The organism is Pelomonas sp. Root1217, from assembly GCF_001425705.1.
Lineage (GTDB): Bacteria > Pseudomonadota > Gammaproteobacteria > Burkholderiales > Burkholderiaceae_C > Pelomonas.
Genome location: NZ_LMDC01000027.1, coordinates 2,217 through 59,887, shown reverse-complemented (window position 1 = coordinate 59,887; position 57,671 = coordinate 2,217). Strand labels below are relative to the sequence as shown.

General features: G+C 66.4%; 38 protein-coding genes and 4 pseudogenes (1 of these 42 only partly in view). 29 read left to right on the top strand and 13 right to left on the bottom strand.

The window, feature by feature from the left end; all coding sequences use genetic code 11:
• From ASC95_RS18015 to ASC95_RS17960, 12 genes are all read right to left on the bottom strand, one after another.
• Positions 1-217: the 5' portion of an ABC transporter permease gene (locus tag ASC95_RS18015; protein ID WP_057299112.1), read on the bottom strand. 746 nt of this gene lie to the left of the window's left edge; 217 of the gene's 963 nt are visible here — the first part of the coding sequence; the start codon lies at positions 215-217; its stop codon lies off the left edge, out of view.
• Complete coding sequence (locus ASC95_RS18010) at positions 214-1,746, bottom strand: sugar ABC transporter ATP-binding protein (protein WP_235537965.1); 1,533 nt, start codon at positions 1,744-1,746, stop codon at positions 214-216. Before ASC95_RS18010 ends, ASC95_RS18015 begins: the two co-directional genes overlap by 4 nt.
• A gap of 10 nt (positions 1,747-1,756) precedes the next feature.
• Positions 1,757-2,758, bottom strand: a complete 1,002-nt coding sequence (gene rhaS / locus ASC95_RS18005) for a rhamnose ABC transporter substrate-binding protein (RefSeq protein ID WP_057299110.1) — start codon at positions 2,756-2,758, stop codon at positions 1,757-1,759.
• A 121-nt stretch (positions 2,759-2,879) separates the two neighbouring features.
• Entirely contained in the window at positions 2,880-6,107 is a 3,228-nt protein-coding gene (locus ASC95_RS18000; RefSeq protein WP_235537964.1) for a glycoside hydrolase family 2 TIM barrel-domain containing protein, read from the bottom strand.
• A gap of 8 nt (positions 6,108-6,115) precedes the next feature.
• Positions 6,116-7,459: an MFS transporter gene (locus tag ASC95_RS17995; protein WP_057299108.1), complete on the bottom strand. Its 1,344-nt coding sequence runs from the start codon at positions 7,457-7,459 to the stop codon at positions 6,116-6,118.
• Positions 7,460-7,473: 14 nt separating this feature from the next.
• Complete coding sequence (locus ASC95_RS17990; protein WP_057299107.1) at positions 7,474-9,834, bottom strand: beta-galactosidase; 2,361 nt, start codon at positions 9,832-9,834, stop codon at positions 7,474-7,476.
• 102 nt (positions 9,835-9,936) lie between these two features.
• Positions 9,937-12,618, bottom strand: a complete 2,682-nt coding sequence (locus tag ASC95_RS17985) for a TonB-dependent receptor (protein WP_235537963.1) — start codon at positions 12,616-12,618, stop codon at positions 9,937-9,939.
• Between the two features lie 313 nt (positions 12,619-12,931).
• Positions 12,932-14,293 (bottom strand): BNR repeat-containing protein, encoded by a 1,362-nt coding sequence (locus ASC95_RS17980; RefSeq protein ID WP_235537962.1) that lies wholly within the window; start codon positions 14,291-14,293, stop codon positions 12,932-12,934.
• A 113-nt stretch (positions 14,294-14,406) separates the two neighbouring features.
• Positions 14,407-17,283 carry a TonB-dependent receptor gene (locus ASC95_RS17975; protein WP_057299105.1) on the bottom strand — a complete coding sequence of 959 codons (2,877 nt, stop codon included), beginning with the start codon at positions 17,281-17,283 and terminating at the stop codon, positions 14,407-14,409.
• Between the two features lie 461 nt (positions 17,284-17,744).
• Positions 17,745-18,947, bottom strand: a complete 1,203-nt coding sequence (locus ASC95_RS17970; RefSeq protein WP_057299104.1) for a DUF4861 family protein — start codon at positions 18,945-18,947, stop codon at positions 17,745-17,747.
• Positions 18,947-20,236, bottom strand: a complete 1,290-nt coding sequence (locus ASC95_RS17965) for a DUF2264 domain-containing protein (RefSeq protein WP_057299103.1) — start codon at positions 20,234-20,236, stop codon at positions 18,947-18,949. The genes ASC95_RS17970 and ASC95_RS17965 overlap by 1 nt, the downstream gene beginning before the upstream one ends.
• Before the next feature lie 20 nt (positions 20,237-20,256).
• Positions 20,257-21,402 (bottom strand): glycoside hydrolase family 88 protein, encoded by a 1,146-nt coding sequence (locus ASC95_RS17960; RefSeq protein ID WP_235537961.1) that lies wholly within the window; start codon positions 21,400-21,402, stop codon positions 20,257-20,259.
• A 207-nt stretch (positions 21,403-21,609) separates the two neighbouring features.
• On the opposite strand from ASC95_RS17960, the gene ASC95_RS17955 reads away from it, so the two are divergent.
• From ASC95_RS17955 to ASC95_RS17860, 20 genes are all read left to right on the top strand, one after another.
• Entirely contained in the window at positions 21,610-22,629 is a 1,020-nt protein-coding gene (locus ASC95_RS17955; protein WP_082567901.1) for a LacI family DNA-binding transcriptional regulator, read from the top strand.
• A gap of 106 nt (positions 22,630-22,735) precedes the next feature.
• Positions 22,736-23,959: an MFS transporter gene (locus ASC95_RS17950; protein ID WP_162250800.1), complete on the top strand. Its 1,224-nt coding sequence runs from the start codon at positions 22,736-22,738 to the stop codon at positions 23,957-23,959.
• A gap of 237 nt (positions 23,960-24,196) precedes the next feature.
• Positions 24,197-27,130: a sensor histidine kinase gene (locus ASC95_RS17945; RefSeq protein WP_057299099.1), complete on the top strand. Its 2,934-nt coding sequence runs from the start codon at positions 24,197-24,199 to the stop codon at positions 27,128-27,130.
• Positions 27,127-28,935: a response regulator gene (locus ASC95_RS17940; RefSeq protein WP_057299098.1), complete on the top strand. Its 1,809-nt coding sequence runs from the start codon at positions 27,127-27,129 to the stop codon at positions 28,933-28,935. Before ASC95_RS17945 ends, ASC95_RS17940 begins: the two co-directional genes overlap by 4 nt.
• A gap of 318 nt (positions 28,936-29,253) precedes the next feature.
• Positions 29,254-31,272, top strand: coding sequence for an ATP-binding protein (locus ASC95_RS17935; RefSeq protein WP_057299097.1), 2,019 nt, complete (start codon positions 29,254-29,256; stop codon positions 31,270-31,272).
• A gap of 333 nt (positions 31,273-31,605) precedes the next feature.
• Positions 31,606-33,423 carry a TonB-dependent siderophore receptor gene (locus tag ASC95_RS17930; protein WP_162250799.1) on the top strand — a complete coding sequence of 606 codons (1,818 nt, stop codon included), beginning with the start codon at positions 31,606-31,608 and terminating at the stop codon, positions 33,421-33,423.
• Positions 33,424-33,455: 32 nt separating this feature from the next.
• A complete protein-coding gene (locus ASC95_RS17925; RefSeq protein ID WP_057299095.1) occupies positions 33,456-34,031 on the top strand; it encodes a YfiR family protein in 576 nt (191 codons plus the stop codon).
• The gene (locus tag ASC95_RS17920) at positions 34,028-37,033 is read left to right on the top strand and encodes a hybrid sensor histidine kinase/response regulator (RefSeq protein ID WP_057299094.1); all 3,006 of its coding nucleotides are present in this window, start codon (positions 34,028-34,030) and stop codon (positions 37,031-37,033) included. Before ASC95_RS17925 ends, ASC95_RS17920 begins: the two co-directional genes overlap by 4 nt.
• 2 nt (positions 37,034-37,035) lie before the next feature.
• Positions 37,036-39,357, top strand: coding sequence for an EAL domain-containing protein (locus ASC95_RS17915; protein ID WP_057299093.1), 2,322 nt, complete (start codon positions 37,036-37,038; stop codon positions 39,355-39,357).
• 289 nt (positions 39,358-39,646) lie between these two features.
• Entirely contained in the window at positions 39,647-40,468 is an 822-nt protein-coding gene (locus ASC95_RS17910; RefSeq protein WP_082567895.1) for a GntR family transcriptional regulator, read from the top strand.
• A gap of 75 nt (positions 40,469-40,543) precedes the next feature.
• The gene (locus ASC95_RS17905) at positions 40,544-42,271 is read left to right on the top strand and encodes a fumarate reductase/succinate dehydrogenase flavoprotein subunit (RefSeq protein ID WP_057299092.1); all 1,728 of its coding nucleotides are present in this window, start codon (positions 40,544-40,546) and stop codon (positions 42,269-42,271) included.
• Positions 42,272-42,285: 14 nt separating this feature from the next.
• Entirely contained in the window at positions 42,286-42,519 is a 234-nt protein-coding gene (locus tag ASC95_RS17900; protein ID WP_056193195.1) for a ferredoxin family protein, read from the top strand.
• A 2-nt stretch (positions 42,520-42,521) separates the two neighbouring features.
• On the top strand, positions 42,522-43,475 hold the full coding sequence (locus ASC95_RS17895) for a HEAT repeat domain-containing protein (protein ID WP_057299091.1): 954 nt from the start codon (positions 42,522-42,524) through the stop codon (positions 43,473-43,475).
• Complete coding sequence (gene fdxA / locus ASC95_RS17890) at positions 43,472-43,801, top strand: ferredoxin FdxA (protein ID WP_057299090.1); 330 nt, start codon at positions 43,472-43,474, stop codon at positions 43,799-43,801. The genes ASC95_RS17895 and fdxA overlap by 4 nt, the downstream gene beginning before the upstream one ends.
• A 71-nt stretch (positions 43,802-43,872) precedes the next feature.
• Complete coding sequence (locus ASC95_RS17885; RefSeq protein ID WP_057299089.1) at positions 43,873-45,336, top strand: ABC transporter substrate-binding protein; 1,464 nt, start codon at positions 43,873-43,875, stop codon at positions 45,334-45,336.
• 5 nt (positions 45,337-45,341) lie between these two features.
• Entirely contained in the window at positions 45,342-46,304 is a 963-nt protein-coding gene (locus tag ASC95_RS17880; protein ID WP_057299476.1) for an ABC transporter permease, read from the top strand.
• A gap of 5 nt (positions 46,305-46,309) precedes the next feature.
• Complete coding sequence (locus tag ASC95_RS17875; protein ID WP_200960172.1) at positions 46,310-47,170, top strand: ABC transporter ATP-binding protein; 861 nt, start codon at positions 46,310-46,312, stop codon at positions 47,168-47,170.
• Positions 47,170-47,469 (top strand): gamma-butyrobetaine hydroxylase-like domain-containing protein, encoded by a 300-nt coding sequence (locus ASC95_RS17870; RefSeq protein WP_057299087.1) that lies wholly within the window; start codon positions 47,170-47,172, stop codon positions 47,467-47,469. Before ASC95_RS17875 ends, ASC95_RS17870 begins: the two co-directional genes overlap by 1 nt.
• Positions 47,466-48,239 (top strand): ferredoxin--NADP reductase, encoded by a 774-nt coding sequence (locus ASC95_RS17865; RefSeq protein ID WP_057299086.1) that lies wholly within the window; start codon positions 47,466-47,468, stop codon positions 48,237-48,239. The genes ASC95_RS17870 and ASC95_RS17865 overlap by 4 nt, the downstream gene beginning before the upstream one ends.
• 6 nt (positions 48,240-48,245) lie before the next feature.
• A complete protein-coding gene (locus ASC95_RS17860; protein ID WP_057299085.1) occupies positions 48,246-49,298 on the top strand; it encodes a YeiH family protein in 1,053 nt (350 codons plus the stop codon).
• A 16-nt stretch (positions 49,299-49,314) separates the two neighbouring features.
• Here ASC95_RS17860 and ASC95_RS17855 read toward each other — a convergent pair whose 3' ends face one another.
• Complete coding sequence (locus tag ASC95_RS17855) at positions 49,315-50,655, bottom strand: GGDEF domain-containing protein (protein ID WP_057299084.1); 1,341 nt, start codon at positions 50,653-50,655, stop codon at positions 49,315-49,317.
• A 185-nt stretch (positions 50,656-50,840) separates the two neighbouring features.
• Between ASC95_RS17855 and ASC95_RS17850 the strand changes: the two genes are divergently transcribed.
• From ASC95_RS17850 to ASC95_RS31985, 9 genes and pseudogenes are all read left to right on the top strand, one after another.
• On the top strand, positions 50,841-51,665 hold the full coding sequence (locus ASC95_RS17850; RefSeq protein ID WP_082567894.1) for an SDR family oxidoreductase: 825 nt from the start codon (positions 50,841-50,843) through the stop codon (positions 51,663-51,665).
• A gap of 50 nt (positions 51,666-51,715) precedes the next feature.
• Positions 51,716-52,570, top strand: a complete 855-nt coding sequence (locus tag ASC95_RS17845; RefSeq protein WP_057299083.1) for an ureidoglycolate lyase — start codon at positions 51,716-51,718, stop codon at positions 52,568-52,570.
• Between the two features lie 8 nt (positions 52,571-52,578).
• A complete protein-coding gene (locus tag ASC95_RS17840) occupies positions 52,579-53,856 on the top strand; it encodes an L-fuconate dehydratase (protein ID WP_057299082.1) in 1,278 nt (425 codons plus the stop codon).
• A gap of 80 nt (positions 53,857-53,936) precedes the next feature.
• The gene (locus ASC95_RS17835) at positions 53,937-54,764 is read left to right on the top strand and encodes a DUF1080 domain-containing protein (RefSeq protein ID WP_057299081.1); all 828 of its coding nucleotides are present in this window, start codon (positions 53,937-53,939) and stop codon (positions 54,762-54,764) included.
• A 147-nt stretch (positions 54,765-54,911) separates the two neighbouring features.
• Positions 54,912-56,144: an ROK family protein gene (locus ASC95_RS17830; protein ID WP_057299080.1), complete on the top strand. Its 1,233-nt coding sequence runs from the start codon at positions 54,912-54,914 to the stop codon at positions 56,142-56,144.
• Positions 56,144-56,373, top strand: a pseudogene (locus tag ASC95_RS31210) (FGGY family carbohydrate kinase); the annotation flags it as partial. The gene ASC95_RS17830 and the pseudogene ASC95_RS31210, both read left to right, overlap by 1 nt.
• A 1-nt stretch (position 56,374) precedes the next feature.
• Positions 56,375-56,943 (top strand): annotated as a pseudogene (locus ASC95_RS31205) (FGGY family carbohydrate kinase); the annotation flags it as partial.
• Position 56,944: 1 nt separating this feature from the next.
• Positions 56,945-57,262, top strand: a pseudogene (locus ASC95_RS31990) (FGGY family carbohydrate kinase); the annotation flags it as partial.
• Position 57,263: 1 nt separating this feature from the next.
• A pseudogene (locus ASC95_RS31985) lies at positions 57,264-57,671 on the top strand (FGGY-family carbohydrate kinase); the annotation flags it as partial.

Sequence of the window (57,671 nt, the reverse complement as noted above, 5' to 3'; positions counted from 1 at the left end):
CCAGCATGCCTGTTAGGGCCAGGTTGGAAGCGACGGACAGATCGATGCCCCGCGTCAGCAGCACCGGCATCTGGCCAATGACGAGGATGGCGAGCAAGGCCGAATCGTTGGCGATGTCCAGGGCGTTGCGCGGCGTCAGGAACAGCGGGATGCGCACACCTACGGCCAAGGTGATCGCCACGATGACGGCGGCCAGCCCCCACTCGCGCCGAGTCATGCGGCCTCCCCACCCTGCAACGCCAGTCCGGAAGCCGCAGCCACGACAGTTTCTGCATCGGCATCACCGCGCCTGAACTCTGCGACCTGCCGGCCGCGCCGCATGACGATCACGCGGTGGGCCAGGTGCATCACCTCCGGCAGTTCGGAGGACACCAGGATGACCGCCAGCCCCTGCGCCACCATCTCCGCTACCAGTTGATAGACCGCCTGCTTGGCGCCGACATCGATGCCCTTGGTGGGTTCGTCCAGGATCACCACCCGCGGGTTCAGGCCCAGCCACTTGCCGATGACGACCTTCTGCTGGTTGCCGCCGGAGAGGCCGGACAGCGGCGCGTCCTGGCTGGCGGTCTTGATGTTCAGGCGCTCGATCAGGCGCTGCGCCAACGCGCTCTCGCGCAAGGCCGACAGCCAGGGCCCGCGCGAGAACTGGCCTTTGACGGCGTGCCGGGGCCCGGCCAAGGCGGCCAGGCTGAGGTTGTGCCGCACCGAGAAATCGAGGATGCCGCCCTGGCGCTGGCGCTCCTCGGGGACGTAGGCCAGGCCCAGTGAGATCGCATCGGCCGCGTCACGGATGCGCCGCTCCTGGCCGTCCATCCAGATGCTGCCGCGAGCCAGCGGCTTCAGGCCCATCAGCGCCAGCATGACCTCGCTGCGGCCCGCGCCGACCAGGCCGTAGAAGCCCAGGATCTCGCCACGCCGCAGCGCAAAGCTGATGCCGTCGAACTCGGTCGGGTGGCCGAGGTCCCGGGCTTCCAGCACGGTCGCGCCGGGCTGCGTGTCCACGCGCGGATACACCTGCTCGATGCTGCGGCCGGCCATCAGGCGCAGCAGCTCCGGCTCACTGGCCTCCTTCATGCAGCCGGTGCCCACCGAGACGCCATCCCGCAGCACCACGTAGTTGTCGCAGACCGCAAACAGCTCGTCGAACTTGTGCGAGATGAACAGCACCGCCACGCCGCGAGCCAGCAGCCCGCGCACGAGGCCGCAGAAATCGCGGATCTCGGCCTGCGACAGCGCGGCGGTGGGTTCGTCCAGGATGACGACGCGGGCCTGGTGCGACAAGGCCCGCGCGACCTCGATCAGGTGCCGCTGCGCCAGGCTCAGTTGCCGGACCGGCGTCGTGGCGTCAAAGCCCGCGCCCACCTCGTCCAGCACCTGCTGGGCCAGGCGGTTCATCGTCGCCCAGTCCACGACGCGCAAGGCCGCTGGCCCGCGCATGGGCTGACGGCCGATGAAGATGTTCTCCGCCGCAGTGAGTTCGTCGAACATCACCGTTTCCTGGTGCACGGCGACGATGCCGGCGGCCTGGGCGGCGTGCGTGTCGTGCAGGCGCAGTGGCTGACCGTCCAGCCACAGCTCGCCCTCGTCGGGCTGGTGGACGCCGGTGAGGATCTTGACCAGCGTCGACTTGCCCGCGCCGTTCTCGCCGATCACGGCCAACGCCTGGCCCGGCCGCAGTTCAAGATCCACGCCGCGCAGCGCATGCGTCGGCCCGAAACGCTTGTGGATGCCCCGCAGGCGGAGCACCGCGGCCGGGTCAGAAGAACTTGGCGAACTTGTCGACATTGCCGGCGTCGTAGGTGAAGGGCTCGGCCATCACCGCCTCGCCGTCCGCGTCGAGGGTGACCGTGCCGACACGACCGACGCCGATCTTCGCGCCCGCGCTCGCCGTTGCCTTGCCGCTGACCAGGCCATGGGCGATGTAGACGGCGCAGTAGCCCAGGTCGATGGGGTTCCAGATGGCGAAGCTCTTCACCACGCCGCTATGCACGTGGCCGGCCATTTCCGACGGCAGGCCCAGGCCGGTGACGAAGACCTGGCCCACCTTCTTTTCATCCTGCACGGCCTTGGCGGCGGCCGCGACGCCGACGGTCGTCGGCGCGACGATGGCCTTCAGGTTGGGGTAGCTCTTCAGCAGGCCCTGCGCCTCGCGATAGCTCTTGTCGGTCTGGTCGTCGCCGTAAACCACGCTGACCAGCTTCAAGCCCTTGGCTGCGGGCTCGGCCAGCGCCTTCTTCATCTCGACGATCCAGAGGTTCTGGTTGGTGGCCTGCGCGGTGGCCGACAGCACCGCGATCTCGCCGCTGCTGCCGATGGCGTCGGTCGTGAGGCTCACGAGCTTCTGGCCGATCAGCGCATTGGACGAGGGCGCGAGATGCACGAGGCGCCCATCCTTGCGCACCGCCGAGTCGAAAGACACGACCTTGATGCCGCGCGCCATGGCCTTCTTGAGCACCGGCACCAGCGCGTCGGGGTCGTTGGCAGACACCACGATGGCCTTGACGTTCTGCGCGATCAGCGTGTTGATGACCTCGATCTGCCCCTCGGCCGTGGCCTTGGCGGGGCTGGCCAGCACGATCTCCACGCCGCCGAGCGCCTTGGCGGCTTCCTGCGCACCCTGATGGGCGGCAATGAAGAAGCCGTTGCCCGAGCTTTTCGCGACGAGGGCAATCTTGTCGGCAGCCAGCGCGCCCTGTGCGGCAAGGCAGAAGGCGGCTGCGGAAACGGCAAGCGTCAGCGTGCGGCGGCTTAGGGTCATGGCGCATTCCTGGAAAGAGGGCTCGAAGGCTGCCGCAGGCTATCCGTTCTTGCCCAGAGAATGTCGGCCCTGGCGCACAACGAGCAAGCTGTTGAGCGAAGTCCCTTGCGCGCGAGCCGCCCTATTGCGGCATCGTCGCCTGCGCGGGCATGGCTTTCCCAGGCGTGCTGCCCTCCCCTTCGAATGGCCGAAGGCGAAACGCCACGCGAACCGGTTCCAGCCGGGTGCGGTACTGCGCATGAGGCTGGCCGACGAAGCTCCAGGAGTTGTCGCCGCCCACGCCCCACTGCGCCCCGTCGATCAGCAGCGTGCCGTGGTCGTGGGGAACGATGTCGCTGCTCTTCCAGGTGCCGGGGGCGCGACGGTAGAGGTCGGTGTAGGGGAAGGCCAGCGCGTTGGCCATCAGCAGCTGCTGGCCCTCCACGCGCAGGCCGCGGCCACCGCCGGAGACTTCGAGCCAGCGCACGTCGACCTTGTTGCCGGTGTCCTGCGGCCGCATGTAGTCGTGGTTCTGCTCGGCGACGGCGCCGCGCCACAGGCCGACCGCAGCGCCCGTCTTGCGGTCGACGTAGCTTTCGTGGGGACCGCGGCCGTACCAGGTGACCGTGGTCAGGTCCAGCGGCATGTCGAACCACAGGCCGACCCGCACGGGCGGCGGCAGGTCGCTCTTGAGCGGCGTCAGCACGCCGGCCACATCGACGGAGCCGTCGCCGCGCATGGTGTAGCTGGTGACGAAGCGCGCCGCGCCGGCGCCCAGGCGATGGTCGACCACAATCTCCGCTCCACCGCCCGGCAGGCGGCGGCTGGCGATGGACCGGACCTGGCGCTCACGGGTCATCACCTTCCACGGCGCCTGCTGCGCGACCGTGCCGGTCAGCGTGTCGTTGTCGGTCTCGGCACGAACGAAGTTGGGCTGGCCGCCAGTCAACAGCGGCGTTCCTGCCTTGCCGTAGCCGGTCAGCAGGCCGGTCTGGCGATCGAGTGACAGGGTCGCGCCCGCGGCCGACAGGACCACGGCGTCGGCGCTCTCCTTCAGCTCGACGGTGCCCTTGGCCGGCGGGGCCGATGCGATCACGGGAGGCGTCAGCGCGAACTGCTCCCAGCCGACGACGTAACCTTCCGGCGTCAGCGGCACGGCACCCGCCCTGGCCCTCGCGCGCACCGTGACGAGGTATTCCGCGCCCGGCTTGCGCCGGACGTTGGACAGCGGCAACTGCAACTTCTGCGTGGCCCGTGCCGCGGTCGACAGCCCGGGCAGCGGCCCCGAGGCGACGGCCACGCCGTTCTCCAGCAGCGCCCATTCGAAGGCAAAGCCCGACAGATCGCGGAAGTCGTGGCGGTTGCGCACGACGACCGTGCCTGCCTTGGCATCGAAGGCCTCGAACTGAATCGGCGAGTAGACCTTCTGCACTTCGTAGACGTGCGGGTTGGGCGTGCGGTCGGGCTGAATCAGCCCATCGCCGAACTCGATGTCGCCGCCCGGGTTGGGGCCGTACTCGCCGCCATCGCCCCAGTAGCGTCGTCCATCCTTCGTGGTGCGGTACATCGACTGGTCCACCCAATCCCAGATGAAGCCGCCCTGCAGCTTCTCGTACTTGTAGATCGTGTCCCAGTAATCCTTGAAGTTGCCGCCCGAATTGCCCTGCATGTGGGCGTACTCGCACTGGATCATGGGCTGGGTGCGGGTCGGGTCGGTGGCCCAGTCCACCATCTTCTCGATGTCGTCGTACATCGGCGCGTAGATGTCGACATAGGCGTTGGGCTCATGGCGCCAGTCCACCGTGCCCCAACCCAGGTAGGAGATCAGCCGCGAGGGGTCACGCTGGCGCGCCTGCGCCGCCGCCTTCTCGAAGTTGGGGCCGAGGCCTGCCTCGTTGCCGAGGGACCAGAAGATCACCGACGGGTGGTTCTTGTCGCGTTCCACCATGTTCAGCACACGGCTGACGTGCGCGCCTTCCCAGGCCGGGTCGAAGCCGAGCTGGATCTTGGCCCGCAGTTCCGGATGCTGGTGCCCGTAGCCCATGTAGGCATGGCTCTCGATGTTGGCCTCGTCCATGACGTAGAGGCCGTATTCGTCGGCCAGCGCGTACCAGAGCTCGGCATTCGGGTAATGAGACGTCCGCACCGCGTTGATGTTGTTGCGCTTCATCAGCTCGATGTCGCGGCGCATCGACGCTTCCGACATCACGTGGAAGGTCTCGGGATCGTGCTCGTGGCGGTTGACGCCGCGGATGACGATGGGCCGGCCGTTGACCATGACCAGGCCCTTGCTGACCTCGACCGTGCGAAAGCCGATGCGCTGCGGCGTCGCCTGGATGAGCCGGCCGTCGGCGTCGAGCACCTCGACCAGCAGCGTGTAGAGGTTGGGCGTCTCGGCCGTCCAGGGGCGAACGCCCGGCACGGGGGCGGACAGCGTCTCGGTGCGGGCCGCACCGGCCGCGACGGCAGCGGTCCGCGTCAGCACGAGCTTGTCGCCTTCCAGCAAGCTCATGCGCAGCGTCAGCGGCTGGGTGCGCGCGGTCAGCGCCACGTCGACGGACAGCGCGCCGTCGCGGTAGTCCTTGTCCAGGCCCGCATGGACGAACAGGTCGGTCAGCCGCGTCCTGGGCACGGCCTTCAGGTAGACCGAGCGCTCGATGCCCGAGACCCGCCAGAAGTCCTGGTCCTCCAGGTAGGACCCGTCGGACCAGCGGTGGATCTGCAGGGCGACGACATTCTTCTGCCCCGGCTTCAGCAGCGCCGTGATGTCGAACTCGCTGGGCAGCTTGGAATCCTCGGAGTACCCGGCCTCCACGCCGTTGACCCACACCTGGTAGGCCGAGCCGGCGGCGCCGATGTGCAGGATGACGTCCTGCGCCGACCAACTGGCCGGCACCTCGAAGGTCCGACGATAGGAACCCACCGGGTTGGTGGCGTGCGGGATCAGCGGCCGGTTGGCCGGGAAGGGATAGGTGACATTGTTGTAGCGGGCCTGGTCGTAGCCCTCGGCCTGCCACATCGCTGGCACCCTGATGGTCTTCCAGCCCGAGACGTCGTAGCCCGGCTTCTCGAAGCCGCTGGGCACGTCGTCGGACGACGGCGAGAAGCTGAACGACCAGAGGCCGTCCAGCGTCTGGTAGCGGGTCGACCGCGCCGGGTTGCCGGCCAGCGCCGCTTCGCGGCTCTCGAACGGGAAGTGCGTCGCCGCGGCCGGCAGCTTGCCGCGCGCGTAGACCGCCGGATTCTCCCAGTCCGGCCGCGACGCATCGACCTGCACCGCCTGAACCTGCGGTGCCTGGGCATGCAACCCGCCGCTCAAGGCGACACCCAGCAACGCCGCACCGACGCCGGCGATTTTTCTCAGCAGCATGGCCATCCTCAGAGCTCGTTGATTTCCTTGTGGCGCGGCACCAGCGCCTTCATGACGGCCCAGGCGGCCAGGTAGGCCAGCGCGCAGATGGAGAACATGATCATGTAGCCGGTGGACAGGTCACCGCGCGCGCCGTAGGCGTCGAAGATCCAGCCGCCGAGCTTGGACACGACCACGCCGCCGAGCCCGCCGGCCATGCCGCCGATGCCGACGACCGAGCCAATGGCGCGCTTGGGGAACATGTCCGACACCGTGGTGAAGAGGTTGGCCGACCAGGCCTGGTGGGCCGACGCGCCGATGCCGATCAGCAGCACGGGCAGCCAGTAGCTGATGCCGCCGAGCGGCTGCGCCAGCAGCACCACCAGCGGGAAGAAGGCGATCACCAGCATGGCGCGCATGCGGCCGTCATAGGGTTTGTAGCCACGCTCCATAAAATAGGTCGGGAACCAGCCGCCGCCGATGCTGCCGATCATGGTCATGCTGTACAGCACCGTCAGCGGCAGCGCGATGTCCGTCGTGCTCATGCCGTACTGGCCGGTGAGGTATTTGGGCAGCCAGAACAGGTAGAACCACCAGACGCCGTCGGTCAGGAATTTGCCGACGACGAAGGCCCAGGTCTGGCGGTGCGCAAGCAGCCGGAACCACGGCACCTTGGCGCCTTCGACGGCAGGCGCGGTGGCCTCGCGGTCGCTGTTGATGTAGGCCAGCTCGGCCGCACCCAACCGGCGCTGCCGGGCCGGTGCATCGTAGAAGGTGAGCCACAACGCGACCCACAGGAAGCCGATGGCGCCGATGGCGATGAAGGCCATCTGCCAGCCCCAGGTGACGGCGATCCACGGCACGGTGAGCGGCGCCAGGATGGCCCCGATGTTGGCCCCCGAGTTGAAGATGCCGGTGGCGAAGGAGCGCTCCTTCTTGGGGAAGTATTCGGCCGTGGCCTTGATGGCCGCCGGAAAGTTGCCGGCCTCGCCAAGGGCCAGCACGGCGCGCGACACCATGAAGCCCGCCACCGACACCGGCAGCCCGACACCGAGGGCCACCAGGATGGCGCCAATGGGCACGGAGAAGGCATGCATCATGGCGCCGAGCGACCAGACGACCACAGCGATGGCGAAGGCGCGCCTGGTGCCGATCGCGTCGATGAAGCGACCCGCGAACAGCATCGAGATCGCGTAGCCGAACTGGAACACCGCGGTGATGTTGGCGTAGTCTGTGTTGGACCAGCCGAACTCCTTCGACAAAGCCGGCGCCAGCAGGCTCAGGACCTGGCGGTCCAGGTAGTTGACGGTGGTGGCGAAGAACAGCAGCGCACAGATGGTCCATCTGCACTTGCCGATGACTTGCGGGTTCATGTTCAGTCCTCTGTTCACTCAGCAACCAGTTTGTCACCGACGAACACGCGGTAGCGGCGAATTCGGCCGGTGACGCCATCCGGACCCTGGCGAGGTGTGTAGCGCAGGCCGGCGATGTCGGCCGGCGCGCCGAGGTCGATGATGAGGCGCGGCGGACCGGAGGGACGCACGGTACCGCTGTAAGCCGTGTGCCAATAGTCAGTCGCCTGACCGTTGATGGCGTTCAGCGCGCCACCGTCTTCCTTGCGCGCCTCCTCGCTGCTGGCGTAGGCGATGGTCCAGGCCGTCTGGCTCAGCGGCTTGCCCTGCGCATCGAGCAGCGCGAGTTCGGCGATTGCCGCATGGGGCTTGCCGTCGAAGCTGTCGAGCACCTCGATGCAGAGCTGGCGGCCGCGTGCGGGCTCGGCAAAGCGCACGTCCTGCGTGGCCGGGCCGCTCGCGAACTGGCCGGCATGCACGGGCGTCAGGCCGGCCAGGCGCGGGCGGGCGGTGCTGGGCGGGCGGGCCAGGTCGAGCTCCGGCCGCAGCTTGTCGAGCACCGGCGCGGTCCTGCCTTCGATGCGGTTGGCGCGCGGGCCGGTCAGGTCCAGCACGACAACCTCGTTGCGCCCGGCCTTCATCCACGGGCCTGGCAGATACATGGTCTGCGTCGGGCCGATGCTCCAGTAGCGGCCCAGGCAGCGGCCGTTGATCCAGACGATGCCCTGGCCCCAGCTCGACATGTCCAGGAATGTGTCGGCCGGCGCCGCCGCGTCGAAGCTGCCGCGCCAGAAGGCGGGGCCGGCAGTTTTCTTAGGCTGCCAACGCAGCGGCGGCAGGTCGCCGTCTGCGCCGAAGTCCATGGCGCGGATCTCCCAGCCCTTGAGCTCCTGCGCTTCGGTCTTCGACGTGCGAAACATCACCGGGCCCTGCAGGCCCTTGCGGTCGTGGACCTCCATGCCGAAGTTCACGCGGGCAATCGTGTAGAGCAGGATCTCGACCACGGTGTCGCGGCTGCGCGCGGGGATGTCGACGCTGAAGCGGCGGTAGCGCGTGTCCATCGTGCCGGCCAGGCGGCCGCCAACGAAGACCCAAGCGAGGTCGCGCGCGTTCGCGGCCTCGAGCTTGCCCGCGGGGCCGGCCGGCAGCGTGGCGCGATAGGCGACCAGGCCGCGGCTGATGTCGTACTGCTCGATGTTCCTGGGCGACTCGGCAGCAATGGCCTGGGCCGGCAGGTTGGCGAACACCGGCGCCGTCTCGGTGAGGGTGAACGAAGGGATCGCCATCACCGGCAGCCTGGCCGGCGGATCGGGCAGCACCTCGCCCGGCTTCAGGTGCTTGGCCAAGCAGTCACGGTAGGTGCGGAACTTGTCGCCCACCCACCCAGCCTCGCCAATGGGCGCGTCGTAGTCGTAGCTCGTCGTATCGGGCCGGAAGGGCCGGTCACAGCCACCCCAGAGGCCGAACGTCGTGCCGCCGTGGGCCATGTAGAGGCTGAACGAGCCATTGGCCTTCAGCATGGTGTCGATGTCCTGGATGGCGCGGGCGTTGTCGCCGCGCTTGTGCGGCGAGCCCCAGGTGTCGAACCAGCCGGAGTAGTACTCGCCGCACATCAGCGGCCCCTTCTGCAGCGCCGCCAGCGCCTTGAAGCCGGTCGCTGGGTCGCTGCCGAAGTTGGCCACGTTGAACAGCTCCGGGATGTGCGTCTTGCCGAGCGCGTTGGTCGGGTTGCACTGGAACAGCGGCACGTCAAAGCCGCCGTCCAGCACGGCCTGCCGCATCACGCGCATGTAGTCCTTGTCGTCGCTGAGGAAGCCGTACTCGTTCTCCACCTGCACCATCAGGATGGGGCCGCCCTGGCTGACCTGCATCGGGGCCAGCACCCGGCCGACCTCCCTGAACCAGCGCCGCACCGGTTGCACGAAGGCGTCGTCGCGGCTGCGCAGGAAGGCGTCGCCAGGGTGCTTCAGCAGCCACCACGGCAGGCCGCCCATCTCCCATTCGGCACAGGCATAGGGGCCTGGCCGCAGGATGACCCACAGACCCTCGGCCTGTGCCTGCCTGCAGAACTCCGCCGCGTCGCGCTGGCCTTCCCATTGGTACTGGCCTTCGCGCCATTCGTGGAAGTTCCAGAACAGGTAGGCGCACACCGTGTTCATGCCCATGGCCTTGATGGCCTGCAGGCGGTGCTTCCAGTACTCGCGCGGCACGCGGGCGAAATGCATCTCGCCGCAGCGGATCTGCAGCGGCTTGCCGTCGAGCAGGAAGTCGGCCTCGCCGATGGCGAAGCGCGCCCCTTCTGCCTTGGCGGCGCTCGCAGGCGGCGCGTTCAGCAGCAGCGTGGCGCCCGAGGCGGCAGCGCCGAGCAGTCGACGACGGGGAAGAAGAACGGTCATGAGGGGCTTCCGTGATGCAGCAGACCTGATCGAAAAAACCCTGCCTCGCGGTGGCGAGACAGGGTGAAAGGCGGGCCAGGTCCCGCCCGGAGATGACAAACCCTAGAACGCCACCCGCACGCCCACGTTGAAGCGGCGGCCGACGTCCTCCAGCGTCAGGAACTGCGACTCGTTGTTGGCGTACTCGTGCATGCGTTCGTTGTTCAGGTTGATCGCGTCGGCATAGAGCGAAACCGTCGGCGTGACGTTGTAGCGCACGCTGGCATCGGCCTGCCCGTAAGCGGCGCGGGTGCGCGGCAAGGTGCTGCCGCCGCCGCAGTCCACCGAGAAGTGGTTGCGCCAGTTGTAGCTCAGGCGCGCCTGGAAGCGGCTGTCCTCGTAGAACACGGAGCCGTTGTACGACTGCTTGGACAGGCCGGGATAGCCACAGCTGGCGACGCCGCCTTCCCGCGTGGCGTTCGCGTCCACATAGGTGAAGTTGGCCGCGACGCCGAAGCCCTGCAGCAGGCCGTTGTTGGCGTCGAAGGCGTATTGCCCGGCCAGCTCCAGCCCCTTGATCTTGCCTTGCTGCCCGTTACGGATGCGGGTGTCGTGCGCGATCTCGGGGAACTGCGGCAACTGGATGTCGACCAGCCGGGATTCGAGAAAGTCGGTGACCTTCTTTTGGAAGACCGCCGCGCTGAGGTAGTTGGTCTTGGACAGATACCACTCCAGCGACGCGTCCAGGTTGGTCGAGCGCATCGGCTTGAGGTAGGGGTTGCCGCCGCCGGTCTGCACGTCGCCAAAACGGCCACCGTACCAGTTGCTCACGCCCATCTGGTTCAGCGTCGGGCGCGTCAGCGTTTTGGAGGCCGCCAGGCGCAGCACGACGTCGCGCGTCAGGTCGAGTTTGAGATTGGCGGACGGCAGCAAGTTGTTGTAGCTGTTCTCGACCGAGTTCACGCTGTCGGGACCGTAGTTCAGGATGTAGGTCGTGTCGTTGGGGCTCTTGACCGCCGACAGCAGCACGCGGCTGATGCCGATCGACGTGGAGTTCACGTGCACATACCGCACACCCACATTGCCCGACCAGCCGTCGCCCTCCCATTTGCTGTCGACGAAGAGGCTGGACACCTTCTCCTTGACGGCCCACATCGACGGCTTGGTGTAGTCGATGGCCATCGGGCCGTTGGGGTACTTGGTCTTGTCGCCGTAGAGCGCCGGGTCGTTGGACTGCGCGATCAGCGATGGCTGGTTCAGGTAAGCCATGTAGGCGTAGGGGTCGAACCTCAGGAAGGTCGACGGCATCGCGCCTTCCGCGCCCAGGATGTTGTCGAGCTTGCTCACCGTGAACAGCGAGGCCGGCAGCGACACGTGATAGCCGCTGAAAGCGTTCCACGAGTCACTGTTCCATTGGGTGCGGTCTACCTTGCGGCGCGAGGCTGCGAGGCCGAACTGCAGCCCCTTGAAGTAGCCGATCTCGTGATCCCAGCCCAGGTTGACCCGGCCTTCCTTCAGATCGTCGCCGTTGCGGATCTGGCCGTAGGCCACGGCGTGGGCGCGCACGGCGGTCGGGTCGGAGAGGCTGTCCCCGAAGTGGATGGTGGGCGTGCCGTCGAAGGTCAGCGTGTCGCCGTTCTTGGGCACCATGCCCGCGACGATCCACATGTCGGGCGTCCCCGAGGTCGTGCGCGACGTGGACAGGTCCGCTTCCAGGTTCCACTCCGGCGCCAGCGCCCACTTGGCATTGCCGCCGAAGGCCTTGGTGGTCGACAAGCGGTCGCCGGCCTTGACGATCATGTCGTTGGAGTTCGCTTCGCCGAGCAGTTTGCCGGGGCCGGCAATCTCGGGGTTGTTGGCGAAGAAGGTCGAGCCCGGCCGCAGGAAGCTGGTGATCTGGTTGTCCGAGTTGAACTTGACGCCGAGCTGGGTGGGGTTGTTCCAGTCGCTGACCGCGATCACGTCGTTCTTCTGGTCCAGGCGCGAGTACAGCGCGTCGGCCGTGAGCTTGAGCGCGGAGGTCGGGTTGAACTGGACGGTGCCCGCGGCCACCAGGCGCTTGCGGCGCTCGTTCTCCTCCTGGAACCCGAAGCTCTGCGGGATGTAGAGCTTCTTGACCGTCACGTCGGCCATGGTCAGGTTCTTGGAATTGAGGTCGCCGTTGATCAGCGACACGTCCTTGTAGTTCCACGCGTCGTTGACGGCCTTGGTCTGCTTGGAGGCCCGGTCGGTGTACGACAGCGAGCCGCTGACGCCGAAGCTGCGGTCGTCGTTCGCGAACGAGTACATCGCGCTCGCGTTGGGCGTCTTTTTCTTGGAGTTGGAATCGTAGGACCCGGACAGGTTCACCACCGCGCTGTGGCCCTTGCGGCCCAACAACGGGCGCGCCGTTTGAATATCGACTGTGGAGCCGATGCCGCCCTCCGGCAGGAAGGGCTGGGCCGTCTTGTAAACCAGCGCTTTCGAGATGAGATCGGGCGACAGCAGATCGAACGAGAACTCACGCCCCCCGGTATCGCTGGTCATGGTTCGGCCGTTGACGAGCACATTGTTGAATTCCGGCCCCAACCCGCGCACGGAAATATAGCGACCCTCGCCGTTGTTGCGCTGGATCTGCACGCCGGTGACGCGCTGCAGCGATTCGGCGATATTCGTGTCGGGGAATTTACCGGCGTCTTCTGCGGACACCGCATCGACGACACCGTCCTGCATGCGCTTCGTCGCGACAGACGACTCCAGCGAGGCCCGGATGCCGGTGACAACGACCCGTTCGAGGTCCTGCTTCGCCGCATCTTGCGCATGCACCGGGGAGGCCAGCCAAAATTGACTGATTAAACCGGCGATGACGGTTTTTGCGAAATTCTTTGACCGCATGGTTGTCTCCGTGAGGGGGTATGTTTGGCAGACGAAAAAAATACGTTCGCCCGCCGCTTTATTGATACCAATCATTACACCGCTCGCAGTGAATTACACCTGAGCAGGTAATGTCTAAAGGCTAGCACCGTTGAATATTCAATTCGTATGCTGTTTTGCCTTTACCCCATCAAAAGTTCGTATAGCTAGCAATAAACATATAGTTACCGAGCGGCGCTTTTTAGGGCATGGGATTTCCCGTCGCTCAGGGTTTCGGGCGCCACTGCAGCACTCGCACCTTGCTGGTCGAGACGTTGGCGGCGCCCTCCCCGTCCACCTGCTGCACGGTCTGCAGGAACAGGTTCAATTCGCCTCGCTCGCGCCACAACTCCGTGTCGAAGCTGGGTTCCCACGCGCCGGCGGAATCCGCCGTCAGGTCGTGCACGGTCCAGCGCCCGCTGCTGAAGTGCTCAATACGGGCGACCGACACCTTGCTGCCCCGTTCTTCGTCACGGAACACGAGCAGCGCCGCCGGCTCACCGGCTCCCAGGCCCACCATGATTTGCGGGCGTGATATGGGAATCGCCTTGGTCCCCACGCCGCTGAGCAAGAACGGCGTGCGCCGAAAGCCCAGCTCCAGTTCCCGCCAGGCGCCGCCGCGGCGGTAGACCACCTGGTATTGCGGTACCGTGCTGCCGGCGCGCCGCCAGTAGCTGGTGATGTAGGGGTTGCCGTCCCGGTCGGCCGACATCGACGTCTGGTTGATCAGCTCGCTGCCCTGCGGGATGTGAGCGGCGACCTCGGCGCTAGCCGCGGTGATCGGCAGCACGCAGGGCCGGCCATCGGAGGTCTCCCAGCTGCGGCCGCCGTCGCGCGAGCGGGCGTAGGCCAAGTCGTGGTTGCTGGCGACGTCGGGCGATTCGCGCCAGACCCAGGACAGATGCAAGGTGCCGCGGTGGTCGAGGAAGGCTTGCCAGTAGGCGTTGCGCTGGCCTTCCCCGCTGATCAGGTTGGCGTGCAGCCGCGTCCACTTTTGCGTGGCGACGTCGTAGCGGTTGAGCACCAGGTTGCCCCGGCCCGAACCGCCGTCCCGGTAGAAGAACAGCAGATTGCCGTCCGGCTGGCGATGGAACTCGGGATAGGACACCGAGGCCTCGTCCTGCCCCGTCATCGGCATTTCGGCCGTCATTTCCAGCGCACCGGGCCGCAGGCTGCGCGCGTAGCGCAGTGCACTGTTGTGGTGGTCCCAGGCCAGGTGCAGATAGCCCGCGCCATCGACCATGATGCTGATGCTGTTGTGGGCATCCAGCGCGTTGCCCTGGTAGGGCGTGGCCTTCAGCTCCCAGGCGCCGCTGCCGAGCCGGCGCTTGCCCAGCACCACCCGGGCCTGCGGGTCGTAGAAGGCGATGTACTGCATGTCGCCGTGGGTGACGAGGGAGTTCTTGCGGAACACCACGGTGTTGACGGAGTTGCGCGCCCAACCCTCACCGACGTCGACCACACGCACATCGCCGGCGTGGATATCAGCGGCGCGCGGTGGTGGCGCGGCGCAGCTTACGGCACACGCCGCGGCCATGAGAACGGACAGCGCGTCGAACTTGCGGGCCGAGCGCCGGGCCGCTCCCAAGCCGGCCCGCCTGGGGCGATGTGCTTGCGGCTCAACGCCGCAAGCATCGCCGTCCCCACGGGGGACCGGTTGGGCACGCCCGCGTTCAGCGGCGCGAGACCGGACGAGGGGCATCAGAACCTGCCGCGCAAGCCGATCTTGAAGGTGCGACCGTCGTACTTCGCATAGTCCATGCGGGTCTTGTTGCCCAGGCCGTACTGACCGGTGGCGTCCTCGAAGTAGTCGTAAGCCAGCGTGTTGGACAGGTTCAGCCCTTCCAGGCGGATCTCCAGCGAGTCGTTGATCTTGTAGCTGACATTGGCGTCAAGGTAACCGCGGCCGGCATTCCAGCGGATCAGGTCGTCGCCGTTGTTCTTCGGGGTGTCCCGATGCAGCGAGCGGCCCTTGTAGTTGTAGGACGTGCGGAAAGCGAACGGGCCGCTCTCGTAGTACAGCGTGGTGCTGTATGCGTACTTAGGCACCGAGTTCACGTCGATGACGCTGCCCGAGTTGGTCGTCCACACGGCGCTGTTGAACGGGTTGATGTGCGTGTAGCTGGCCAGTGCACCCAGCCCCTTGAAGGGGTCGGGCAGGAAGGTGAAAGCCTGCTGGTAGGCCAGCTCGAAGCCCTTGAGCGTCTGCTTGCCGGCGTTGCTGTAGGTCTTCAGCGTCATCGGCAGGTTGGGGTCCACCTTGCCGTTGGCGTCCTGGAAGATGCCACCCAGCGCCGTGTCGGGCAGGCCCAGCGCGCCGAAGGTGGTTTGCACGCTGCTGCCGAAGGTGGCATCTGTCAGTTCCTTTCTGAACAACGCCGCCGACAGCATGCTGCCCTTCTGGAAGTACCACTCCAGGCTGGTGTCCAGGTTCTTGGACTTCTGCGGACGCAGGCTCGGATTGCCGGCCGTGGCGGTGTTGTCGAACGGGTTGGGGATGACCGTCTGCGCCGCGATGATGGACAGCGCCTGCCGGCTCAGCGTCTTGCCCCAGGAGGCACGCCAGGTGAGGTTGTCGGTCAGGTCAAAGGCCGAGCTGAAGGCCGGCAGCACGCTGGTGTAGGAGCCCTTCTCCTGGTTCGGCGCATAGGTGAGGCTGGCGCCCTGCTGCTTGAAGTTGTCGATCAGCGTCTCGGTGCGCGCGAAGCGCACGCCGGCATTCAGGCGCAGCTCCCGGTCGAACACCTGGCCCCTGAAGTCGGACTGCACGAAGGCCGTGGACACGTTCTCCTGCGCCTTGAAGCTCTGCGCCGGCGTGAAGGTCGCCTCCGAGTTGAGGGCCAGCGGGTCGAAGGTCGAGTAGGTGTAGCCACGGGTGAAAGTGCCCCAGGCGTGCGGCCAGCCGGCACCCATGTCGAGGTTGCCGATCGGCAGCACGGAGGTCATGCCCGAACGCAGGCCTGCCGTGCCCAGCGTGTTGAGCTTGGCGGTCGCGGCGGATGTGCCGTTGCGCTTGTTGATCTCCTTGGAGGTCTCTGAATAGGCCAGGCCGGCCTTCAGATGGCCGGTCCAGTCGCCAGCAAGGGCGTAGTCCCAGTCGGCGACGACGCGGCCCTGGTTGCTCTTGTCTGTCTCACGGGTCCAGCCGGTGCCGATGCCAAAGCCCTGAAAGTTGGCGGGGTCGGTGTAGCTGGTCGGCGAGGACAGCGACGGGTAGACGTGATCGCTGCCGTAGTCGATGGTGGAGTCGACACCGAAGATCTGGCCGGACAGGGTGTCCTGGTAGCTCAGCGCCTTGCTGTTGTTGGTGCTCAGCTGGCCGCTCAGCACGAGCTTGTCGCTGACGCTCCAGCGGGCATTGGCGGCCACGTAGCCGAACTTGGTTTCGTCTTCGCTGTAGGTCACGCCGCTGCTGTATGACGTGTTGCCGAAGGTGCCGGTCAGCAGGTTGGACGCCGGGTCGATCTTGACGTTCAGCGGAATGAAGCCGTTGTTGCCGCTCTGGCCCGCCGGCTTGGTGCGGTCGGTGGTACGGCTGTTGCGGATCAGCAGGCCGAAGTAGATCTCGTCGCGGGTGTTCTTCAGCTTGGAATAGAGCGTGTCCAGGCTGAAGTTCAGCGTCGGGGTCTTGAACTGCAGCGAGCCCACCAGGCCGTCGCGGGTCCGGTCATTGGCCGAACCGTAGAAGCGGTAGATGCGGGGCAGCAGTGCGTTGTCGACTTGGGCGCGGGTGTAGCTGCCGAGGTTGGCACGCGGGCTGTCGTAGTCCAGCGCGAAGGCGAAGTTGCCCTTCACGGGACTCTGGCTGGCGCGTGCCGAGCTGTTGTAGCCACCGGTCGCCTCGAAGCCGGAGCGATCGTTCACCGCGGCCGCGTGCGACACGCCAATCAGCGCGCCCCAGTCGCCCCAGGTGTTGGAGTACAGCGCGAAGCCCATAGGGTCGGTCTTGCCGGACGTGGTGTTGTACGACGCCGTCACGCCATAGCGGATGGTGCGCTTGGGGTTGTCGAAGGGGCGTGGCGTCTGCAGGTCCACCACGCCGCCCATGCCGCCTTCGTTCAACTCCGCCAGCGGCGACTTGTAGAAGTCCACGCGGCCGAACAGTTCGGACGCGAACACGTCGTAGTTGAAGCCGCGCACCGCCGAGCCGATGGTGGAAGTCGACACGGTATTGACGAGTGCGCCATTCAGCGTGGTGACGGTGTACTCGGTCGGCAGACCACGGATGGAGATGCGCTGACCCTCACCCGAACTCTCGTCACGGTTCAGGATGATGCCCGGCACGCGCTGCAGCGACTCGGCCACGTTGGCCTCGGGGAACTTGCCGATGTCCTCGGCGACGATGGAGTCGCGCACGCCGATGGCCTGCTGCTTCAACGCCATCGACTTCTCGAGACTGGCGCGAAAACCGGTCACGACCACGGTCTCGAGTTTCTGGCCGTCGGGTTTGGCGGCGGCGTCTGCGGCGTCAGGCGCTTTTTCAGCAGCCTGGGCGGGCGCCGCAGCCTGAGCCGCGGCGTGGCCGTATGCGGCGGCAAGCGCCATCGACACGGCCGAGCAAATCAGGGTTTGTTTCATGTCTCTCTCCATGCCTCAAGGGCTTTTGTCATCAATGTGACTACAAGTTGTTTTTATATCGGCGATGGCTGGATCAGCTTGCTCATCGCAGATTCATTTCGATAATAGCAATATGTGACAACGTTACCATGCGAGCCCCAAAAAATGGGCTCATGAAACCCTCCAAAGCGCTTACAGCGCAGCATGTGATCACGCTTCCTCGACCCTTGGTTACGGTATGGTAACGTTGCCTTATCGATCTTGAAAGTTGCTTTGGTGCGACATTGCAGGATCATCACCGATGTTCTCGAAGACAGTCAGGGATGCCTGGCAATCTTGGTGACTATCAAACTAGGGGTGTCACGGCCTCGCGCCGTTCAGCTTAGTCTCCATGGCGTGAAAGGAGCTATGAATAAGGCGCCGCGAGATATACAAAATTTCAGAGTCAAAGCGCATTACGGGCCGCCACCGGGAAAGCATGGCTACTCCGCGCCGATTTCGACCCGGATCGGCGACGCAACGCGCTTGCGGTAAGCCTCCACATAGCCCTGCCAGGCTTGCGCCGTGGGAATCTCACTTGACCAGTCGACGGCCGCACCGAGGTAGTAGCGCAGCGGCTGGCCGGTCTTGGCCTTGACGAGGATCAGTTCGTTGTCGGGATCGGCCGCGTAGCCGTCTGCACCCGGCAGCAGGATGGCGACACCAAAGTCACCCGCACTGCGCTGACGCACCCATTGCATCAGCGTGTCGGGGGCACGGTAAGCAGCGACCGTCGGCGCCTGCTCGGGATAGGCCGGCTTCTTGTTGAGGCCCAGCGCGACGGTGAGCGTCTGCGGCGTGGCAGTGCTGAAAGTGCTTTCGACCGTGTCAAAAAGGTGGCCCGCGTCGACGGTGAACCGCTTGACTTCGCTGACCGCCACGCCGCCCGCGTCCCACTTGTCGTAGGTCAACTCAAAAACGGCACGAACGGGCCCGTTCGTGATGACGCGCCACGCCGCATAGTTGCGGCTGACGAACAGGCGGCTGCCATTCCAGATGCCCGTGCCGCCTGCACCGCGGGTGCGGCCGACGGCGTACATGTCGAGCCCCTCGCCCTCGTCCTTGTGATAGTGGTCGTGGCCCTTGTTGTACCAACGGTCGACGATGAGGTAGGAGGGCCGCTTGAACCAGATGTCGACACCGCTCGCGACGAGGACTTCCTTGTCACTCCCGGGCGGCGCTGGCGCGGCCAGCGCCTGGCCATAGGTGCGGTGGCCGATCCTGTCGTTTTCCCAGGCGAAATCGTCGAGACGCTCCGGGACATAGCGGGCGAAGGCCTTGACGGGAAACGGCGGCGCGACCGTCGTCGTCTTCTCGACGGTGAAGCGCGCGCTCTGCTCGTCCGCGGCGAAGTCATGCTGGAAGATCAGCTCCCCGTAGGCGATGCCTTCGTTCTTCGGGTCTCTCGCCAACGGCGCCACGTTGGTGATCTGGTAGGGCAGCAAGTTGCCGCCGGCGTCGCGCACGGCGAGCTGATGCAGCAGCGCCCCGGGCAGGCGCCGGGCCACTTCGGACCAGGGAACCGTGATCGTCTCGGCCGGCCGCGCGGCCTTCAACTCGTGCCGGACGGTAACGACCAGGCGCTCCGCCGCGCTCGCGCCGAGCGCGGCCAAGGCGAGCCAAACGGCGAGGATCGCGCGCTTCATCAGTAGCCCACGGCGTAGTCTTTGGGGAAGCGGTTGCTGCTGAACGCCTTCTTCTGCGTCCAGTCCTGCGCCGGTGCCGTCCAGTAGGAATCGGTCGCGGGCAGTCCCAGCGCGAGCAAGCCCGCCGCGGCGATGTACATGCTGCCGTTGTTGGAGTACCAGTCCCCAAGCTCAGGCTGATGGCCACGAAAGCCGATGGTCAGGAAACCGTCCTTCGTGAAGTTGCCGGGGCCGTCCCAGATCGCTACGTGCGCGGCATGCAAGGCCGAGCGCACCTGCCCCTCGGGCAGCGATGCCGGCAGCTGCTTGCGCCAGGCCAGCAAGGCCAGTGGCTGGAACACCGCGGTCCGGTAGGTCAGCGAGCGGCCGATCGGCGGGTAGCTGCCTTGCGGGCCGACGAAACGCTCCAGGTGTTCGCAATAGCGCTGCGCACGCTTCGTGGCCTGCGCGAGCAGGTCCTCGGGCTTGGCGTTCCAGAACGGCCCCTTCCTGGCCACCAGCACTTCGAGGATCTCCAGCAGCATGGGGTACATGACGTAGGAGCAGTAGTAGTCGAAATGGAAGTCCTGGCCGTCCTTGATCCAGCCGTCGCCGACATACCACTCGTTGATCTTGCGGATCGCGCCATTCATACGCATCGGGTCGGATTCCTCACCGATGGACAGCAGCCAGGCCTCGTTCATCGCCGCGAACAGCAGCCAGTTGATGTAGGGCACCTCGATGCGGCGCAGGCCCTTGATCTCAGCCACGATGCGGCCTTTCGTGGCCGCGTCCAGCGGCTCCCACAACACCTTGGGTGCGCGCATCAGCGCGTTGGTGAAATAGGCCGAATCCACCAGCGCCTGGCCATGCCCCTTCCAGGTCAGGTAGTCGGGGCTCTTCGGATCGACGGCGTTGGCGTAGCTCTGCAGCGCCTGTTGCTGCAGGCGCCTGCGCAACTGGCCTTCAGCGGTGTCATCCGCGGGCAGCGCCAGCCAGGGCGAGATGCCTGAAATCAGGCGGCCGAAGCATTCCAGGTAGGCGACGGACGGGTCGCGTCCATCCCAGGTGGGGCTCAGCTCAAGCGAGAACTTCTTCTTCAGCTCGCCCTTGGACATCAGGCCCAGCACCGGCTCGGCCATCTGGCGCAGCAGGTTGAGCATGTAGGCACGCTCCTGCCCAGGCGCAGCGGCAGTCGCAGCACCCGCAGCACCCGCAGCGCCCGCAGCGCCTGCCGCCTCGCTGGCGGCCAACAAGGCGGGCACGGAAGGCCCCAGAGCCGCTGCACGCATGAAGTTGCGACGTTGCACGTTATCTCCTGGCTGCGCCGTTATTTGTCGAGCAGACGGACCATTTCGGCCCCCGCCAACAGGAAGGCGCCGACGCCGAAGTGCGAGGTGGAATTCTGGTCCACCACCTGCCCTGGAATCGCGCGGTCGCCGATGGGCTGCACATACCCCAGCTTGCCGTCGGGCTGCAGGGCCACGGTCGTCAGGTACTGCCAACCGCGCTGCGCCGCGGGCAGATAGCGGTCACGCGGCAGCAGGCCATTGTTGATGCCCCATAGCAGGCCGTAAGTGAAGAAGGCAGTGCCACTGGTCTCGGGGCCAGGCGCATGGGCCGGGTCGATGAGGCTGCGCGTCCAGTAGCCCTCCGGCTGCTGCAGCGGCAGCAGCGCCCCGGCCATGTCCTGCAGGCGCTGCACGTACTCACCGCGGTGCGGGTCGTCCTGCGGCAATTCCGACAGGACCCGGGCCAGAGCGGCAAACGCCCAGCCGTCCCCGCGCGACCAGAAGTCCTTCTTGCCGTTGACGCTCTTGTGCTGCGGGAAGACGTATCTCGCGTCCCGGTAATAGAGCTTCTCCAGCGGGTCGTACATGATGCTGTTGGCATGACTGTAGTACTCGTACATCTTGTCGAGATACTGCCGGTTGCCGGTGGCCCGGTACATCTTGGTCATGACCGGCATGGCCATATACAAGCCGTCCACCCACCACCAATAATCCTTGTTGGGAGTGCTCATCTGATATTCCATCACCTCGCGGGCGCGTGCGATCTTGCGCGGGTCCTTGTCAAGCTGATAAAGGTCCGCATAAACCTGAAAGCAGATCTGCCAATCACCGAATAGCACGTGATCCGGAGTTTCGCCGTAGTTGTATTTCCAGGTCGATTTATCCTTGGACCGCGCGCCCGTCCATTGGTTGTACTCGGCCCAGGTTTCGGTATAACGCCGATAACTTTCATTGCCGGTCACCCGGTAGGCTTCCATATTGCCGGTGTGATAGGCAGCCACATTCCAGAACGGGCTGTCCTGAGCGGGTGCGTGCGCCTGCCAGTAGGAATTGACCTTGTCGATCGCCGCAAGCACTTCGGTGCGGTTGCCGCCGTTTTGGGTGGGCGCGCCCGCACACCCGCCCAGAGCAATGCCCAGCGTCAATAACAAGCCGCTCACGCAATTCTTCAGTTTCATCAGCATGGATCCGTTGAGCGCAGCGGAGCAGTTCCGATGCGCCGGCTGGGTCGGCGCAGCCCGCCGGTTGACTGCTGCGCCCATTGAGTATGGTTACGTTAGCATATCCAGTCAAAACCACAAAGGAATTTGCGTAGCAGGCACGCTTTGCCGGTCGCGGCAATGAATGTGGTATCGTCACCACATTGCGATATTCCATCTCAGCGTTGACCTATGCCAAAACCCAGCAGGCTCAGTGAAGTAGCGAAGTTGGCCGGGGTCGCGCCCATCACCGCATCGCGTGCCATCCGCGGCACTGGCTACGTCTCGGAAGATGCACGTGCACGCGTCATGGAGGCTGCGGCCAAGCTGAACTACTCGCCCGACATGGTGGCGCGGCGCATGCGCGGCGAGAAAAGCCGGCTCATCGGCATCTTCGTGAACAACTTCGGCTCACTGGTGCTGCACGAGATCACGAAGGAGATCAGCAACGAAGCGCGTGCCCGCGGCTACGACATCCTGCTGTTCAACGCCGACCGTTTCGACGCCCCGGGCCGGGCAGACACTCGAGACATGCTCGCCAACCTGTGCGCCGGCCTCATCCTGCCCATGCCGAATGTCGAGGATGCCTACCTCGGCGACCTTGAACACCGCCAGTTGCCCTGCGTTTTCGTCAACTTCGATGCGCGCGCCATGGAGCTGCCCGTCGTCGTCGTCGAGAACCGCAAGGGCGCCCGCACGGCGGTCGAGCACCTGCTGTCGCTGGGGCACCGTCGCATCGCCTTCATTGCCGGCTCCCACTACACGGGCCAGAGCACCGAGCGACAGGCAGCCTATGTCGAAGCCCTGAACGCGGCCGGCATCGCCGCCGACCCGGCGCTCATCGTCCCGGGTCGTTTCGTCCAGACCGGCGGCTACGCGGCCACGCTGCAGCTGCTGACCTTGCCGGAGCCGCCCACCGCCATCTTCGCGGCCAACGACGAAATGGCGTTCGGCGCCATCGATGCCATCCACAGCAAAGGCCTGCGCGTCCCCGAAGACATCTCGGTCGTGGGTTTCGACGACATCGCCATCTCCAGCCACATCCACCCGCCTCTGACGACGATGCGCCAACCGCTGGTCGAACTCAGCGCCTGCGCGGTACGAGAACTCGTGGCGCTGATCGAGGGCCAGGGCGTCGCGGCGAGGAAGATCGCCCTCCCGCTTGAACTCGTCGTCCGCAAGTCGACCGGCCCCGTGGCTCTGCGCGGCTGACATGAATCGTGCACTGGCTGCGAGAGCTGCGGCAGCCATGCCGCTCAGCCTTGTCGGGCTGGGCGCCCTGCTGCTCTGGCTGCTGTGCGGTGACTTCGGCGTCTCGATGCGCGAGCGCGCTGCCGTGCCCAGCGCGCTGGAGCTGCTGCGCCGGCACGCGGCGTCTGATACGACGATCTCACTGCTGTTGTCCACGGTGCCCGCCGCCTTGAGCTTGCTGCTGGTACCGCTGGCCGGTTATCACTCGGACCGCTGCCGCAGCCGCCTTGGCAGGCGCAAGCCCTTTTTGATGATTGCGGCGCCCGCCGGCCTTCTGGCCATGGTGGGCCTGGCCGCTTCACCCACGCTGGCGGGCTCGCTCGATGCGGCACTGGGCAGCTGGTCACCTGGCCTGCACAACTGCCGACTCGCGCTGTTCAGCCTGTTCTGGGCCACATTCGACTGCGCCGCCATCAGCGCTTTCTCGCTGTTCAACGGCCTCGTCAACGACCTTGTGCCTGCGGGCCTGCTCGGTCGCTTCTTTGCAGTGTTCAGAATCGTCAGCCTGACGATCGGCATCGCGTATCACAACTGGATCTTCGCGCTCACGGACCACCATCTGCGCGAGGTCCTGATGGGCGTCGGCCTCTTCTTCTGCCTGCCTATCCTCGCGATGGCGTTGATGCTGAAAGAGACACCCTTGCCGCCCGACGCCGCGCCCGCTGACAAGACGGAGCGCCGGCTGAGATTTCCCCTCGACCACGTGCTGGCCTGCTTTCGCCATCGCTCCTATGGGTGGGCCGTCGCCGCCTTCGTGCTGGCGAGCGTCACCTTCAGCCCCTTCAACACCTTTTATTTGCACTATGCGCACGCGGCTGGCATCCAGAAGGCCACGCTGGGCGCGCTGACGGCAGCAGGCTATGCGGTGTCCATCGTGTCGGCCTTTGCCATTGGGTCCATGGCTGATCGCTTTGGCGCGGTGCGAGTCTCGATGGGCATCATGACGGTGTATTGCGCCATTTCCGCGGCCGGCTTCGCCCTGGTGTCGGACGCCGCGAGCTTCCGCGTCTTCTACTTCGCCCACGTGGTGATTTCCGGCGCCTGGTTCACGGCAGCCGCGTCCATGCCGATGGCGCTTTTCCCGCGCGCCAGATTCGTGCAGTTCAACTCGACCAAAGATCTGATGGTGATCTTCGGCACGATCCTTGTCAGCAGTGTCCAGGGGCCGATGCTCGATCTGTCCGAACATGACTATCGCTACACCTTGCTTGCAGGAACGGTTTTCTCTCTGCTGTGCGTTGTGTGCCTGTTGCGCCTGCGGCCGTCTTCGGTGCTTTCCAATCGGCGATGACGTTCTGAACCTCCCGGCAGAGGGCCTTTCGCGATACGCTGCTCACTTGCTGCCAGCGGCAAAGGAAGGCAAAGGAATTCAGTGCGTCAACGGGTGGGCCAGAGTCAGAGACACCTCCTGCCGGGTCTGCTCCTGGCGCCGGCTCTGCTCATCTCGCCATCCCCTGCCCTCGCGCTCGATCCTCCCCTGCAGGTATCCCAGTACGCGCACACCTCGTGGACAGCCCGGGACGGCGCCTTGCTGGGTCTCGTCTTCGCGATGGCACAGACGCCCGACGGCTATCTCTGGGTCGGCGGGTCATTTGGCATGTTTCGCTTCGACGGCCTTCGGTTCGTTCCCTGGCAACCACCGACAGGCCAGTCGCTGCCAAGCAATCCCTACGCCCTGCTGGTGTCCCGCGACGGCACGCTCTGGATTGGCACCTTCAATGGCCTGGTCAGCTGGAATGGCATCGAGCTGACCCGCTATCCGCAAATCCCCAACGGGTTCGTGACGTCGTTGTTCGAGGACCGCGACGGAACGGTCTGGGCCGGGCTGCTGGGCGAACGAGGACGGCTGTGCGCCATCCGCGCAGGTCAGGCCCAATGTTCCATGCCTGAAGGCGGGTTTGGCCAGTTCGTCTGGAGCCTGGCCGAAGACAAATCCGGGGCGCTGTGGGTGGGTGCGGACTCGGGCCTCTGGCGCTGGAAGCCCGGGACGCCGCAACGATTCGAGACGCCAGGCGTGCGAGTGGGCGACCTGAGCACGACCGCCGATGGACAAATCCTGATCGGCATCCGCGGCGCCGGGATCCTGCGCGTGGACGGCGACAGATTGGTGCCGTCGCCAATGCGAAGCGCTGCCAAGCCCGATGAATGGCTCCCTGACCGCGACATCAAGGCCAACAAGTTGTTGCGGGACCGCGATGGCGGGCTCTGGATCGGAACCGAAGGCCACGGCATCCTCCATTTGCAAGAGGGCCAGGCCGACGCGTTCACGCGGGCAGACGGTCTCTCCGGGAACATCGCCTGCAGTCTTTTCGAAGACCGCGAAGGCAACATCTGGTTCGGCAGCGAGAAGGGCATAGACCGCTTCCGAAAGCTGCCTGTCACCACCCTCTCCATGCAGCAGGGCCTGCCCAATGACGGCACGAAGTCGGTACTGGCGACAAAGGACGGCAGCGTCTGGGTGGCAACCGGCGAAGGACTGGCCCGGTGGAAGGGCGCGAGACCGACCGTCTACAGGGAACGCGACGGGCTGCCAGATGCCAGAGTGCAATCCCTGCATCAGGACGCCGACGGGCGACTCTGGGTGAGCACGGGCCGTGGCCTCGCCTACTTTGCGAACGGCCGCTTCGTCGCCGTCAGCGGCGTGCCCAGCAAGGAGGTCTATTCCATCACGGGCGATGGGACGGGCGACCTCTGGCTGTCTGGCAATGAAGGCCTTTCACGGCTGCACAAGGGTCGATTCGCCGAGAACATTCCATGGGCCGCGCTCGGCCGCCGGCAACAAGCCAAAGTCGTTGTCGCCGACCGAGGTGGCTTGTGGCTGTCCTTCTGGCAGGACGGTGGGGTGTTGTATTTCAAGGACGGGAAGGTCCAGGCCACCTACACACCCGCCGAAGGGCTGGGCGCGGGCCATGTCGCCGGTCTCCGGCTCGATGCCGACGGGGCAGTCTGGGCCGCCACCGAAGAGGGGGGCCTCAGCCGTATCAAGGATGGCCGTGTCACCACGCTCGCAGTCGGCAACGGCCTGCCCTGCAACACGGTGCACTGGTCGACGCTGGACGACGACGGGTCACTGTGGATGTATGCATCCTGCGGGCTCGTGAGGGTTTTGCGTGACGACCTGGCCGCCTGGATCGCCGACCCGAGCCGCCGGGTCGCCACGAAGGTCTGGGGGGCCGCGGATGGCGTGCCGCTGCTGGCGCTCACGCCGGCCTACTTCAACCCTCCCGTGGCGAAAGGGCCGGACGGCAAGCTCTGGTTCGTGTCGGGCGCAGACGTCCAGGTGATCGCCCCCGACCACCTGCCATTCAACCCGCTGCCTCCGCCGGTTCATATCGAGGCCCTGCACGCCGACCACAAGCCCTATGCGGTCGAGAACGGACTTCGTCTGCCCCCGCTGGTCCGCGACATGACGATCGAGTTCACCGCGCTGAGCTTGGTCGACCCGAAGAGCACGCGCTTTCGCTACAGGCTGGAGGGGCACGACAACGATTGGCAGGAGGCCATCGACAGGCGTCAGGCCACCTACACGAATCTGCCGCCCGGCAACTATCGCTTCCGCGTGAAGGCTTCCAACAACAGCGGCGTGTGGAATGAGGAAGGCGCGCAGCTCGAATTCGCGATTCCGCCGGCCTTTTACCAAACCACCTGGTTCCGCCTGGCGGGCGCCATCCTGCTCATTGGCCTGGCATGGAGCGCTTTCCAACTCCGGCTGCACATGCGCATCCGGCGGCTGCATCGGCAGTTGGAGGCGACGCTGGAGGCGCGTATTGCCGAACGCACGCGCATCGCTCGCGACCTGCACGACACGCTGTTGCAGCGTTTTCACGGGCTGCTGCTGCAGTTCCAGGCCGCACTCAACCTGCTGCCTGATCGCCCGCGCGAATCGAGGCAGATCCTCGCGGGCGCGATCGACCATGCGGCCGAAGCGATCACGGAGGGCCGCGATACCGTACAGGGTTTGCGGACCTCGGCCCTGGACACCGACAACCTGGCGGACGCCCTGAGGGCGCTCGCCGAGGAGTTGGCGAACGAGAGCGGTCACGCGGCATCGGCGCATGTCGAAGTTCAGGGAACGCCTCAGGCTCTGCATCCGCTGGTGCGCGACGAGACCTTCCGCATCGCTGGCGAGGCACTGCGCAACGCCTTCCACCACGCCGATGCAAAGCAGATCCGGGTCGAGATCGGCTACGACGAGCGGCAGCTGTGCGTGCGGGTTCGCGACGACGGCAGGGGGATCGACCCGGAAGTGCTGCGCGCGGGCGAAAAACAAGGGCACTTCGGTTTGAGCGGCATGCGGGAGCGTGCCGAGCTCGTCGGCGGCAAGCTGGCCGTTCGCAGCGGCCTGGAGACGGGAACGGAAGTGGCATTCAGCGCACCGGCGTCGCAGGCGTACAGTCGGCCGGTACCGGCTCGATCATGGTTCCTCCACAAGAAGTTCGCACCCAGCGAGGTCGGCGAATGACCGAAGATCTGACCCGCATCCAGGTTCTCTGCGTCGACGATCACCCGATCGTGCGGCAGGGCATCGCGATGCTGCTTTCCGTCGAGCCGGACATGACCCTCGTGGCGGAAGCGGCGAACGGACGCGAAGCGATCCAGCAATTCCGCGTGCACCGCCCCGACGTCACGCTGATGGATCTGCAGATGCCCGGCATGAGCGGGCTCGACGCGATCGGCGCGATCCGCGCCGAGTTTCCCGAAGCCCGGATCATCGTGCTCACCACCTATGCCGGCGACGCTCAGGCGCAGCGCGCCTTGCACGCCGGCGCGCGCGGCTACCTTCTGAAGAACGCCTTGCACAAGGAGCTGCTGGACGCCATCCGCGCCGTGCACGCCGGCCGCCACGCGCTTCCGTCGGAAGGGTCATTTGAACTGGCCGAGCAGATCATCGACGACAACCTCACGCCGGCGGAGATCAGCGTCCTGCGATTCATCGCGCAGGGCAACGCCTACACCGATATCGCCAGGGTGCTCGCGCTCAGCGAGGAGGCGGTCGAAAGCCAGGTGCGAAGCACCCTGTCGAAGCTGGATGCCCGGGATCGCGCGCATGCCGCGACGCTCGAACTCGAGCGCGGCATGCTCCAGACCGAGCGCGCCGCCCGGCACGCCGCCGAGGCGGCCAACCGCGCGAAGAGCGAGTTCCTCGCCGGCATGAGCCACGAGCTGCGCACACCGCTGAATGCCGTCCTCGGCTACGCGCAACTGCTGACCATGGAGGGCGGCCTGAGCGCGCGCCAGGCGCGCGGCCTGGACACCATCCACCAGAGTGGGCAGCACCTGCTGGCGCTGATCAACGACATCCTCGACCTGGCGCGCATCGAGGCAGGCCGCACGGACCTGAACCCGGAGCCGGTGCACCTGACCGGCCTGCTGCAGACGGTCGTGAACCTCATGCGGGTGAAGGCAGACGAGAAGCGTCTGGCCTTCGTGTTCGAGGCCGCTGAAGGCTTGCCCGAGGCCGTGCTGGCCGACGAGCGCCGCTTGCGCCAGGTGCTGCTGAACCTGCTGGGCAATGCCATCAAGTTCACCGACCGCGGCACGGTCGCGCTGCGCGCCCGTGCCGAGCCGACTGGCCCCGGGCAGGTGTTGCTGCGGCTGGATATCGAGGACACCGGTGTCGGCATGCGCCCCGACGACATGGAACGCATCTTCAAGCCCTTCGAGCAGGTGGGCGACGCGCAACACCGCAGCGGTGGCACGGGGCTGGGGCTCGCGATCACCCGCGCATTGGTGAACGACATGGGCGGACAAGTGCAGGTGAGCAGTGAGTTCGGGCGCGGCTCCCGATTCCGCGTGGAGCTGCCGTTGCCAATAGCGCAGCGGGCGGAGGCCGCGCCTCGCAGGATGCCCGGCGTGGCGCGCTACGCGGGGCCGCCGCGACGCGTGCTGGTGGTCGACGACGTGGCGGCGAACCGCACGCTGATGTGCGATTTCCTCAGCAACGCCGGATTCGAAGTGGCGCAGGCCAGCGATGGCAGCGAACTGCTGGCAGCGGCGAGGAATTTCCGGCCGGACCTGATCTTGATGGACAGCGTGATGCCGTCTGTCGGCGGCGTGGAAGCCACGCGCCGACTGCGGCGGGAGGCCGATCTGGCCACCGTGCCCGTGATCGCGGTCTCGGCCTCGGCCACCGCCGAGCACCGTGCCGCCTGCCTGCAGGCAGGCGTCAACGTGTTCCTGACCAAGCCTGTGTCCCTGGAAGCGCTGCGGGCCCATATCGGAGAGCAGCTCGGCCTGCAATGGCCGCCAACCACAGACGCTGACTGACCGAGCGGGTGGGGATGGCCTCGGCGGGCACGTTGCGACGACGTCCCATTCTGGGCAAACGCTGACATCGCCGTGCTGGACATCGCGTGTCGGACAACTGCCTGTGCTTGCGGCTAGCCGCCGTTGCAGAACAGCAAAGTGTTACTTACGGCGCGCCATGGCAGATTGGAATTAGAGTCAGAACAGCGCGCCGTTGCGCTGCGGAACCATGGCCACGCTTGCAGGAGCGGACGAATGGTCACCAGATCCGGAAAATCAGCTCACCGAGGCAGGAAGGTTTTGCGCAGCAAGCGCCGGCCAGCGCGTGAGTTGATGCAAATGAGCGGTTCGGACGCACACCGGTATCAACAGCTTTTCGAGGCCAACCCCTTGCCCATGTGGGTCTATGACCTGCAGACGTTGCGCTTTCTGGATGTCAACGAGGTGGCCTGCCAGAAATACGGCTACACGCGGGAGGAATTCCTTTCGATGTCCATCCGCGACATCCGGCCACCGGAGGACGTGGGTGCGGTGGAGTCGTCGGTGCGACTCACGCCGGCCGAGGTGTTCAACAGCGGCATCTGGCGTCATCGGCTCAAGGACGGGCGGCTGATCTACGTCGAGATCACCTCGCATGAGTTGCTCTATGAAGGTCGGCCTGCCCGCTTCGTCGCACCGCTGGACGTGACGTTGCGCATGCAGGCCGAGACAGCACTGCGCGAGCGTGAGGCGGGCCTTCGGCGCGCCCAAGGGGTGGCCAAACTCAGCCATGTGGTGACCCGTCCGGACGGCTCCTTCGAGCGCTGGTCCGACACCCTGCCCCAACTCGTCGGCTGCGCGCCGCAGGACATGCCGCGCACGACACGCGACTGGATGAACCAACTCGTGCATGCCGACGATCGGGCCAGCTACCGCGGTGCGAGCCTGGAAGCGGCGCGCACGCGGGCCAAGGTCGAGGTCGAATACCGCCTGGTACGCACCGATGGCGAAGTCGTGCAGGTGGCCCAGGTGATCGAGCCGCTCGAGGAGGTGACCGAGGCCGGCGGCCTGCGATGGTTCAGCACCCTGCAGGATGTGACGGTCCAGAAGGCGGTGGAAGCCACCATGCGCGACCTCAACGAGCAGCTCGAGCACCGGGTGGCCCTGCGGACCGAACAGCTGGAAGCCTCCAACCGCGAGCTCGTCGCTGCCACCCGTGCCGCAGAGCAAGCCAACCAGGCCAAGAGCGAGTTCCTGGGCCGCATGAGCCACGAGCTGCGGACGCCGCTGAACGCCATCATCGGCTTCTCGCAGATGCTTGCCTCCCCGGGCCACGGCTTGCCCGCGGAAAGGCAAATGGCCTTCAACGCCCATATCCAGAAGGCCGGCGAGCACCTGCTGACGCTGATCGGTGAACTGCTCAACTTGTCGCAGATCGAAGCCGGCAAGCTGAAGCTCGACATGCAGGTGTTGCCGCTTCGCCAGTTGCTGGCCGAGTGCGAAGCCATGGTCATGCCGCAAGCCCAGGCCCGCGGCCTGCAATCGAATTTCCAGGTGCCGCCGGACACGCTGGCCGTCGTGGCGGACCGGACGCGACTCAAGCAGGTGCTGCTGAACCTGCTGTCCAACGCCATCAAGTACAACCGGCCGGGCGGTGCGCTTGCACTGCGGGTGCGGCCCTCGGGCGCCGAGCGCGTGCGCATCGAAGTCCAGGACGGCGGCGCCGGACTGCGCCCGCAAGAAATGGCCCAGCTTTTCGAGGCCTTCAATCGGCTGGGGCGTTCCGGTGACGGCCCGGGCGCCATGGAAGGCACGGGCCTGGGCTTGGTCGTGACCCGGCACCTGGTCGAACTGATGGGTGGCCGAATCGGCGTGGACAGCACGCCCGGTACGGGCAGCTGCTTCTGGTTTGAACTGGCTGGCGGCGAAACCGTGTCGCGAAAGCCGGAGATCGGCGCCAGCGCGCAAGAGCGCCCTGTCCGCGTGACCGACATTCAGCCGCAGCTCACCGTGCTACTGGTTGAAGACGACCTGCCCAGCCACGACCTCGTGCGCGCACAGTTGTTGCACCGGCCGGACCTGCGCCTCATCACCGCAAGCAACGGCCGCGAGGGTGTGGCGCTGGCCCTTGCCCATGCGCCCGCCGTCATCTTGATGGACAACCGGATGCCGGAACTCACCGGGCGTCAGGCCTTTCAACTGCTGTCGCAGGATCCGCGCACGGCCAGGATTCCGGTGATCGCCATCAGCGCGGAGGCCGACACCATGCCCGACGGTGACGGCGAGCCGATCCTCTGGTTCCGCCGCGTGGCCAAACCTTTTGACCAGGGTGATCTGCTGTCTGCGATCGACGACGCCATCCGTCACAGCGCAGCCTGAGGGCGTTCGCCCAATCTTCAGCTAACTTATCAAGACAACTGACAACTTTGCGGCGCGCCTGACACCGGGACAGAACCTCAGGCTCCCCGAGAACGTCCGAAAAACCATAACGACGGCACGGCCATTGTGTTGGCGTTGCCTCTGTGGCACATGACTCACAGAATGAGCTGACCTACAAATCAAACGAGCGAGGCGGCCATGTCTGAGACGCTGCGCAGCCGGCCGAGACAGGAGACAGGTGGGAGAGCTGAACGGCGGGCACGCGCGCCGCGCCGCGTTCATGGCCTGGGCCTGCTCTTTTCGCTTCTGGTGATGGCGCAGGGCGCAGCCGGAATGGCCAGCGCCACGAACCTGGCAGACCTGTCGCTGGAGCAGCTGGGCGACATCGAGATCACTTCGGTGTCGAAGCGGGAGCAGCGCCTGGCCGATGCGCCGGCCTCGATCTACGTCATCACCAAGGAGGCGATCCAGCGCGCCGGCGTCAATACGCTGGCCGAAGCCCTGCGCCTGGCGCCCAACCTGCAGGTTGCGCGCATCAACGCCAGCCAATATGCGATCGGCGCGCGCGGCTTCAACTCGGCCACGGCGAACAAGCTGCTGGTACTGATCGATGGCCGCAGCGTCTACACGCCGCTGTATTCCGGGGTGTTCTGGGAATCACAGGACGTGCCCCTGGGCGACGTGGAGCGCATCGAGGTCATCAGCGGCCCGGGCGGCACGCTGTGGGGCGCCAATGCCGTCAACGGCGTCATCAATGTCATCACCGCGCCCGCCGAGGCCAGCCTCGGGATGCTCGCCTCAGCGGCGGCTGGCAATCTCAGCCAGGGCCTGTCGCTGCGCCAGGGCTGGCGCTTCGATGGCGGCGGCGCCATGCGCGCCTACGCCAAGTACAACCGCCGCCAGGACAGCGAACGAGCCAGCGGTATTGATGCCGACGACGGCTTCGAGAAGCTCCAGCTGGGTTTTCGGGCGGGCATGGACGCTGGCGGCGGGGCGTTGACGCTGCAGGGCGATGCCTACAAGGAATCGATCAGCCAGCCCAATGCCGCCGACCAGCGCCACCATGGTGGCAATCTGCTGGCACGTTGGGTGCGACCGATGGACGACGGCGCGACGCTGAATCTACAGACCTACGTCGACCGTTCCTGGCGCGATGTCCCAGGCTCGTACAACGAGAACCTGCAGGTCGTCGATGTCGACCTGCAGTACCAGTTGGCCGCCAGGGAAGGCAGCCAATGGATCTTCGGCGGCGGCCACCGCATGGCCGAAGACGAAGTTGGCAACTACGGCAGCCTGGCCTTTCTGCCGGCGTCGCGGCGCCTGCATTGGACGAATGCTTTCGCCCAGCATGAGCGCCAGCTTTCGCCGACCGCGACGCTGACCTTGGGCACCAAGGTCGAGCACAACAGCTACACGGGCGCGGAATGGATGCCCAGCGCCCGGCTGGGCTGGAAGCTGTCGCCCCAACTGCTGCTGTGGAGCGCAGCATCCCGTGCGGTGCGCACGCCTTCTCGCATCGACGTCGAGTTTTTCGTGCCGGCGCAGCCGCCTTACCAGTTGGCGGGCGGCCCCAATTTCCGCTCGGAGATCGCCAACACATTGGAGGTCGGCGCGCGCGCCCAACCCAGCGAGAACCTGTCCTACTCGGTCACGGTATTCGGCAGCCGCTACTCGAGCCTGCGCAACTACCGGCGCCTGAGTGACCGTACTTTCGTGCTGATCAATGCATCCAAGGCCGAGGTCTACGGCGTTGAGGCCTGGGGCCGCTACCAGGCCAGCAGAAGCTGGGCTATCCATGCGGGGCTGACCTCGATGCACGAGCGCTTCAGCGGCGCCAACGTGGCCGCGATCGCGCCCGGAAACGATCCCCGCTACCAGGTGCGGCTGCTGTCCTCATGGTCACTCGCCAACGGTGTGGACATCGATGTCACGCTGCGCCGGGTCGCCAAGCTGCGCTTCACCACCGTGCCAAGCTACAACGAGGCCGATGCGCGTGTCGGCTGGCGGTACTCCGACAGGCTGGCGTTCGCCGTCTCGGCGCGCAATCTCCTGCATGCGAATCACCGCGAGTTCGCGCAGGGCGGCGCAACCGGGGCCGACCCGATCATGGTCGGGCGCACCGCTCAAGTCACCGCCACGGCGAGATTCTGATGCCGCGCCGGAGCCTGTTTCTCGGGTGCCTCATGCAATGGCGCGTCACCGTGCCGGTGTTGCGGCGCGTGGCGACCACAGGCCTTCTCTTCTTCGCCGCCGCGCAAAGCGGCGCCGCCGACAACGACAGCCGCCCCCTGGAGGCCCAGATCAAGGCCGCCTATCTGTACAAGTTCGCCGGCTATGTGGAGTGGCCACCGAATGCCTTCATGGACGCCACGGTGCCTTTCACCATCGGCATCGTCGGCGCCGGGGACATCGCCACCGAGCTCAACAAGCTCACGTCGGGCCGCTCCCTGAGCGACCACCCGGTCGAGGTGCGCCTTCTCAAGGCCGGCGACCCGCCCCGCGGTGTGCAGCTGATCTTTGTGAGCGGTGCCGACACCCCGCAACTCCGGCGCACGCTGGAGCCTTACAAGGCCCTGCCGACACTGACGGTCTCGGACATCCCGGGAGGCATCGACGCGGGCTGCGTCATCAACTTCATGCTGGTGGACAACCGGGTGCGCTTCGAGATCTCGGTCCGCAACGCCGAGCGGCACGGGCTCAAGATCAGCTCGCGCCTGTTGGCTGTCGCACAGCGCGGGAACCCAGGAGCCTCTGAATGAGGATCCGGCTGCGTTCGATAAGCACCAAGCTGCTGCTGATGGTGCTGGCCGTCAACGCTTGCACGCTGCTGGGGGCCAGCGCCGCCTTCTTCTATCACGACATGGTGGAGAACCGCGACCGCTCGGTACGCGAACTGACAACGCTGGCCGACATCCTCGGCCAGGGCAGCGCGACAGCCTTGGAGTTCGACGATTCCAAGGTCGCCACCGACACCCTCGGCCAGTTGCGCGGTGACCCCAACATCAATGCCGCGGCAATCTACACGGCAGGCGGCAAGCTGTTTGCGCGCTATGTGAACGCTGCCACCCCCGGCGCCGCCCTGCCCGCCGAGCCGCCGTCCGCGGGGGTGCAGGTCCTGCGCAGCAACCTGACCGTGATGCTGCCGGTCAACGGCGCCAATGGCCGCCTGGGAGCGGTCTACGTCGATGGCCGCTATGACGTCGCCCAATGGCTGCGGGACTATCTCCTGATCTTCGGCTTCGTGCTCGGCGGCAGCCTCGCCCTGGGTCTGCTGGTGTCATTCCGGCTGCAGCGCCGCATCACCCGGCCCATGCTGGCCGTCAGCGAAGTGGCGCAGCAGGTCATGCAGCGGCGCGACTTCAGCCTGCGAGCCCGCAAGACGACCGAGGACGAGATCGGAGAGCTGGCCGAATCCTTCAACGGCATGCTGCAGACGCTTGAGCATGAGATCGCCGAGCGCAGCACGGCCGAGGTGGCCGTACGCACGTTGAACGCAGAGCTGGAGCAGCGTGTCGAGCGGCGCACCGCGGAGTTGGTCGTTCGCACCCAGGAGGCCGAGGCCGCGAGCCGCGCCAAGGCCGACTTCCTTGCCAACATGAGCCACGAGATCCGCACGCCGATGAACGCCGTGCTCGGCCTGGCCTATCTGCTCGCGAACAAGCCGCTGGAGCCCGATGCGCTGGACCTGGTCAAGAAGATCCGCAATGCCGGCCGGTCGCTGCAGACCATCATCAACGACATCCTGGACTTCTCCAAGATCGAGGCCGGCCAGCTGGAGATCGAAGAGGCGCCCCTGCACCTGGACGGCGTGCTGGACAACCTGGCCAACATCATGAGCGCCAACGCGGGCGACAAGGATCTGGAGCTTGTCATCTCGCCGGCGCCCGACGTCGGTGGCGAATTGCACGGCGATGCGCTGCGGCTCGAACAGATCCTGATCAACCTGACCAGCAACGCCATCAAGTTCACCGCCAGCGGTGTCGTCAAGGTCGGCATCGCGCTGCTGGAGCGCACCGACGGCTCGGCTCGCCTTCGTTTTTCGGTCAGCGACACGGGCATCGGCATTCCGCTGGAGAAGCAGAGCCACATCTTCTCGGCCTTTGCCCAGGCGGACATGTCCACGACGCGCCGCTTCGGAGGTACCGGGCTGGGATTGGCGATCTGCCGCCAGCTCGTCACCAAGATGGGCGGAGAGATCGGCGTCATCAGCACGCCAGGCAAAGGCAGCGAATTCTGGTTCAGCCTGCCTTTCAAATGGGTCCCGACCCAGAACTACCAGCCCGCGGCGCTGTCCAAACTGGAAGTCCTGGTCGCGGACGACAGCGACGTGGCGCGCGAGAACCTTGCGCTGACCGCTCGGGCCATGGGCTGGGCACCGACGCTGACCGATTCCGGCGAAGCCGCCCTCGGCAAGGTGCGCAATCGACTTCAGGGCACCGAGAGCTATGACGTGCTCCTGCTGGACTGGAAGATGCCCGGCCTGGACGGGCTGGCGACCGCTCGCGCCATCCGCCGCACGATGGAGGGACAGCAAGCGCCCATCGTGCTGATGGTGACGGCCTATTCCCGGGACGAGCTCCTCAAGAGCGAGGGCAGTGAGCTGATCGACGGCGTCCTCAACAAGCCCGTGACCAGCTCTTCGCTGTACAACAGCGTGGCCCAGGCCATGCGGCGCCGTGGGGTTGCGGCCCTGTCCGACAGCCCGCAAACCGAGGCGACGCAGCGCCTTGTAGGCCTGCGCGCCCTCGTCGTTGACGACAGCGACATCAACCGCGAGGTCGCGCTGCGCATCCTCGAGTCCGAGGGCGCCACCGTGCAGCTGGCCGAGAACGGCCTGCAGGCCCTGGATTGGCTGACGGCCCATGTCGGCGAGGTCGACATCGTGCTGATGGACGTCCAGATGCCGGTGATGGACGGCTACCAGGCAACGCGCGTGCTGCGCGGCACGCCAGGCCTGGCGGACCTGCCGGTCATTGCGCTGACGGCCGGCGCGTTCAAGGTCCAGCAGGAAGAGGCTCGCGAGGCCGGCATGAATGCCTTCGTGGCCAAGCCATTTGCCGTCGACGAGCTGATCGCGGCCATTCAGCGCCTGACCGCGCAGCGCGAACCGGCCGACATCGCATCCGTCGAGGACGCGGCGCGGGCCGACCCCCGGGCCGAGGGCAGCCTTCCCTTCGAAGGCATCTCGGTGGCCGACGTGCGCAAAGTCTGGCAGGACCTGGCCGTCTACCGGAAGTTCCTGGCCAAATTTGCCCGCGACAACGCCGACGGCGCGGCGCCACTGCGCAAGCTGCTCGACCAAGGCCACGGCAAGGAAGCCGCCAGCCTGCTGCACAAGCTCAAGGGTTCGGCGGGCAACCTGGCGCTTCCCCAGTTGGCGCGCGCCGCCGGCCGCCTGGAGCATCGGCTGATCGAAGGCAGTGACCCCTTCAGCGAATGGGCGCCGTTCGAGGCCGCCTTCGCCCAGGCCCTCAGATCGATCGCTGCGTTCACGGCCGACGCCGCCGCAAATGAAGCGCAGCCGGCGCCGGCGAACCCTCCCGTCGACAAGGCGCGGGTGAATGCCCTGCTTCATGAGCTGCTGGACGCACTGGATAGCGACAACCCGGACCTGGCCACACCCGTGCTCCAGCGTCTGGACGGGCTGCTGCCGCAGGCCGCGCTTGTCGCCTTGCTGGCCAGCGTCGAGGAGTTCGATTTCCGGCGCGCTGAACAGATGGTTCGGCAGCTCGTCAACGAACTGAATGAGCAAAGGAAGTAGGCATGCCGAACGGACCCATCCTCATCGTCGACGACGAGCCGATCAACCTCGCGACCTTGAAGCAGATCCTCGCGCCGCATTACTCGCTGGCGTTTGCGCGCAGCGGCGGCGAATGCCTCGCCGCCGCGCAGAAGCACCAGCCTTCATTGATCCTGCTGGACGTCCAGATGCCCGACCTGGACGGCTATGAGGTCTGCCGCCGGCTCAAGGCCGACCCCCAGACCCAGCACATCGCCGTCATCTTCGTCACGGCATTGGCCGACGTCGGCGACGAGGCCGCGGGATTCGACTGCGGCGCGGTGGACTACATCGTCAAGCCCGTGTCGCCGGCCTTGGTGCTGGCACGGGTGCGCACGCACCTGTCGCTGGTGCATGCCTCCATGCTGGAGCGCTATGTCAAGGAGCTCGAGGCCCAGCAGCTGAAGATCAGCCGGCTCAGCCGCATCAAGAGCGTCCTGAGCGGCATCAATTCGGCCATCGTCAGGCTGCGCGACCGGCAAGCGCTGTTTGACGAAACCTGCCGCATTGCCGCAGAGGACGGCGGCTTCGCGAGTGCTTGGGTCGGCCTTGCCCACGGCCCTTTGCGGAGGCTCGATCCCATTGCCGCGCGCGGCCTGGATGCCGGGCAGCTCGACGAGTTGCGCGGTGCCCTGGGCGCCACCGGTGGCCGACGCTCACTGCCCTACCGGGCGCTCGATGGCGGCGGCGTCGTGTACTGCAATGACCTCTCGCAGGAGGACATGGGTGCGGCTGTCCACGCGGTGACGCCGACGAAGGGGGTCGGCTCCGCGATCGCGCTGCCGCTGACTTCGGATGACCGGCTCGTCGGCGTCATCGCGCTGTACGCCACCGAGGCCCATCTATTCGACGAAGACGAACTCAAGCTGCTCGGCGAGCTGGCTGGCGATATCTCGTTTGCGCTCAGGCACATCGAGCAGGAGGAAAAGGTCCATTACCTGTCCCGCTATGACGCACTGACCGGCCTGCCCAACAACCTTGTCTTCCTGGACCGCCTTGACCTTGCCATCCAGTCCGCGGCGGCGGCCGGCACCGGCGTGGTGGCCATCATTGCCAACCTCCATCGGTTCAAACGGCTGAACGACACCCTGGGCCGGCATGTGGGGGACCAGCTGCTGAGACAACTGGGGCAGCGCCTGGCCACCGAGTTCGCGCGCAGCCACAACGTGGCCCGGCTGGCGGGCGACAACTTCGCCGTCGCCGGCAGCTACAAGGGCGACGAGGACGTCGCGACGCTGCTGCGCGTGCTGGACGAAGTCATCGGCCGACCCACGTCAGTCGATGGCACTGACGTCAGCCTGTCCGCCCACCTGGGCGTGTCCGTGTATCCGGACGACGGTGCCAGCGCCGAATCACTGTTCCGCAATGCCGAGTCCGCCCTCAAGCAGGCCCGCTTGGCCGGCGAGAAGCATGCCACCTATTCGCCCGAGATGAATGCCCGCATGGCCGAGAAGCTGGAGATGGAGGGGCAGCTGCGCGAAGCATTGGCCCAGCAGCAGTTCGTGTTGCATTTCCAGCCCAAGGTCAATCTGGCCGATGGCCAGATCACCGCGGCCGAAGCCCTGATCCGCTGGCAGCATCCCAAGCGCGGCCTGGTGCCGCCGGGCGATTTCATTCCGATCGCCGAGGAGACCGGCCTCATCGTGCCCATCGGCGAATGGGTCATCCAGGCCGTCTGCGCCCAACAGGCGGTCTGGCGGTCGCGGGGCATCGCGACGCGGCCGGTCGCGGTGAACCTGTCGACCCTGCAATTCCGCGAGGGCCGCGTACGCCAGTGCGTCGAGCAGGCCCTGCGCGACAACGGGCTGGGCGCCGACGCCATTGAACTCGAACTGACCGAAACCCTGGTCATGCAGGATCCGATTGCGGCCGAGCGCACCATGCATGACCTCCGCCAGTTCGGCCTGCACCTGTCGCTGGACGACTTTGGCACCGGCTACTCGTCGCTGGCCTACCTGAAGCTCTTTCCTTTCAACTCGGTGAAGATCGACCGCTCCTTCATCACCGATATCACCCGCAGCGCAGAGGACGCCGCCATCTCGCTGGCCATCATCGCCATGGCTCACAGCATGCGCATGCACGTCATTGCGGAAGGCGTCGAGAACCCCGCGCAGCTGGAGTTCCTGCGGGCCAGCGGCTGCGACCAGATCCAGGGCTACCACTTCAGCCGCCCGGTGCCGGCCGAGGAATACGCCCGCATGCTGCTGGAAGACCGGCGGTTGACGTTGACCGCAGCTGCCCCGGGCTCGGCAGCGCCTGGCGAAAGGATCGTGCTGCCCACGCGACGCCAGCCGCTGGAGCATTGACGCCCGCCGGAGAGCGGGTTTGCGGGGCGCCGCCGGCGCGGGTCATTCACACATTTGGCGCACTCAAATTGGGGCATGGACCCGCTTCGGTGCATGCCCGGACATATGCCGTGAAAGGCCGCGAGCCGTCTCGATGAGACGCTCCTGAAGCCGCTGTCCAGGGCGTCGGGCCCCGGAAACAGGCCCTGTTGCCACCGCCGCCCGGGGGCCGCAGCGGCGTGCCAACCCAGCCCGGAAAAGCTGGCACGGCTTGTGCTCGTACTGACTTGTCATAACGAGTTGGACGGCCATGAGCAAAGGCGCTCTTGCAGCTAGGAAATCCCTGACGCTGGTCCCTGCCCCCGAGGCGGACGGCGCTCATCGCATCAAGCTGTCGTCACCGCTGCCGCTGTACACGCAGATCAAGGAGATCCTGCGCGCACGCATCCTCGACGGCAGCTACCAGCCGCATCAACAGATGCCGTCGGAGAGCGAGATGATGGCTGCGTTCGACGTCAGCCGCATCACGGTGCGCCAGGCGCTCAATGACCTTCAGGGCGAGGGCCTGATCTTCCGCATCCACGGCAAAGGCAGCTTCGTCTCCAAGCCCAAGGCTTTCCAGGATCTCGGCCGCCTGCAGGGCTTCGGCGAGGCCATGCGGCAGATGGGCTACGAGACCTTTGCCCGCGTGCTGTCCATCAGAACAGTGCTGCCGCCGCCGCAGGTGGCAGAGAAGCTGCACCTGCCCAAACGCGCCAAGGTCACGGAGCTGCACCGCCTTCGCTTTCTGAACCGCGAGCCGATCTCGCTGGACGTGACCTACGTGCCCGCAGCCATCGGCCAGCGCTTGGCCAAGGAAGACCTGGCCGCGCGCGACATCTTCGCCATCCTGGAGAACGACTACGGCCTGGCCCTCGGCCACGCCGAGCTGCAGATCGGCTCGACGCTGGCCGACGAGACGCTCGCCGGCCAGTTGAAGGTCGAGGAGGGCTCTCCGGTGCTCTTCATCGAGCGCACGACGCACACCGCCGACGGCGCACCCATCGACTACGAACACCTCTATTACCGCGGTGACGCCTTTCAGTACAAGGTTCGCGTCGACCGCGTGCCCGTCGCGGAGCGGGCGTCATGACGCCGTTTCCGCATGTCGATAGACGCACCCCTTCCTTCGCGGCCCTGGGCCTGATCTCCACACTCCGGAGTACCTATGCAAACCATTGAACACGAATACGACCTCGTCATCGTCGGTGGCGGCACCGGCGGCCCCATGGCCGCGGTGAAGGCCAAGGAGAAAAATCCCAAGCTGCGCGTGCTGCTGCTGGACAAGGCCAACGTCAAGCGCAGCGGCGCCATCAGCATGGGCATGGACGGCCTGAACAACGCCGTCATCCCCGGCCACGCCACACCCGAGCAGTACACCAAGGAGATCACCGTCGCCAACGACGGCATCGTCGACCAGAAGGGTGTCTATGCCTACGCGGCCAACAGCTACCCGATGATCGAGGAGTTGGACCGCTGGGGCATCAAGTTCGAAAAGGACGAGACCGGCGACTACTCGGTGCGCAAGGTCCACCACCTGGGCAGCTATGTGCTGCCCATGCCCGAGGGGCACCACATGAAGCGGGTGCTCTACCGGCAGCTCAAGCGAGCCCGCGTGGAGATCACCAACCGCGTGGTGGCCACACGGCTGCTGACCGGGCCTGACGGCGAGATTGCCGGCGTCATGGGCTTCGACTGCCGCACGGCCGACTTCCACGTCATCAAGGCCAAGGCAGTGGTCATCTGCACGGGTGCGGCTGGGCGCCTGGGCCTGCCCGCCAGCGGCTATCTGTTCGGCACCTACGAGAACCCGACCAACTGCGGTGAAGGCCACGTCATGGCCTATCACGCAGGCGCCGAGCTGACCAACCTCGAGTGCTTCCAGATCAACCCGCTGATCAAGGACTACAACGGCCCGGCCTGTGCCTACGTGACCGGCCCGTTCGGTGGCTACACGTCCAACAACGCCGGCCAGCGCTTCATCGAGTGCGACTACTGGAGCGGCCAGATGATGATGGAGTTCTTCAACGAACTCGAAGGCGGCAAGGGCCCGGTGTTCCTGAAGCTCGACCACCTCGCCGAGGAAACGATCAGCGAGATAGAGCACATCCTGCACACCAACGAGCGCCCCAGCCGCGGCCGCTTCCACGAAGGCCGCGGCACGGACTACCGCAAGCAGATGATCGAGATGCACATCTCGGAGATCGGCTTCTGCAGCGGCCACAGCGCCTCGGGCATCTGGACCAATGAGCGCGGCGAGTGCTCCATCCCCGGCCTGTACGCGGCCGGCGACTGCGCCAGCATCCCGCACAACTACATGCTGGGCGCCTTCGTCTACGGCAAGTTCTGCGGCGAGAACGCGGCGGACTATGTCAGCGGCATTTCTTCGCCGGCCTTCGACGCTGAGCAGGTAGAGAAGGAGAAGGCCCGGGTCTACGCGCCGCTCGGCAGGACCGAAGGCCTGACACCCTTCCAGGTCGAATACAAGACGCGCCGCATCGTCAACGACTACCTGCAGCCGCCCAAGGTCACCCGCAAGATGGAGATCGGCCTGCAGCGCTTCGACGAGATCCGAGAGGACCTGCAGCACATGGGCGCGGCCGACCCGCATGAGCTGATGCGGGCGATGGAGGCCCACACCATCCGCGACTGCGCCGAACTGGCGGCGCGCGCCTCGCTGTTCCGCACCGAGAGCCGCTGGGGCCTGTACCACCTGCGCGTGGACCACCCCGAGAAGAACGACGCCGACTGGTTCTGCCACACCAACGTGACCAGCGACGCCAACGGCAACGCCGTGTTCCGCAAGCGCGAGGTCGAGCCCTACGTCGTGGAGCTCAACGAGGAAGAGAAGTCCGCCTACCAGCGCCTGCGCGTCGCCACGCCGGCTGCCGCCTGAACCCGGAGACCGCAATGACCATCACCATCACCCGCACCCAGGCCCCTGTCGTCATCGACGAAGACAAGTGCATCGCCGACAAGGGCTGCACCGTCTGCGTCGACGTCTGCCCGCTGGACGTGCTGGCCATCGACCTGACGAAGAACAAGGCGTTCATGAAGTTCGATGAATGCTGGTATTGCATGCCCTGCGAGAAGGACTGCCCGACCGGCGCGGTGCGCGTCGACATCCCCTACCTGGTGCGCTGATCATGATGGCCACCATCCATGACCGGCTGCGCAACAGCGATGCAGGCGTGCGCCGCATCGCCGTCATCGACCTGCCCTACACCGACGAGGAAGACGACATCGCGCCGCTGCTGATCGCGGCGCTGTCGGACGCCGACGCCACCGTGCGGCTCGAAGCCGCCAAGGCCCTCGAAGGCTTCGAGGAGCCCGAGGTGCTGGCGGCGCTCGCCCCCCTGCTGAAGGACCCTGACGCCGAGGTGCGCGCCGCCGTCGCCTACACGCTCGCGGAGCTGAAGGACCCGGCTTCCGCCACCGCCGTGCTGCCCTATCTGAGCGACGCCGACCCCGAAGTGCAGGCCGCCGCGCTGCAGGCCGTGAAGGCGCTGCGGGTCGACGCTGCCTTCGACCCGGCCATGGCGGCACTCGCGCATGCCGAGGCCAGGGTGCGCCGCGCGGCCGTCAGCGTGCTGGGCTACCTGAAGAAGCCACAGGCCATCTCGGCACTGACCGAGGTGGCCGCGCATGACGCCGACCCGGAAGTGCGCCGCGTCGCGGTCGGCGCACTGAGCTTTGCCAACGATGCCGACGTCAGCGTGCACCCGGCGCTGAGCCGCGCCCTCAACGACCCGGTTTGGCAGGTGCGCGAGGAAGCCGCCACGACCTTTGCCAAGACGGGCTCCATCCTCGGCGTGCCCAACCTCGTGCGCGCCATGGACGACGACTTCTGGCAGGTTCGGGTGAAAGCCGCGCGGTCCCTGGGCAAGCTCAAGGCGCGCGACGGCGTGATGGCGCTGGTGGAGGCGCTCATCCACCCGGTCAGCAACCTGCGCAAGGAGGCCGTCATCGCGCTGGGCGAGATCGGCGACCCGCGCGCCATCACGCCGCTGGAGCGCACGCTGCGTGACCCCGACCCGGACGTGCGCAAGCTCTCCAAGTTGGCGCTGACGACCATCCAGATGAACGGGAGTGCAGCATGAGTTTCGTCGTCACCGAGGCTTGCATCCGCTGCAAGTACACCGACTGCGTCGCCGCCTGCCCCGTGGAGTGCTTCCACGAAGGCCCCGACTTCCTCGTCATCGATCCGGCCGCCTGCATTGACTGCGGTGTCTGCGTGCCCGAGTGCCCCGTCGAGGCCATCTTCGACGAGAAGGACCTGCCCCCCGAGCAGCGCGAGTACGTCGAGCTGAACCGGCGCCTCGCCGCGCAATGGCCGCTCATCACCGCCGCGCGGGAGCCCCTGCCCGATGCCGAGCACTGGGCCAGCCAGACGCACAAGCGCGCGCTGCTGACGGAGACCGCCTGAGATCCCAGCGCGGCGCTGGCACCGATCTTGCGCCGCTGCCTCTGAACTTACCCGACTGCCAGGAGATTGAGATGAAGTTGCCCCAGCTCTCGCATGTTTCCGCCACGCTCGCGAAGTGCCTCGCGCTCTGCGCGGCCTTCATGGCCCCGCAGGCCCACGCCGCCAAGGAGGTGGTGACGATAGGCATAGGCACCCAGAACACCACCACCAACACCGTCACCGGCGGTGTGGTGCTCAAGGAGCTGAAGCTGCTGGAGAAGCACCTGCCCAAGACCGGCAAGTACGCCAACATCGAGTGGAAGCTCGACTGGCAGAACTTCACCTCCGGCCCGCCGATCACCAATGGCATGGTCGCCGGCAAGCTGCAGATCGGCATGATGGGCGACTACCCGCTGTTGGTGAACGGCGCCACCGGCCAGCAGAACAAGGGCAATGAGACGCAGCTGGTGGCCGTCATCGCCTACAACGCCTTCGGCTCGGGCAACGGCGTGGTGGTGCACAAGGACAGCCCCTACTACGAGCTGGCCGACCTCAAGGGCAAGACGGTGTCGGTGCCGTTCGGCTCGGCGGCCCACGGCATGATGCTGCAGGCGATGCAAGAGCGCGGCTGGCCGGCCGACTACTGGAACCTGGTCAGCCAGAGCCCCGAGGTCGGCACGACCAACCTGCAGGAAAAGAAGATCGACGCCCACGGCGACTTCGTGCCGTTTGCCGACTTGCTGCCGCAGCGCGGCTTCGCCCGCAAGATCTTCGACGGCGCGCAGACCAAGGTGCCGACCTTCCATGGCGTCGTCGTTCGCAAGGAGTTTGCGGACAAATATCCCGAGGCCGTGGTGGCTTACATCAGGGCGCTGATGGAGGCCAACGACTGGGTGCGCAAGGACCCCAAGCTGGCGGCGGCCAAGATCGAGGAGTGGACCAAGATCGAGAAGGAGGTGGCCTACCTCTACCTCGGCCCGGGCGGCATCCACACACTCGACCCGAGCATCAAGCCGCGCTGGATCGAGACCATCAAGATCGCGCATGGCGTGCTGTCCAAGCTCGGCCGCGTCAAGGAGTTCGACGTCGGCGCCTGGGTCAACGAGCGCTATGTGCGTGAGGCCTTCAAGCAGCGCGGCCTGGACTACGAGGCCCAGAAGCAGACGCTGGCCAACTACGACATCGCCGGCAACGATCCCATCTGCAAGGTGCCGGTCACGCGGCCCAAGGACGCCGGCGAGATCTGGCTGTCCAGCGGCGAGATCGTCGTCGCCAGCTCGCCGGCCTGCCTGCTGGCCGGCGTGAAGCAGTACGAGGCCGCCGGCAAGAAGGTCAACGTCGCCTACCTGTACGACAAGGAGCTGGGCATCAAGGTCGTCGCCGACAAGGCCTTCTACGCGGTGGATGCCAGCAACCCCAAGGCGCCGCTGGCCGTGCCCTTCCTGCTGAAGAAGGACGCCGAGGCCTATGCCACCAAGACGCACGGCAAGCTCGCCACCTTTGCGGAGGCCCTGGGGCAGGCCAACGCAACCGTCGTCGCCGTCAGCGTGAAGTGAACACCATGAGCGCGCTGCCCCGCATCCAAACCTTCACGCCGCCGCTGGCGCCGCCTGCTGCAATGCCAGCCGCAACGCCCGCGACGGCGCCCAAGGCGGCCCCGCCCACCCACGTGGGCCAGGGGGTCACGCCGCTGCCCCTGCCGCTGCCCGCGGCGGCTGCGCCCAGCCTGTGGCAGCGCTTCTGGCAGGGCCGCGGCGCCACGCTCCTGATGGGCGCCCTCTCCATCGCCAGCGTCCTGCTGTTCTGGCAGCTGGCCACTCAATACAAGCTCGACGCCTACATCCGCTTCAACAACATCCCCACGCCGGCTCAAGTGATGGAGAAGGTAATCGAGGTCAACGCCAGCCCGAAGTTCGTCACCAACATCGGCATCAGCGTGCGGCGCATCCTGCTCGGCTTCCTGGTGGCGACGGTGCTGGGCGTGAGCCTGGGGGTGCTGATCGGGCGCTACCGCACGGCGCGTGCGCTGGCCATGCCGGCCCTGGAGGTGTTCCGCCCCATCCCGGCCATCGCCTGGGTGCCGATGTCCATCATGCTGTGGCCCGACAACGAGGTGAGCATCGTCTTCATCACCTTCCTCGGTGCGGTCTTTCCCATCCTGCTCAACACCGTGCACGGCGTGGAGGCCATCGACCCGGTGCTGCTGCGCGCCGCGCGCACGCTGGGGGCCGGCGAGGCCAGCCTGCTGCGCCACGTAGTGCTGCCCGGCGCGCTGCCGCACATCTTCACGGGCCTGGCAGTCGGCATGGGCGTGGCCTGGGTGTCGCTGATCGCCGCCGAGATGATCTCGGGGCAGTTCGGCATCGGCTATTTCACCTGGGAGGCCTATTCGCTGATCAGCTATGCCGAGATCGCGCTCGGCATGATCACCATCGGCGTGCTGGGCCTGCTGTGCAGCGGCGCCATTCGCCTGCTCGCCAAGCTGGCCATGCCCTGGCAAACCCATTCCCAAGGAGGACGGTGATGGACATGCCAGTGGCATCCCACGGCCGCGTGGACGTGCGCGACCTCAACATCCGCTTCCACGTCAAGGGCCAGGAGGTCGAGGCGGTGCGCCAGGCCAACGTGCATGTGCGGCCCGGCGAGTTCGTGTCGCTGATCGGGCCCTCGGGCTGCGGCAAGTCCACGCTGCTGAACGCGGTGGCGGGCTTTCTCAAGCCCAGTGGCGGCCAGGTGCTTCTGGACGGCCAGCGCATCACCGGCCCGGGTTCGGCCCGCGGCGTCGTGTTCCAGCAGTACTCGCTGTTCCCGTGGATGACGGTGCGCGCCAACGTCGAGTTCGGCCTGCGCATGAAGGGTGTATCGGCCAGCGAGCGCGAGGCGCAGGCGCGCACGCTGCTCGGCCTGGCAGGCTTGCTGTCCTTCGAGAACCACTACCCCGACCAACTCTCCGGCGGCATGAAGCAGCGCGTGGGCATCGTCCGCGCGCTGGCCACCAGCCCGCAGGTGTTGCTGATGGATGAGCCCTTCGGCGCGCTGGACTCGCAGACCCGCGTGGTGATGCAGGAGATCCTGACCAATATGTGGCAGCGCCTGCGCATCTCGGTGCTGTTCATCACGCACGACATCGAGGAGGCGGTATTCCTGTCGGACCGCATCTACGTGATGACGGCGAGGCCCGGGCGCATCAAGGCCGAGCTGGACGTGCCGCTGCCGCGGCCGCGCACGCCGGAAATGACCTCGGCACCCGAGTTCGCGGCCATGGTGCGCCAGATCAAGGGCCTGATCCGCGAGGAAAGCATCGCGGCCATGGGTGGCGAGCTGGGCGATGGCGGCCTGGCGGGCCTGAGCACCGAGATCGGCCCGCAGGGCGTGGAGCACCTCGTCTGATGGGCACCGTTCCCACCGAAGTCGTCTGGCACCAGGCCAGCGGTGTGCTCGCGCTGGCCTGGGCCGACGGCCGGGCCGCCCACCTGAGCGGCCCGGTGCTGCGCGCCGCCTGCAAATGTGCCGGCTGTGAGCAGCGCCGGCGCAGCGGCGAGTCCGTGCAAGCGCCCGTCGGCACGCAGCTCACCGCCCTCCACCCCATCGGACCGCAGGGCCTGCAACTCGTCTTCAGCGACGGCCACGATCGCGGCATTTACCCCTGGCCCTATCTGCATCAACTCTGCCTGGAGCCTTGCGAATGAGCATTCTTTTTGACGCCAAGGTGCTGGACGTCCGCCACTGGACCGACCGCCAGTTCTCCTTCACCTGCACCCGCGACCCGGGGTTTCGATTCCAGAGCGGGCAGTTCACGATGATCGGCCTGATGGTCGACGGCAAGCCGCTGCTGCGCGCCTACAGCGTCGTCAGCCCGCACTGGGACGACACGCTGGAGTTCCTCAGCATCAAGGTGCCCGACGGCCCCCTGACCTCGCGGCTGCAGCACATCCAGATCGGCGACACGGTGCACATCGGCCGCAAGGCCTCGGGCACCCTCGTCACGCAGAACCTGCTGCCCGGCCGGCATCTCTACCTGCTGGCCACCGGCACGGGCCTGGCGCCCTTCATGGCCATCGTGCGAGACCCCGACGTCTATGAGCTCTACGAGAAGGTCATCCTCGTGCATGGCTGCCGCCAGGTCAGCGAGCTGGCCTACGAGGACATCATCACGCGCGAGCTGCCCGACAACGAATTCTTCGGCGACCAGGTGCGTGACAAGCTCATCTACTACCCGACCGTCACGCGCGAGCCCTTTCGCAACCAGGGGCGCATTCCGACGCTCATGGCCAACGGCAAGCTGCCCAGCGACATCGGCCTGCCGCCGCTGTGCAAGGAGAACGACCGCTTCATGCTGTGCGGCAGCCCCGAGATGTTGCGCGACACGCGCGCGGTGTTCGACGAGATGGGCATGACCGAGGGCAATATGAGCCATCCCGGGCATTTCGTCATCGAGCGGGCCTTCGTCGAGAAGTGAGCGGCCATGCTGGCACGGGCTGCCTTCCTCGACGCTCATGGCCAGGCCCTGCGGCGAGTCTGGCCGGGTTGGGCGACCTGCGTGCTGATCGCTTTGGCTGCGTCATTCGTTGCCGCGCTGTATCAGGGGCCGCCGATGTTGTATGCGCTGCTGTTCGGCGCGGCGCTGCACAGCCAGAGCCCGCAGGACCGCACGGCCGCTGGCGTGGACTTCTGCGGCCGCACGCTGCTGCGCCTGGGCGTGGGGCTGCTGGGTGCACGCATCAGCTGGGAGCAGGTCGCCGGCCTCGGTTGGCCGACCTTGCTGGTCGTGTTGTTCGCGGTCGCCAGCACCCTCCTGTGCGGTCGGTGGCTGGCGAAGGCACTGCGCCTGCCGTGGGCGCTCGGCATGCTGGCGGGCGGCGCCACGGCCATCTGCGGCGCCTCGGCGGCATTGGCGATTGGCGCGGTGCTGCCGCGCGCCGGTGAGGGGGAGACGCCGAACGAACGTCACGCGCTCGTCGTGGCCGTCCTGGCCACTCTGCTGTCGACAGCGGCGATGGTGGCCTACCCACTGATCGCCCGGCAGTTACAGCTGTCGCCGGCGGGCGCTGGCCTCTTCATCGGCGGGAGCATCCATGACGTGGCGCAGGTGGTGGTGGCGGGCTATTCGATCTCTGCGGCCGCCGGCGACGCGGCCTCCATCGTCAAACTGCTGCGCGTCAGCCTGCTCTTCATCGTCGTGCTGGGCGTGTCCATCGCCTGTCGCACTTCGGCCGCCGAGCCGCCGTGCCAGGCACGACCGATGGTCATGCGACTCGGCGCGCTGGTGCCGGGCTTTTTATGGCTGTTCGTCGCGCTGGCGACGCTCAACTCGCTGGGATGCCTGCGGCCCGTGCAGGAGCAGTTCAATCTCGCCTCGCGCGCCTGCCTCATGCTGGGGGTGGCCGGGCTTGGCATGAAGACATCGTTCCCGCATCTCGCCAGCGCAGGTTGGCGGCCGATCCTGCTGATGGTGGCGACGAGCTTGTGGCTTGCCGGTGTTTCGCTCGCCGCCGCCTGGGGGCTGCGGTTCTACTGAGGCTGATTCCGACAAATCAGACCGTGGTCGGAGAGTCGCTCTGCAGCGTCCTGTCAACCTCGACGCGGTTGCGGCCGGCCTCCTTGGCGCGATACAGGGCCTCGTCGGCCCGCTTGAGGGCATTCGCAGCCGACCCTCCCGGCGGTGACAGCGCCACGCCGAAGCTGGCGGTGATTGCGAGGCGGCCCGCCGTACAGCTGACCTCGCTCTGCTGCACGCGTTCGCGCAGCTTCTCGGCCAGGCGGGCGGCATCACGTACACGCGTGCCCTGGCAAGCGATCAGGAACTCCTCGCCGCCCCAGCGACCGATGACATCACTCGCGCGCAGGTTGGCCGCGACGATGGCCGCAACGCGGCGCAACACCTCGTCGCCGCAATCATGGCCATGGCGATCATTGACATGCTTGAAGTGGTCAATGTCCAGCAGCACGAGCGACATCCCCTGTGCCGCCTCCTCCATGTCATCCAGCGATTGCTCCAGGCCGCGCCGGTTCAGCACACCGGTCAATTCATCGACCGTGGCCAGGCGGCGCAGGTTCTCCTGCTCGATGCGCAACTGGCGCGTGCGCGCCGTCAAGGCATCGATCTCCCGTTGCTGGCGGCGATGGCTCAGGCGCAGTCGCTGCCAGCCGCGCAACACCATGGTGCAAGCACCAAAAAGCCAGGCAAGCAGGATGCCAAGGTAGACGCGGTCGTCGCCAATCCATTCGCCCTTCAGCACCAGGCGGCGAAGCTGCAGTTCATGGTGCTGGCCGGTCAGCTCTCCAGGAATGCCGATGGACAAGGACGTCGCGTTGTCCAGGCTCGGCTGGTTGTACTCGCGAGGCAGATTGAACATCTGGATCCACCAGTCGGGCACGTTGAGCTCGCTCAACTTGATGCGCACCGGTTGCTCAACATCCCGCCTTCGAAGCGTGACCGCGTGCATCCGCGAGCTGTTGGCGTCCTCGAGCCTGGAGAAGCGTGGATCGAAATTCCGGATATCAAGATGCAGGAATGGCGCCGGCCCTTGGTAATCCAGTTCCAGCTCGATGTGGTCAAACCCACTCAGATCCCGGCCGCGGCTGAGATCGTCGCCCGTCAGCAGATAGGTCAGGACGCACGGCTGATACTTCCCGGAGGCTACGTATTGGCAACGCCATCGCAACCGCCCGGCGTCCACCCACTGCACCGCGGTTTCCTCGCCGGCCTGAGGGGGAGCTTCCAGGAAATGCTTGCTCACGCCCGGCTCCAGCAGATCCAGCGTTCGCGCGGGCAACAGCATGTGAATAGCCAGCACCGCCACGGTGAGCACGATCCCTCCCATGAGGAATCGGATGCTGATCAGGTCAGATTGCATGCCATCAAACTTCGGCATTCGCGTCCTGTGCACTCTAGAACCAAAGGCGGGCGCCGGGACAACGAAGCGCTCGCCTCACGGGCAAATCGCCGTCGACGGCAATCCATGAAAAACGCGGCCTGGCCAACTGCCGCGAATCGGGTCGATGAGTTCCGGCGCCTTCGATAAATGAAATTGGTAAGGCCAATTTAACGATTTTTGCCATGATCGCCTACACTGGTCAGACCTTCAATGCCCTGACCATCGTGAGTGACTTCCACGCCCCTTCCGCCTGCCTGACGGGCAAGACCGTTCTGATCACCGCAGCAGCGCAGGGAATCGGGCGTGCAAGCGCCCTGGCCTGCCTCGCGGCGGGTGCCGAGGTGATCGCCACGGACATCCAGGAAAGCGGCTTGGCCGCGCTGGCCCGGGAAGCGGCGTCTTCGGCGCTGCGGACCGAGGTTCTCGATGTCCGCGACACGCTGTCGGTGCAGAGCCTGGCCGGTCGGCTCCCTCCCCTGCACGGCCTGTTCAACTGCGCCGGCTTCGTGCATCACGGCACGGTGCTCGACTGCGATGAAGCGGCCTGGGACTTCAGCATGGACCTGAACGTGAAGAGCATGCTGCGCACGCTGCGCGCCTTCCTGCCGGGCATGCTCGCAGAGGCCGCACGCCACGACGGCGGCGCCTCGGTGTTGAACATGGCATCCATGGCCTCATCGGTGAAGGGCTTTGCGAACCGCTTCGCCTACGGCACGACCAAGGCGGCCGTCATCGGCTTGAGCAAGGCAGTCGCTGCGGACTTCGTCAAGCAAGGCTTGCGCTGCAACGCCCTTTGCCCTGGCACGGTGGATACACCGTCCCTGCGCGGGCGGATCGCTGCGGCGGCCGATCCCGTGCAGGCCGAGAAAGACTTCATCGCCCGCCAGCCCATGGGCCGGCTGGCCACCGTCGACGACATCGCACCGCTCGTCGTCTTCCTGCTCAGCGACGCGTCGCGCTTCATCACCGGACAGGCCGTTTGCGTGGATGGTGGCGTCACGATCTAAGGCGCGCGTCATTTCGGCATATCTCCCGACCCGTCAATAACGAACCTCACATGAAACTCCTTCGCTACGGCCCAGTGGGCCAAGAACGCCCCGGCCTGCTCGATGACAACGGCCGCGTGCGCGACCTCTCGGGACTTGTCGACGATGTCGCGGGCGACGTGCTGACGCCCGCCGCGCTGGAGCGCCTGCGCGCCGTCGACGCCGGCACGCTGCCGCTGGTCGAAGGCACACCCCAGCAGGACCTGCGCCTGGGCCCCTGCGTCGGCCGCGTCGGCAAGTTCATCTGCATCGGCCTGAACTACGCCGATCACGCTGCCGAGTCCGGCCTGCCCGTGCCCACCGAGCCGGTCGTCTTCGCCAAGTGGACCAGCGCCATCTGCGGCCCCGACGACGCGGTGCAGATCCCCCGCGGCTCGCTCAAGACCGACTGGGAAGTGGAGCTGGGCGTCGTCATCGGCGAAGGTGGCCGCTACATCGAGGAAGCCGACGCGATGAAGCATGTGGCCGGCTACTGCGTCGTCAATGACGTGTCAGAGCGCGAATGGCAGCTCGAGCGCGGCACGCAGTGGGACAAGGGCAAGGGCTGCGACACCTTCGGCCCGATCGGCCCCTGGCTCGTCACGGCCGACGAAGTGGCCGACCCGCAGCAGCTGGACCTCTGGCTGGAGATCGACGGCCGGCGCTTCCAGAACGGCAACACGCGCACCATGGTGTTCGGCGTTGCGCAGATCGTCAGCTACCTGAGCAAGTTCATGAGCCTGCAGCCGGGCGACATCATCTCCACCGGCACGCCGCCCGGCGTCGGCCTGGGCCAGAAGCCGCCGCTGTACCTGAAGCCCGGCCAGACCATGCGCCTGGGCATCCAGGGCCTGGGCGTACAGACCCAGAAGACCATTGCCGCCTGACCACCGCCATGACCCGTATCACCAACCTGCGCACGGTAGACGTGCGCTTCCCGACGTCGCAGCACCTCGACGGTTCGGACGCGATGAACCCGGACCCGGACTACTCGGCCGCCTACGTCATCCTTGAGACCGACACGCCGGGGCTGCAAGGCCATGGCTTGACCTTCACCATCGGCCGTGGCAACGACATCTGCTGCCGCGCCATCGAGGCCATGCGCCACCTGGTTGTCGGCCTGGAGCTGAGCTGGATCGCCGCCGACATGGGCCGGTTCTGGCGCCACGTCACGTCGGACAGCCAGCTGCGCTGGATCGGCCCCGACAAGGGCGCCATCCACCTGGCCACCGGCGCCGTCGTCAACGCCGTGTGGGACCTGTGGGCCAAGGCCGAGGGCAAGCCGGTGTGGAAGCTGGTCGCCGACATGAGCCCGGCGGAATTGGTGCGCTGTATCGACTTCCGCTACATCACCGACTGCATCACACCCGAGGAGGCGCTGGCGTTGCTGACCCGTGCCGCCGAGGGCAAGGCCGAGCGCCTGGCGACGCTCGAGCGCGAGGGCTTTCCCTGCTACACCACGTCAGCCGGCTGGCTAGGCTACCCCGACGACAAGCTGCGGCGGCTCTGCCAGGAGGCCGTGGACGCGGGCTTCAATCACGTCAAGCTCAAGGTCGGTCGCGACCGCGAGGACGACATCCGGCGGCTGCGCATCGCCCGCGAAGTGCTGGGGCCGGACCGCAAGCTGATGATCGACGCCAACCAGGTCTGGGACGTGCCCGTGGCCATCGACTGGCTCAAGGACCTGGCCTTTGCCAAGCCCTGGTTCATCGAGGAGCCGACCAGCCCCGACGATGTCGAAGGCCACCGTGCCATTCGGCAGGCCATTGCGCCGATGCAGGTCGCCACCGGCGAGATGTGCCAGAACCGCATCCTGTTCAAGCAGTTCATGATGCGCGGCGCCATCGACGTGGTGCAGATCGACAGCTGCCGCCTGGGCGGCGTCAACGAGATCCTGGCCGTCATGCTGATGGCTGCCAAGCACGGCCTGCCCGTCTGCCCGCATGCCGGCGGCGTGGGCCTGTGCGAGTACGTGCAGCACCTGTCCATGATCGACTACCTCTGCATTGCCGGCACGCGTGACGGCAGGGTCATCGAGTACGTGGATCACCTGCATGAGCATTTTGTCGACCCCTGCGTCGTGCGCGGCGCAGCCTACATGCCGCCCGAAGCACCGGGCTTTTCGATCACGATGAAACCAGCCTCGCTGGCGCAGTACCGGTTCGGGGGCTGAATTCGCCAGAACCGTTCCAGCACCATCGCGCGGCCTCGAAAGAGCCCGCGCGATTGCCTTTTTCCGGATAGGTCCACGTCATGAAGAACCGATCTCTGTCAACGATGCTGGCCTGCCTGTGCATCGCCCTGACCCCCGCGCGCGCAAGTGCGCAGGACGAGGGCGGATGGCATTCGCTGTTCAATGGCCGCGACCTTTCCGGATGGACCGTCAAGATCAACAAGCATCCGCTCGGTGACAACTACGCGAACACCTTTCGGGTGGAAGACGGCGTGATCAAGGTCAGCTACGACGGCTACGGCAAGTTCGACGAACAGTTCGGCCATCTGTACTCCAACCTGGCCTACGCCAACTACATCCTTCGGCTCGAGTACCGGATCACGGGCACTGCCGTCGCCGATGCGCCACCCTGGGCCAAACTCAACAGCGGCGTGATGATCCACTCACAGTCGCCCTGGACGATGGGGCTCAACCAAGCCTGGCCGGCCAGCATGGAATTCCAGTTCCTCAGCGCAGGGGCAACGGCAGGCCGCCAGACGGGCAATGTGTGCACGCCCGGCACCAACCTCGAAATGAAGGGCAAGCTGCTCACGGACCACATCGTCGAGTCGACCTCGAAGCTGTTCCCCCTGGATGAGTGGGTCGCCGTGGAGGTGGAGGTTCGAGGCAACGAGGAGGTCGTCCATCGCGTCAATGGCGTCGAGGTGCTGCGTTATCAGCACCCTCAGCTTGATCCAAGGGAAGACAGCGCAAAGGCCCTTCTGAACGCCGGCGCTCCCCTGCAGTTGTCGTTCGGCCACATCGCGCTCCAGGCAGAGTCGCAGCCCGTCTGGTTTCGAAACATCAGGATCCGCCCCCTTCCCGCCACCTCCGGGACCGGACAACAGGCACCGGGAGCGCCTCGCTGAGGTCTGCTGCGGTCGTGGATTGCAGCCCCCAATCACAACGCGTCCACCCCTATTTACTTTGTTCATTGCCCCAACTAACATTGGTCATACCAAAAACACAACATTGAGTTGTGGTCCGACCACCAAAATTCACCAGGGAGACGCGCCTTGCAGGTCGAAGCCGCCGCGAGCCAACAGCTCCTCAAGGTCATCAATCGCATGGCGCTTGTCCGGCAACTCTGCGCCAAACCAGGTCAGTCGCGCGCCGACCTGGCTGCTGTCGTGGGCCTGACCAAGTCCACCGTCGGCCTGCTCGCCCGTGAATTGATTGCCGAAGGTTGGCTGGTCGAGCGTGAGATCGTCGCCACCGGCGACATGGGTCGCCGGCCCACGCCGTTGTTCATCGATCCGAGCCGGCTGCTGCTGCTGGGCGCCGAGGTTGGCATCGACTCTGTGCGCGTGGTCGCCACGTCCCTCACGGGTGACATCCGGGCCTCGACCGTTGCCAGCTATGGTGCAACCCGCTCGGCCAAGACATGCATTCGCGTGCTGGCCGCATCGCTGCTGAAGGTCTGCGGGCAGCTCGCCGCTGGCGAGCAGGCATTGGGCATCGGTATCGGCTTGCCGGGCGGTGTGGACGCCGCGCGAGGTGTGCTGCGATTCGCGCCCAACCTGGGTTGGCGCGATGTGCCATTCGCAGCACTGCTGGGCGAACGACTGGCCGACTCCCCGCTGGCACGCGTGCCACTTTTCCTTCAGAACGAAGCAGCGGTTGCCGCAGTTGGCGAAGTGGAGTTCAACTCCACAACCGCCGCCGACCCATTGCTTTACGTCTCCATCAGCGAGGGCCTGGGTGCCGGCGTCATCGTCGGCGACCGGCTGCTGACCGGCAGCCGGGGCTTCGCTGGCGAAGTCGGCCACACGGTGCTGCAACTCGATGGCCCACGTTGTTCCTGCGGGCGCCGGGGCTGCGCCGAGGCACTGATCTCGATGAGCGCCATGCTGCGGGGCTATGGCAGGGGCACGGAGATGAGCTCCGTGTCCCGGATACGCGGTCATCTGCTGGGGAACGACCCCGAGACGCTGAATGCTGTCGCTTCCGCCGGGCGCTACCTCGGTGTGCTGCTGCAGAACCTGTCCGCGACGTACGACCCCGCATGCATCGTTCTCGGCGGCGCCGCGGTCGAACTGGGCGACCCGTTCGTGAAGCCGGCGCTGGACACGCTGAGCGCCTATGCCGCCGCAGCGGGTCTGCCGCCGCCGACCGTGCGCACGTCGCGCTTTGGTGCCAATGCCGTTGCCATCGGCGCGGCCGCGTTGGCACGTTATCGATTGACCCGTCCCGCCCTGCCTCTGGTAGACGGCGGGGCCCTATTTTTTGAGACTGCGGAGGCCGCCTGATGTTTCTCGGCATTGATCTGGGCACGTCTGAAGTCAAGCTGATGTTGCTTGACGACAGAGGTGGCATTGTGGGTACCGCCGGCAGCGCGTTGACGCTGTCGGCACCCGAGCCGCTGTGGTCCGAGCAGAACCCATCCGACTGGTGGCGTGCGACCGGCACCGCCGTGGCCCAATTGCGCACCACCCACCCGACCGAGTTCGCCGCCGTGCGCGGCATCGGCCTGTCCGGNCAGCCTCGGACAGGTGCAACTGCGCGATGGTGATGCGCTGTGGTCCGAGCAGAATCCATCCGACTGGTGGCGTGCGACCGGCACCGCCGTGGCCCAATTGCGCACCACCCACCCGACCGAGTTCGCCGCCGTGCGCGGCATCGGCCTGTCCGGCCAGATGCACGGCGCCGTGCTGCTGGGCGCTGACGACGCGGTGCTGCGCCCGGCCATCCTGTGGAACGACGGCCGCAGCCACGCCGAGTGCGACGAGCTGAGCGCCGCCGCGCCGCGCCTGCACGACATCGCCGGCAACCTCGCCATGCCYGGCTTCACCGCGCCGAAGCTGCTGTGGGTCARGAAGCACGAGCCCGAAGTCTTCGAGCGCGTGGCCAGCGTGCTGCTSCCCAAGGACTGGCTGCGCCTGCAACTGACCGGCGACAAGGTTTCCGACCCGTCGGACGCCGCCGGCACCCTGTGGCTGGACGTGGCGCAGCGCGACTGGTCCGATGAGCTGCTGGCGGCCTGCGGCCTGACACGCGCGCAGATGCCGCGCCTGGTCGAGAGCAGCCAGCCCGGCGGCGTGCTCAAGCNAGCGCGACTGGTCCGATGAGCTGCTGGCGGCCTGCGGCCTGACACGCGCGCAGATGCCGCGCCTGGTCGAGAGCAGCCAGCCCGGCGGCGTGCTCAAGYCCGAACTCGCCAAGGCCTGGGGCCTGGGGCCCGAGGTSGTCGTCGCCGGTGGCGCCGGCGACAACGCGGCCAGCGCCATCGGCATCGGCGCCACGCAGCCGGGTGACGGCTTCATCTCGCTRGGCACCTCGGGCGTGCTCTTCGTCGTCAACGACCGCTACCGGCCCAACCCGGCCTCGGCCGTGCACGCCTTCTGCCACGCCCTGCCCCAGCGCTGGCNAATGCTTTGGTCGTGAAGCACCCCTTGCGGGGCGTTGGCCGTTTGCGTGTTGTTGTCAGGCTGGTCTGCCCCAGCGCTGGCACCAGATGAGCGTGATGCTGTCGGCCGCCAGCTGCCTGCGCTGGTTCTGCCAGCTCGTCGGCGCCGATGAAGCCACCTTGCTGGCYGAACTCTCGGCAAATGACAGCGCAGTCAGCACCTCAGACCACGCGCCGATCTTCCTGCCCTACCTCGCCGGYGARCGCACGCCGCACAACGACCCGTTTGCCGCCGGTGTGTTCCACGGCCTGAAGGCGCAGACGAAKCGCGYCGACTGCACCTATGCCGTGCTCGAAGGCGTGGCCTTCGGCCTGGCCGACGGGCTGGACGCGCTGCGGGCGGCCGGCACCGAGGTGCACCAGCTGTCGC

Bases quoted from the DNA above. Each gene is read 5' to 3' on its own strand.
- ASC95_RS17955 (WP_082567901.1), top strand. From the start codon at position 21,610: ATGCCAAAACCCAGCAGGCTCAGTGAAGTAGCGAAGTTGGCCGGGGTC.
- ASC95_RS17855 (WP_057299084.1), bottom strand. From the start codon at position 50,655: ATGCCGAAGTTTGATGGCATGCAATCTGACCTGATCAGCATCCGATTC.
- ASC95_RS17910 (WP_082567895.1), top strand. From the start codon at position 39,647: ATGAGCAAAGGCGCTCTTGCAGCTAGGAAATCCCTGACGCTGGTCCCT.
- ASC95_RS17835 (WP_057299081.1), top strand. From the start codon at position 53,937: ATGAAGAACCGATCTCTGTCAACGATGCTGGCCTGCCTGTGCATCGCC.
- ASC95_RS17915 (WP_057299093.1), top strand. From the start codon at position 37,036: ATGCCGAACGGACCCATCCTCATCGTCGACGACGAGCCGATCAACCTC.
- ASC95_RS17850 (WP_082567894.1), top strand. From the start codon at position 50,841: ATGATCGCCTACACTGGTCAGACCTTCAATGCCCTGACCATCGTGAGT.
- ASC95_RS17880 (WP_057299476.1), top strand. From the start codon at position 45,342: ATGAGCGCGCTGCCCCGCATCCAAACCTTCACGCCGCCGCTGGCGCCG.
- ASC95_RS17860 (WP_057299085.1), top strand. From the start codon at position 48,246: ATGCTGGCACGGGCTGCCTTCCTCGACGCTCATGGCCAGGCCCTGCGG.
- ASC95_RS17935 (WP_057299097.1), top strand. From the start codon at position 29,254: ATGAGCGGTTCGGACGCACACCGGTATCAACAGCTTTTCGAGGCCAAC.
- ASC95_RS18000 (WP_235537964.1), bottom strand. From the start codon at position 6,107: ATGCTGCTGAGAAAAATCGCCGGCGTCGGTGCGGCGTTGCTGGGTGTC.
- ASC95_RS17875 (WP_200960172.1), top strand. From the start codon at position 46,310: ATGCCAGTGGCATCCCACGGCCGCGTGGACGTGCGCGACCTCAACATC.
- ASC95_RS17895 (WP_057299091.1), top strand. From the start codon at position 42,522: ATGATGGCCACCATCCATGACCGGCTGCGCAACAGCGATGCAGGCGTG.
- ASC95_RS17845 (WP_057299083.1), top strand. From the start codon at position 51,716: ATGAAACTCCTTCGCTACGGCCCAGTGGGCCAAGAACGCCCCGGCCTG.
- ASC95_RS17940 (WP_057299098.1), top strand. From the start codon at position 27,127: ATGACCGAAGATCTGACCCGCATCCAGGTTCTCTGCGTCGACGATCAC.
- ASC95_RS17950 (WP_162250800.1), top strand. From the start codon at position 22,736: ATGCGCGAGCGCGCTGCCGTGCCCAGCGCGCTGGAGCTGCTGCGCCGG.
- ASC95_RS17870 (WP_057299087.1), top strand. From the start codon at position 47,170: ATGGGCACCGTTCCCACCGAAGTCGTCTGGCACCAGGCCAGCGGTGTG.
- ASC95_RS17920 (WP_057299094.1), top strand. From the start codon at position 34,028: ATGAGGATCCGGCTGCGTTCGATAAGCACCAAGCTGCTGCTGATGGTG.
- ASC95_RS17925 (WP_057299095.1), top strand. From the start codon at position 33,456: ATGCAATGGCGCGTCACCGTGCCGGTGTTGCGGCGCGTGGCGACCACA.
- ASC95_RS17900 (WP_056193195.1), top strand. From the start codon at position 42,286: ATGACCATCACCATCACCCGCACCCAGGCCCCTGTCGTCATCGACGAA.
- ASC95_RS17840 (WP_057299082.1), top strand. From the start codon at position 52,579: ATGACCCGTATCACCAACCTGCGCACGGTAGACGTGCGCTTCCCGACG.
- ASC95_RS17960 (WP_235537961.1), bottom strand. From the start codon at position 21,402: ATGCTGATGAAACTGAAGAATTGCGTGAGCGGCTTGTTATTGACGCTG.
- ASC95_RS17995 (WP_057299108.1), bottom strand. From the start codon at position 7,459: ATGAACCCGCAAGTCATCGGCAAGTGCAGATGGACCATCTGTGCGCTG.
- rhaS (WP_057299110.1), bottom strand. From the start codon at position 2,758: ATGACCCTAAGCCGCCGCACGCTGACGCTTGCCGTTTCCGCAGCCGCC.
- ASC95_RS17990 (WP_057299107.1), bottom strand. From the start codon at position 9,834: ATGACCGTTCTTCTTCCCCGTCGTCGACTGCTCGGCGCTGCCGCCTCG.
- ASC95_RS17905 (WP_057299092.1), top strand. From the start codon at position 40,544: ATGCAAACCATTGAACACGAATACGACCTCGTCATCGTCGGTGGCGGC.
- ASC95_RS17975 (WP_057299105.1), bottom strand. From the start codon at position 17,283: ATGAAACAAACCCTGATTTGCTCGGCCGTGTCGATGGCGCTTGCCGCC.
- fdxA (WP_057299090.1), top strand. From the start codon at position 43,472: ATGAGTTTCGTCGTCACCGAGGCTTGCATCCGCTGCAAGTACACCGAC.
- ASC95_RS17970 (WP_057299104.1), bottom strand. From the start codon at position 18,947: ATGAAGCGCGCGATCCTCGCCGTTTGGCTCGCCTTGGCCGCGCTCGGC.
- ASC95_RS17885 (WP_057299089.1), top strand. From the start codon at position 43,873: ATGAAGTTGCCCCAGCTCTCGCATGTTTCCGCCACGCTCGCGAAGTGC.
- ASC95_RS17930 (WP_162250799.1), top strand. From the start codon at position 31,606: ATGGCCAGCGCCACGAACCTGGCAGACCTGTCGCTGGAGCAGCTGGGC.
- ASC95_RS17865 (WP_057299086.1), top strand. From the start codon at position 47,466: ATGAGCATTCTTTTTGACGCCAAGGTGCTGGACGTCCGCCACTGGACC.